Genomic DNA, 57,671 nt, shown 5'->3' with positions numbered 1-57,671 from the left:
GTACGCCCTAAGGCTCAATTTGAACTGGTCAGGAGAGCATGAAACTCACGCTCTCCCCACGACAGGCCTTGGCGAGAGCGCTGTAAACCCGTCCATGGACGCTACTTTCGCCATCCTGGCGAAAGACCCCCGCTACGACCTGTCGCTGGCGCCGCTATTACCGGTAAGGCTCACCATATAAAACCAAGCTTAAACACCTAAGTAATCCAGAATGCCCTCGGCAGCCTGACGACCTTCATAAATAGCAGTCACCACCAGGTCTGAGCCACGCACCATATCGCCACCGGCAAAGATTTTCTCGTTGCTGGTCTGGAAGGCGTACTGGCCATGCTCAGGGGCTTTGACCAAGTCCCAGTCGTTGACTTCGATATTGGCACTATCGAACCAGGGTGCGGGGCTTGCCTGGAAACCGAAGGCCACCACCACTGCATCAGCGGCAATGATCTCTTCAGAGCCCGGCACCACCTCAGGACGGCGGCGACCGTTTTCATCCGGCTCACCCAGGCGGGTGCGTACCACTTTAACGCCCTCCACCTTCTCTTCACCCACCACCGCCACCGGCTGGCGATTGAACAGGAACTCCACGCCCTCTTCCCGTGCGTTAGCCACTTCACGGCGTGAGCCCGGCATATTCTCCTCATCGCGGCGATAGGCACAGGTCACACTGGCCGCCCGCTGACGAATCGACGTGCGGTTACAGTCCATGGCAGTATCACCACCGCCCAGCACCACCACCCGCTTGCCTTCCATGGAGATGAAGTCGCTGGGATCTTTCTCGAACCCTAAGCGGCGGTTAACGTTGGCGATCAGGAAGTCCAGCGCTTTGTACACACCGGGCAGGTCTTCGCCGGGGAAGCCACCCTGCATGTACTTGTAGGTGCCCATTCCCAGGAACACCGCATCGTACTCCTGTAGCAGCGTCTCGAATTCGATATCGGTGCCAATCTCGGTATTAAGACGGAACTCGACGCCCATCTCTTCGAACACCCCTCGGCGGCGCTCCATGACGTTCTTTTCCAGCTTGAACTCTGGAATACCGAAGGTCAGCAGGCCACCAATTTCCGGGTATTTATCAAATACCACTGGCTTGACGCCATTGCGTGCCAGAATATCGGCACAACCAAGACCCGCAGGCCCCGCACCCACAATAGCCACTTTTTTATCGGTCCAGACCACTTTGGACATATCCGGACGCCAGCCCATGGCAAAGGCAGTATCGGTAATGTACTTCTCCACCGAGCCGATCGTTACCGCACCAAAACCGTCGTTGAGGGTACAGTCGCCCTCACACAGGCGATCCTGGGGGCATACGCGGCCACACACTTCCGGCAGCGAGTTGGTTTTGTGGGAAAGCTCGGCGGCTTCAATAATATTGCCTTCCACCACCAGTTGCAGCCAGTTGGGAATATAGTTATGTACCGGGCATTTCCATTCGCAGTAGGGGTTACCGCAGTGCAGGCAGCGGTGCGCCTGACTGGCAGCATCGGTGGGCTTGAACGGTTCGTAAATCTCCGCGAACTCTTTGGCCCGGGTGTGCGCCGGCTTTTTCTGTGGGTCTTTGCGACCCACGTCGATAAATTGAAAATCGTTGTTTAAACGGTTGGCCATGATTTCTCTCCTCGAAGCGTAGGCAAAAGCGGGTTATTGCGGCTGACGCCGAGACTGATCCAGCAGACTACCCAGGCTGGCCGCTTTTGGCTTCACCAGCCAGAAGTGGCGCGCATAGTCGCTGAAGTCTTCCAGAATCGCCTCACCTCGAGCAGAGCCGGTCGCCGCCACATAGGCTTCGATCATCTCCCGCAGGTGGCGACGATACGCTTCCATCGCTTCGGTATTGATCCGGTGGATCTCGACCAGTTCGTGGTTGTACTTGTCCACGAAAGTCCGGTCTTCATCCAATACATAGGAAAAACCACCGGTCATGCCCGCACCAAAGTTAACGCCGGTTTCACCCAGCACGCAGACCAAACCACCGGTCATGTATTCACAGCAGTGGTCACCTGCCCCCTCAATCACCGCCGTCGCCCCAGAGTTGCGCACCGCAAAACGCTCGCCTGCGGTTCCGGCTGCATACAGCGTACCGCCGGTGGCACCATAGAGGCAGGTGTTACCAATAATGGCCGTTTTATGGCTCTCAAACTGGCTTCCTTTAGGCGGCACAATCACAATGCTGCCACCGTTCATACCTTTACCCACGTAGTCGTTGGCATCGCCTTCGAGGTAAAGGTTCAAGCCACGGGCATTCCAAACCCCGAAGCTTTGGCCGGCCACACCCGTAAAGCGTGCTGTCACCGGTGCCGCTTCCAGGCCATCCTCACCATACCGCTTGGCAATCGCGCCAGAGGTTAACGCGCCCACACTGCGGTCGCAGTTGGTAATAGTGAAATCGAAGCTGCCGCCCGACTGGGATTCAATCGCCTGTTTGAGTGCTGCCAGTACTTCCTGGTTCTTGGCGCCCGGATCATGAGGCACGTTCCGGCTCACCTGACAAAACTGCGGCGCATCGGCAGGCACGAAATCGTTGGCCAGCAACGGCGTTAGATCCAGCTTACGCTGGGAGGCCGTATTACCTTCCAGTACTTCCAGCAGATCGGTACGGCCAATCAAATCGGTCAATTGGCGTACACCCAGCACCGCCATCAATTCGCGCACTTCTTCAGCGATAAAGCGGAAGTAGTTTTTCACCATATCCACGGTGCCGCGGAAGTGTTCGCCGCGCAGGAAATCATCCTGAGTGGCAACGCCGGTCGCACAGTTATTCAGGTGGCAAATACGCAGGTACTTACAGCCCAGCGCCACCATCGGTGCAGTGCCAAAGCCAAAGCTTTCCGCGCCAAGAATAGCGGCTTTTACCACATCAAGTCCGGTCTTCAGGCCACCATCCGTTTGCAGACGAATCTTGTCCCGCAGGCCGTTGATACGCAGCGCCTGATGGACTTCCGGCAGGCCTAACTCCCACGGAGAGCCTGCGTGCTTGATGGAGGTTAATGGACTCGCTGCCGTGCCGCCATCATAACCGGAAACGGTGATCAAATCCGCATAGGCTTTGGCAACACCCGTAGCAATCGTGCCAATACCCGGCTCGGAGACCAGTTTCACAGAAACCTGAGCATCTGGGTTGACCTGCTTCAGATCGAAGATCAGCTGAGCCAGATCTTCAATGGAGTAGATGTCATGATGGGGCGGTGGTGAAATCAATGTGACACCCGGCACCGAGTAGCGCAAGCGGGCAATCAGTTGATTGACCTTGCCGCCGGGAAGCTGGCCGCCCTCGCCGGGCTTGGCGCCCTGGGCCACTTTAATCTGTAGTACTTCTGCATTGACCAGATACGCCGGTGTCACACCAAAGCGGCCCGAGGCAATCTGTTTGATTTTCGAACTGCGGATAGTGCCATAGCGAGCCGGATCTTCGCCGCCTTCACCGGAGTTGGAGCGGCCACCTGCCTCGTTCATCGCCTGGGCCAGCGCTTCGTGGGCTTCCGGAGAGAGCGCACCCAACGACATACCGGCACTATCGAAGCGCGGAATGAGGGCCTCAATAGGCTCCACCTCATCCAGCGGCACCGGCGTATCCGAAGGCTTAAGCCTGAGCAGGTCGCGAATAGTCGCTACCGGGCGCTCGTTAACCAACTGGGCAAATTTTTTCCACTTGGCGTAACTACCCTCTTGCACAGCCCCTTGCAGCGCCTTCACCACATCAGGGTTGTAGGCGTGATATTCGTGTCCGTGCACATACTTCAGTATCCCCCCCTGGGAGATACCCTTACGGGGAATCCAGGCATCCTTGGCCAGCAGTTCTTGCTGCAACTGCAACTCTGCAAACCCCGTTCCCTGAATACGTGAGGCCATCCCCACAAAACAGGTATTCATCACCTCACCCGACAGGCCAACAGCTTCAAATAGCATGGAGCCGCGGTAAGAGGCCAGTGTAGAGATACCCATTTTCGAGAGTATCTTAAACAGCCCTTTCTGCAGGCCTTTACGATAGTTCTCACGCGCATCGGCTGGATTACCGGTCAGCTCGCCAGTGCGGTGCATATCGGCCATGACCTGATAAGCAAGCCATGGATAGACAGCGGTGGCACCCACGCCAAACAGAACTGCCATTTGGTGGGCATCCCGTGCATAGCCGGTCTCTACCACAATATTGGCATTGGGGCGCAGCGTAAGCCGACCTAAGTGGGAGTGAACAGCCCCTACTGCCAAGACCGCCTGGATAGGGATGTACCCCTTGGGTAGCTCAGCATCGGTCAGCACCAGGATCACTTTGCCTGCTCGTACCTGTGCTTCCGCCTCCCGGCTCAGTGCCTTGACTGCCTGCTGCAAGCTGGTCTGTTCAGGGTCATAGCCCAGCGACAGCGTATGGCTGGCAAAGGCAGGGTCATCCTGACTGACCAGCGCGGTAAATTTACGCGGCGACAACACCGGCGTGGTCAAAATCAGCCGGTGAGCATGCTCTGGCGTTGCCTTGAAGACGTTTAGCTCAGCGCCACAACAGGTTTCCAGCGACATGACGATCGCTTCACGCAGCGGGTCAATCGGTGGGTTGGTTACCTGGGCAAATTTCTGACGAAAAAAGTCCGTCAACAGACGCGGGCGACTGGACAGTACCGCCATAGGCGTATCATCACCCATGGAGCCCACCGCCTCCTGGCCGCTTTCGGCCAGCGGGCGCAGTACCTGATCACGCTCCTCAAAGGTTACCTGGAACATCTTCTGCTGCACATTGAGCGCATCGACTCCCATGGTTTGGAAGCGGGCAAGTTCGGTCAGCGCAGACTCAAGGTAGCTGGCTTCCTGCTTCAGCCAGCGCTTGTAGGGATACGCGGACTTCAGGCGATTATCGATGTCCTGGGTGTGCAGCACTTCACCGGTCTGGGTATCAACCGCCAGCATCTGACCAGGACCAACGCGGCCTTTGGCGACCACATCTTCAGGCTTATAGCCATACGTTCCAATCTCCGATGCCAGGGTAATGTAGCCGTTTTTGGTAATTACCCAGCGCGCCGGGCGCAGGCCGTTACGGTCCAGCATACAGACGGCCTGACGGCCATCCGTCATGACCACGCCAGCAGGACCGTCCCACGGCTCCATATGCATGGAGTTGTACTCGTAGAACGCCCGCAGCTCGGCATCCATGGTCTCTACGTTTTGCCAGGCGGGCGGCACCATCATGCGTACTGCTCGGTGCAACTCCATACCGCCCGTTAACAACACTTCCAGCATGTTATCCATACTGGAGGAGTCAGAGCCGGTGGTATTGACAATTTCATCCAGCTTGGCGATATCCGGAAGCCGCTCGTTAACGAAGTTCGCTTTACGGGAGTTCGCCCAGCCGCGGTTGGCTTCGATAGTGTTGATTTCACCATTGTGGGCCAGCAGGCGGAACGGCTGAGCCAGCGGCCAGCGGGGGGCTGTGTTGGTTGAGAAACGCTGGTGGAAAACGCAGATTGCGGTTTCCAGGTGCGGGTCGTTAAGGTCTTTGTAGAAAGCCGGCAGATCTTCCGGCATTACCAGGCCTTTATAGGACACCACTTCTGAAGAGAGCGAGGCGACATAGAAGTCCTCTTCGCTGCGCAGCGCCTGCTCTGCATAGCGCCTGGCCATAAACAGATCGACAGCAAAACTGTCACTACTGCCCGGCTGTACAAACAGCTGCTCAATACGTGGCAGGCAGTCAAGTGCCATCGGCCCACAGACACTGGAGTCGGTGGGCACTTCCCGCCAACCCAGTACTTCCAGGCCACGAGCTGCCAGTTCTCGGGTCAGGGTCTCTTTTGCATGGCTTGCGCGCGCATCGTCATTGGGCAGGAACACTGCGCCCACCGCAAAGTGCTCACCTAGCTCGACATCCAGTGCTTTTTTTGCCGCTGCACGCATGAATTGTGCTGGCATTTTCAGCAACAGCCCGCAGCCATCGCCGGTTTTACCGTCGGCCGCAATGCCACCACGGTGGGTCATGCAGGTAAGCGATTCTATAGCCGTTTTAAGCAAGTCGTGACTGGCTTGCCCTTCCATATGGGCAATTAGGCCAAAGCCACAGTTGTCGCGAAACTCGCCTGGCTGGTGAAGACCTCTATTCATGGGCGTGCCTCTAGTCAGCGTATTTTGTTAGCAGCGTTTTTATGGTATTATTATGGGTTTTTATTTTTTTATGGTGCTTGTTATCACCCAATTTTAGAGTGTTTTCCGTATTCGCTGCTGCAAGAAAATGGCCGCTCAGCATAGCGATTTGCCCCCCTCTAGCGCAATCACTCCACATGCATCAATCTACAAAAACTCTTGTCAAATCCTGTATTTGCATTCGCATTTAAGAAAAAAACGCATACACTTCAACCACTTGCATACCAATAAAACGCTACTTTAACGCATTACACACAATACTAGACTTTAGTCTAATTATACCCAAAAAACCCATGCCGATAGCGCATAAGGCATACGGATTACATTACTTAAAACGCTTTCCCAAGCACCCACGCACAAAAAAGGGACGGTATCAATATTTCAAGACAGGCTAGTCTGGAGTGTAAAGCCTAATACAGGGAAAGAACTTCGGCATGGCGGGAGTCGCCACGTTGTCGGCAGCCGCGCGAGAACGGGTCATCGGCGGCAGATGCGGTTGGGCAGTTCCAGCGTGCCCAGGCGATAGGGAGTAAAAAGCATCGGCGCTTCCCCCCTGCTGGCGGCGGCCAAGGCAATTGCCTGATCCGCCTCGACCGTGGCGCCTGCCACGCCAAGCTCCAGACTGACGGTACGAAACAGTGCTGCCGTGCGGGCTTTCTTGATCGACACGTCGATCGCGCCAGGCACCGCGCCGCCCAGACGCCGGAACCTGCACAACAAACCTGAATCATCCACGACCGCGACGTTGATGGAGAAATTCTGCTCCCGGGCGCGCTCGATAACCGCTTGGACGGTGGATTCGCTCAGGGAAGGCATCTCGAAAACTCCTTGATAGTTACTGGAGTCTTCGATCATTTCAATGCTCCTTCATAGATGGACGAAAATCACGACCAACATCGTGATGGTCATCGAGCATGATGGCGGATGGCCAGAAACAAAGCCTACTTTACGCCAAGAAGGTCTCAATAGTTCGATATTGTAGAACTTTTTCAGACAATGGAATCAGCAACCGTCGCTGGGTCCCCTCTTGATCTTCAAGGAAGCAACCACGCTGTTGCTCTGCGCTCGATACGAAAGTCATGCTTATTGCCCTTGGCCAGCTTCTACACTTTGTTGCAAGAGCGTCAGGAACAGCGATATCCCTTGTTCGGCGACCGGAAGCGCTTCCTGCTCGCCCACGCAACCGGCTATTTCCAGATCAATCAGTCCGTGGGTCGTCGCATAGATCAAGTTCGCCAGCGCCAGGGTTGGTGTGGCAGGTAGAACCCCCGCCTTCTGACCATCTTCCACAAGGCCGGTGATCGCCGCGAACGCGGCAATGCCGGCAGCTTCGAGAGCGCTTCCCGCCGACACGATGTCGGGATCGCTGAACATCAGGCGATAGCGGGCCGGGTAGTGGCGACCGTACTCGACGAAGCAGTCCAACCCGTTGCGCAAGCGGTCGATCGCCGGAGCATCGCCGGCCCGTGCCGCTTCGATTCCGACGGCCAGCATCCTGAGGTCACGCTCGGCAATCCCTGCAAGCAGGTCATTGCGGTCAACGAAATGACGGTAGGGCGCGTTGTGCGAAACGCCTACCGCCTGGGCGACGGCACGCAGCGTCACGGCCGGCTCACCATTCGCATCCAACAGGTGCGCAGCTTCGGTGATCAACTTCTCACGTGTACTCACTCAAGCCCCCTGCGCCTTGGATGGCAGGCCAACCAGCGTCTCCGAGTCAGCCCAAAGTTTTCGCGCACGCTCGATGTCATACGACATCGCCGACGACCGCGTTTCGATCAACTGGCCGTTACGTGATTGCATGTACTTGCCCGAGGCGCGAGCGAACGCTGGATCGATGGCGACCCTCGTCAATGCATCCCCGGAGAACGCAAGGCTACCCATCGTTACGCCCAAGGTCTTGACGAGCCATTTCGCCAATCCGGTGCGCGCAGCCCGTTGCATCAACGGCGGCGCCGTGCGGGCGAGGCTGGTTTCGACGATCAGCCCCGGATCGAACGCAATGGACTGGATCGATGAACCAGTGGCTCGCAATCGGCGATCCAACTCGTAGGCATACATCATCGTGCAGAGTTTGGAGGTCGAGTAGCGTTTGCCGGGCGAGAGAGGCTTGCCTGTATTGCCTTCATTGGCCAGCTTGACCGCATCCGGCTCCTCGGCCTTTCCCACCATCTTGCCGTCCATTGTGTCGGGGTCATGGGTGCCACTTGCCGTGAACACAATGCGTCCATGGGGACGGATATCTTCAAGGAGCAGATTGAGCAGCAGGAAGTGGCCGAGACAGTTGGTCGCGAACGTCTTTTCATAGCCGTCGGGGCTGTATTCGACCGGCCCCATGAACTGCGCGCCGGCATTGAGCATCAGAGCCTGCAAGGGGGCGACGGCGCCGTCTCGAACGAGATTTTGCACAAGGCCTGCCGCCCCACGAACGGAGGCCAGTGACGATACGTCCAGGTCCACGGTCCTGACGTTGGCCCCGTACTTTGCGCTGATGTCATGCGCGACCGCACTCACCTCGGAATGGTTCCGCCCACCCAAGACGATATCGAATCCGCCGAGCTGGGCGACCCTCGTTGTTGTTTCCAGGCCGAGGCCTTTGTGGCCTCCGGTGATCAATACAGTAGGCATTTCGATAATCCATGTTGTTGACATTGTCAACGTAGGATATTGGCTCACGTTGACGCTGTCAACTTCGTTTATGGATTAACTCTGTGCGCCGCCAATTTCGGCCCGAACTTGACCCAAGTCTAAGGATCACCCCGCCTTCCCAGCTTCCATGACACGCCACTGCCGTGCATCGTGGCAGCAATTTGCTGCCCTTCCACACTCGACCATCGGTTTCCACGGAACTGGCTGAACCCCCATGCCTTCATCAAGCATGGCGCGCCGCTGCCACCAGCTGCGGAATGGTGCATAGAGGCCTTGCCGGCCTGTTTGAGCACCTTGGAGACGAAGCTTTGTCCCTGGCCTTTGCCCTGATTCTTCGGGGCGCTGGGCCGCACACGGAAATCGTCGTCGCGGCGGTCGGTCACGGCAGTTCCCCCGGCAAGCTGCGGCGTGTCCTGTCCCGCAAAGCACGCGGGCATGCCAACATCGGCGCGGGCTTCGCTTCCTGCGCGGCCCGATGATGGAAGCCAAGTTGGACAGTTTCACTGTGGCCGCTCTCGGCCAACAGCGGTCATGGAGGGAAGGGGTTGCCGCGACCATGATAATCGCCGCCGAAGCCCCCGACACGCAGGACTGCCTGACAACCGAATGTCCGGGTTGGTGAGCTACTCTTTCACAGAGTACCGTCGTGGCGAACATCCGATGAGGCGTTTAAATGCCGTACTGAACGCCGCTTCCGATTCATAGCCCAATGACAGCGCGATCTTGGAGATCGGTTCGAGGCTGCTCGTCAGTCTATGGCAGGCGATCATCATCCGCCATCGCGTCAGATATTCAATGGGCGAAGTGCCGGAGATGCTTTTGAACCTCAGTGCGAACTTGGAGCGCGACATTCCTGCCTCCTGCGCGAGTTTCGGCAAGGTCCATCGGCTGCCGGGACTCGCATGGATTGCGCCGATAGCAGCTGCGATGCGCTGATCACCAAGCGCGAACAGCCAACCAACCCCCTTTCCCACGCCGTGCGAAAGGTACAGCCGTAGTGCCTGGACCAGCATCAGATGAGCGAGGTGCTGCACCACGAGCTTGGTGCCCGGCTGGGCTGCGAACAGTTCCTGGCGCATGCGGTCCAGAACCCATCGTAGACCAGCCTTGTCGGCCTCATCGCGAAGCCGCATGATGGCTGGCATGGATCCGAGAAGCATATCGACATGCTCACCAGCGAATCCGAAATGTCCGCCGAGCATGGTCGTGTCTCCACCGCCGTTCACCGTCGCGATGCCGCCGTTCCAGTTTTCTTCGGGTACAAAGGCAATACCGACAGGTTCGAAAGCCAAGTCGCGTGCGATCAGGAACCGACGGCCATTTGGTAGCAGTACGCAATCACCCGCATCCAGCTTGATGGGATTGGGCTCGCCATCGACAGCGAGCCAGGCGCCTCCCGATACCAGCGCGAAATATTTGAGCCCGCCATGTTTCTCGAACTGGAGCGCCCATTTCCCCCCGAAGTCGAATCCACCCGCGATGTAGGTTCGCGGGGTCAGCAGAGAAAGGATATCGGATAACGGATCGGCGACCACTGGGACAATCTCGAAAATAATATGGACTTTCTATTATAGATAGTCTCTTCTGTCATGACTATCCTTCAATCTCAAGGTAGCCACCACAGGCTGCTTATCTGTCGTCCAAAGGAAATTTTCATGATCAAGGTTGTCATCGGCTTCAAGCGCCGACAAGGCATGGGCATTCAGGAATTCAGGGATTACCGCCGCGACGTTCACGCGCCCATACTTTTTGCAATACCCGAGGCGAAAAAGATCCGACGCTTCGTCATCTCATACCCCGTGGATTATTCAACCTCAGATGAACCACGCTTCGACGCCGTGGTGGAGGCATGGTTCGACAACCCAGACGACATGAACGAACTGTTCCTGTCGACAAATTTTGCAACCAAGGTGGATCCCGACCACGTGAACTTCATCGACATGACCTCCGTGGTTCGGCTTGTGACCGAAGAACTCGTCGTCGTCGGATAACCGAGCTGCCGAGGGCGCCAGGGCAAGTTTCGGAAAGCACCGGCATATGATGAATTCTCCTAAGTTATTGATAAACCTGCTGTAGCGGGCTTAGGCGTAGCCCAGCGAAGTTCGGTGCTGAAGTCATGCTGAAACAAAAAAGGGCCGACGTCGTTGTCGCCCGCCGCGAGGGCGGCTTGCGCGATCTGAGCACCCAGGCCACGGGCAGCGCCGGTAATCAACCAGGTCTTGTTGCTCATTTCTCGAATCTCCCAACTAAAGATGAGGCAGGCTTGCAGGATGCAATTGTGGCCCCCCCGTACCTCGTCGGATAGGTTCATTCCTGCCAGGAAGCACGACACATGCGCTCGGCCTTCTCGCTCTTGCCAGCGACGCAGCTCGACGGCATCGCCGCCACGCATTGATAGCAGCGAGGTCCGGCGCCCTTCCCTGCCAGCCAGGCGTCGAGCGCTAGCGAATCCTGCCCACCCGATACCGGCGGCTATCCGCCAGCGGCAAGGCGGTCAATGGCAAGGTGGTCTGCAGGCGCGCCATGACATCCGGGCGAGCGGCGATGAAGATCGCACCTTCCGTCCCGGCGACCAGCGCCGGCAGTTCTTCGCTCGAGATCAGCAATGCCTGCCCTCGCGAGTAGTAACGGGCCGAGAAGGATCGGCTGTCGACGAACCACAGGGTGGCGCCCGGCGGCGCCACGGACATCACCTGGCGGATGAGTGCCTTCTCGGTCTTGACCGATCCCGGGTTGAAGCAGATCGCAAGCGTCGCGAGCAGCGTCACGACCGGAACGAACAAGGCTGGCGCGGTGCCGACCGCGTGCAATGCGGGTGATCGTCCCAGCCTCAACCGTCGCAGGACAAGGACCAGCGCCCGGCCGGTCAGGATGGCGAACGCGGGCAACGCCGGCAGCACGTAGGTCCAGAGGATGTTTCTGGACAGCGTAAAGAACAGCGGCACGAACAACGCCCAGGCGATCAGGTAGCCGGTCATCGGTCTGCGGATCAGGCGCAGCAAGGCCCCGCGGCCACGCCGATGGCGCAGCGCGGCGGCGAGCATCGCCAGGGCGAGGGGACTCCAGGGCAGCGTGGCGACCAGCCAGTCCAGCCAGATGGCCCCTATGGCCCGCCGATGGGCGGTTCCATACAGATCGCCGGCCCACCCGGGTTCCAGAAACCGCCGTACATGCTCGCCGATCAGGAAGTAGTCCCAGAAGCCTGGCGTCCTGATCTCGGCGATGACGTACCAGGGCACGACCAGGGATGCCACCAGCGCCAGGCCGACCAGCCATCCGCGCATCGATAGCGCCGGCCATACCCGGCGGCGGTAGGCCAGTAGACACAGGGCCGCCGGACCCGCGACGATAACCAGCGCCAGCGGCCCCTTGGCGAGCAGGCCGATCGCCAGGCCCACGGCGGCCAGCAGGCGCCAGTGCCATTGCGGCAGCATCAGTCCGGCCATGAACAGCGTGGTGCCCAGTGCCAGGAAGGGATCGGTCAGTACCGCGCCGGCCATCATGTACGGCAGCGCGCAGGTCACATGAATCAGCACGGCAGCGGCGGCGGCACGGCGGCCCGCCCATGCCCGCGCCAGCGCATGCAGGGGCCACAGGGTCAGCGCGGTGGCCACCCAGGCGGGAAAGCGGGCAACCCACTCCGACAGCCCGAATAACTTCATCGACAGCGCCTGCAACCAGAAGGAAAGCGGCGGCTTGCCCCAGAAGGGAACGCCCGGCTCGAACCACGGCGTGACCCAGTCGCCGCTTTGCGCCATCAGCCTGGCGATTTCCGCATAGCGCGGCTCGGTGGTATCGATATAGGGAACCCACAGCATGCTGACCAGCCGCAATCCCAGCAGCCCCAGCGCCAGGGTCAGCATGGCGCCTGCGGGGCGACGCAGATCAAGCCTCTTCATTGCAAGGCTCCTGGCCGTTTTCCCGGCGGGATGCGGGCCTGCCGGCCGTTTCGCCCATGTCACGCACCAGATAGCGGGGGCGCTGCTTGGTTTCGACATAGATCCGGCCGACGTACTCCCCCAGCAGACCGACGGACAACAGCTGGATGCCCCCCAGAAACGTCATCATCGCCATGGAGGAGGGATAGCCGGACGGGGCGGGATGCCCCTGCAGCGTCCTGAGGACGATGAAGAGGCCAAAGGCCGCGCCAGCGGCCGCGGTGACCAGCCCCAGACCGGTGACCCAGCGCAGGGGCGCCGCGGAGAAGGAGGTCACCCCCTCCAGCGCCAGACGCACGAGGCCGAAGAACCCCCACTTGCTGTGCCCGGCCGCGCGCGGTTCCCGGTCATAGAGGATTTCATGCGTGGGAAAGCCGACCCAGGCGAACAGCCCCTTCATGTAGCGGCTGCGTTCGGGCAGACGCTTGATCGCATCGACCACCCTGCGGCTGAGCAGCCTGAAATCCCCCGTGTCCTCGGGAATCGGAAACTCGCTCAAGCGGCTCAAAAGGCGGTAGAACAGATGGGCGCAACCGCGCTTGAACCAGCTTTCTCCGGAGCGGTGGCGGCGGCGCATGGCGATGACGTCGGCGCCGGTGCTGCGCCATGCCGCGAGCATGTCCGGAATCAGCTCGGGCGGATCCTGCAGGTCCGCATCGATCAGAATCACCGCCTCCCCCCGGGCGTGATCCAGGCCCGCCGTGATCGCCGCCTCCTTGCCGAAATTCCGGCTGAGCCGGATCGCCCGCACGTGACGGTCCTGCGACGCCAGTGCCATCAGTGCCTCGCCGCTGCCATCGTGGCTGCCGTCGTCGACGTAAAGCAGCTCGTAGGGCAGCCCGATGCCCTCCATGACGCCACGCAAACGCCGATGACAGAGTTCCAGTACCGCGATCTCGTTGTAGGCGGGCACGATCACGCTCAGCACCACCGGCTCCAGGTCATCGAACGGCAAAGGCATCGATGATCCAACGCAACGGGCTGCTTCAACGACGGAAAGGTGTTCACTCATCATGGGACTCTCGGGAAGAAACGCGAATCCATGCCGGTGCCCGGCATGCGAACTTTTGCAGGAACAGGAAATTGAGCAGCGCAACCCCTGCGCTGCTGAGGAACTGGGCCGCCGCGATCCCCATGCCGCCGCCATGCAGGAGTTGAAAGGCGACCAGGTTGACCGACCAGGCCATGCCGACGGAAAGCAGATAGACGCCAAGCGAAAATCCGCGCGCAGGGGAAAAGACATAGCGGCGCTGCAGGAAATAATTGGCGGTTGCACCGACGGCCATGCCCAGGGCCGTAGCACACCAGGCCTGAACGCTGCAGGCCACCAGCAGGGCCATCAACCCCCAGTGCAGCAGGGTCGCCATGCCTCCGGCCGCCAGGAACCGGGGCAATCTCGCCAGCCAGGCAGGGTGACGAGGCGCGGCAAAGCCTTGGTGTGTGAAGTCGTCTTGTTTCATAACCAGGGAATCTACCTGGCCAGTCAACAGACAAACATCGAGCCGGGGTCAAGAATTCATCAAATCAGACGGCATGGATGAGTGCGCTGGACACTCGCTAGAAAGGGCGCTGGCAGTGAGACAAGGAGAATCCCATCTCACCTATCCCCTGTACCACCGCCAAGGCTGCCGCAAAGCCCAGTTGGACTGACGAATGCGGGCAGACCAGATATTTACGCACCAGGCGGCAATGAAGGCGGATGCGACTACATCACTCAAGAAATGCTCCAGTGCAATGACGCGTGACATACCCACCATAGAGGCTGCAAGCAGCAATGGTACGCGCCAGACTGGCATGATGTTCGCCAATGCGAACGCCACACCGAATGCAGTGAATGCATGACTGGATGGAAATGAATTGAACGGCGCCCCTGTGAATGACATTGAGATACCATAGAACTCACTTTCTAACAGCAACGTTGGCCGTCCACGCGCCACGATATGCTTCAGTGCGAAAGTCACAAGCCCACCTGTCAGCAACGCCAGCAACATGAGAAGGCTTTGGCGCACCAAGCGCTCCAGCAGAAGCTTCCAAGGCTGGAGGAAGGAAATCGAAAGCGCGATCAGGCTGGCAACATAAATGCCCAGGGCAGGGATTGCATAGAACTGTGGATTAGCAAGTTTACTAATGTTAATGGCGAGGTAGTGAGTTGCAACCGTTCGGTACTCATAAACCATTTGCACGATTGCAGCATCCCCCCATATTGCCAGAGCAGCCAGGATACAAACCGGCATGAAGATGCGCCAGAACCAGCGGATGGGCGTCGCCCAATTCAGATTTTTATATTCTGGTAACAATTCTTGCACGGCCTCTCCTCACAGCGTGTAGGAGCATCCAGAAATACACGGAGCGTACAGAAAGCCAGTCCTGTGTAGGCAACTCGTCGTCGAGTGCGCGGGATGCTATCGGCGGTTCAAGAATTATCCAATCCATGTGCCCGGCGATGCTTGGGACTGTACGAGGCCGCCCACCAACTCCTCGTCAAGAACCCATCAAGAATTCATCTAATTCAGGAGCGCAGGTGGTCGCGTTCGCTACGCGTCACGCGAATCAGGGTGTTTTCGGCTTCCTTCCGTGTGGCAAGCAGCAAGGCCAGGACACCGCCCGTCATCGGTCGAAGGATCATGGCCGCTCCGGGTGCAGCGCCTTGTGCCCGGCGCTGCGCCGGCGCCAGCCCATGGCCACCACCATCAGGCTGGGCAGGAAGGTCAGGGTGACCAGCGTGGAGCAGGCGATGCCGAACATCACGATGGCGCCCAGGCCGCGATAGAGCTCGGTGCCGGCGCCAGGGATCAGCACCAGCGGCGCCACGCCCAGGATGGTGGTCAGGCTCGACATCAGGATCGCCCGCAGGCGGATGCGCACCGCATCGTCCACCGCCGCCACCACCGATGCGGCCCCCTCCTCGATACGCGTGCAGGCTTCCTGCACGATCAGAATCGGGTTGTTGACCACCGCGCCCAGCAACACCAGGAAGCCCAGCAGGGTGATCATGTCGAACGGCTGGTGGATGCCGAACGCGGCGCCCACGCCGTTGAGCAGCGCCAGGCCGACGATCCCGCCCGCCATGCCGATGGGCACCGTGGCCATGACGAACAGCGGCCGCCCCCAGTGGCGGAAGACCGCCACCAGCATCAGGTAGCACAGCAGCACGGCGATGGCGAAATTGCCGGCGACCGCCTCGCGCGTGGCGTCGAGCTGGTCGCTGGCGCCGGAAATATCGATCGAGACCCCGTGCGGAATCTCGCCGGCGGCGCGCATGGCGTCGATCAGTTCAGCCCGCGCGCGCGCGACCCCGGTCTCCAGCGCCAGCGAACGCGGCGGCACGATGTTCAGCGTGACGGTGCGGCGGCCGTCCAGCCGGCGGATGCTGTCGCTATCGACCGATTCATGCAGGTCGGCCAGCGCGGACAACGGCAGCAGCGCGCCGGACGGCGTGGCGATCGGCAGGTCGCGCAGGCGCTCGACCCGTTGCCCGCTGCCGGCGCTGCTGAACAGGTAGATGTCGACCCGGCGGTCGTCCAGGATCATCTCGTCGGCGAAGGCGCCATCACTGAGCGCAGCGACCGAATAGCCGAAGCGCTCCGCGTCGAGGCCGACTTCGGCCAGCCGCTCCCAGCGCGGCCGCACCTCCAGCATGGGCTGGTCGAGACTCAGCGAGCCGGGCTCGGAGCCGATCTGGGCGCCCTCGAACAGGCTGCCGGCGCGCGCGTAGGCCAGGCCGGCGACGCGGTAGATCTGCGCCAGGTCGCTACCGGCAATGTCCAGATTGATGCTGCGGGTGCCGCCTTCGTCGTTGGAAATGATCGAGCCGCGCGAGGCGAAGGCGCGCATGCCGGGCCAGGCGGTGTAGAGCGCCTCCAGCGCGCCGATCAGCGCATCGACCTCGGCCGGGTTCTGCGGATCGGTCATCGCGCTGATGCCCTGCGGGTCCACGAACACGCTGAAGACGTTCAGCGCCGGCATGTCCGTCTCGCCACGGGCGTAACGCCCGGGCGCGTCGTCGAGCCGCGGACGCAGCGCCGCGATCAGCTCCTGCGCGATACCCTCCATCTCGGACAGGTTGTAGCCGGGCGGCGCGATCATGCGCGAGAAGACCTTCGCTTCCTCGCCTTCGGGCAGGTATTCGGCCGGCGGCGTCAGCAGCGTCACGGCCAGCACCGCGGCGACCAGCGTGCCGACCAGCACCGCGGCGCGCCGCGGCCAGGTGGCGTGGAGCGCGGCCAGGCGCTGGCCGATGCGCTCGAACGCATCGCCGTCGGCGGTTTTTCCCGCCGTCACCGAGGGCATCAGCCGCGAGGCCAGCGCCGGCAGCACGGTCACCGCCACGACCATGGACGCCAGGATGGAGGCGGAAATGGCGATGGCGATATCCGAGTAGAGCTGCCCCGATTCCTCGCGTATGAACAGGGTCGGCGCGAACACCAGCACGGTGGTCAGGGTGCAGGCCAGCACCGCCGGCCAGACCCGGCGCACGCCGGCCACAGCGGCCTCGAAGCGGCCCAGGCCACGGCGCCGCGCCTGGTCGATGCTCTCCAGCACCACGATGGTGTTGTCCAGGGTCATGCCGATGGCGAAGGCCACGCCAGCCATGGAAATCACGTTCAGCGTGCGCCCGGCCAGCAGCAGGCCGATGAAGGCGGCAATGGTGCAGATCGGGATGGCGATCACGCCGACGAAGGTGCTGCGCGCCGAGCGCAGGAAGGCGAACATCACCAGGGTCGCGAGCGCCGCGCCGAAGACCAGGTTGCTCCAGACGTTGGCCACCGAGTCCTCGACGTAGCGCGCGTCCTCGCTGGCCAGGGTGATCTCCAGCCCCAGCGGCGCCATGAGCACGTCGTTGATCGCCTCGACCTCGGGCAGCACCGCGTACTTGGTCTGGATCACGTTGGAGCCGGTCTCGCGGCGCACCGCCAGGAACAGCGCCGGCAGGCCGTTGTAGTACGCGCTTTCGCGCAGTTCGTGGTGGCTGAGGCGGATGTCGGCCAGGTCGGACAGGCGCACCAGGGCGCCCTGGCGCTCGGCGACGATCAGCTCGCCGATCTCGGCAGGCGTGCGGAAACGCCCGACCGTGCGCACCAGCACGCTGCGCTTGCCGCTGTCCAGATCGCCGGCGGAGCGGTCGAGGTTGCGCGCCCGCAGCGCGTCGCGCAGGTCGATCATGTCCAGCCCACGCTCGGCCAGGCGATGCGGATTGACCTCGATGCGCACCTGGCGTTCTTCCGCGCCCCTGATCTCCACCAGAGAAACACCGTCGACGCGCTCCAGGCGTGGCCGCACCTCGTCCTGCAGGAAGTCGCGCAGCATCGCCAGATCGAGGTCCGCGCCGCCATCCGCGCGCGGACCGACGCGGAAGTACATGAACGGCTCCTCGGAGACCGAGACCGTGGTCAAGGCAGGCGCGTCCGCGTTCTCCGGATAACCGGAGACCTGGCTGAGCGCGTTGTTGGTGCGGATCAGCGCCTCGTTGATATCGACCCCGAAGGGGAACTCCAGCACGATGCTGGCCTGCCCGGTGCTGGCGGTGGAAACCATGCGACGCAGGCCGGGCAGCGTGCGCAGGTACTGTTCCTGCTCGATCAGGATTTCCTGCTCCACGTCCCGCGGCGAGGCGCCGGGCCAACGCGTGTCGACGCTGATGGTGCGCACTTCGAGATCGGGGATCATCTGCACCGGCACCCGCAGCGCGGCGCTGCCCCCCAGCACGCAGAGGATCAGGACCGCCACGGCGATCAGGGTGCCATGGCGCAGAACGCGGTCGAAGCCCATGGCTCAGCGCTCCACCAGGTCCAGCGGCTGGCCGTCGGCCAGGGCTTCGTTGCCGCGGATCACCACCCGTTCGCCCGGCCTGACATCGTCGCCCGCGAGGGCGACGCTGCCATCCCGGTCGTGGAGAATCCGCACGCTGCGGCGCCGGGCGACCGGCCCGCCATCGGTCTCCTCGACGACGAACAGGCTGTGGCTGCCGTCCGGCTGGCGCAGCAGCGCATCGCGGTCGATCGCCGGCGCGGCGGCGCCGGGCGGCAGGTCGATCTCGGCCCGCGCCGACATCCCCGGCAGCAGCCGACCCTGCGGGTCTGCCACCAGCAGGCGCAACAGAAAAGTCCGCGCACCGGGGTCGGTGACCGGCACCCGCGCGCCGACGCTCGCCTGCAACGGCGTACCGCCAAGGGCGTCGGCGAACACGCGCACCTGCGCATCATCGGCGATCTGCCCAAAGCGTTCCTGCGGCACACGCAGATCCAGCCGTACGCGCTCGGTCGCCACCAGCGACAGCACCGGTGTGCCGCGCTGCACCCATTCGCCGGCCTCGCTGAGTTTCTCGGCAATCACGCCGGCGAAGGGGGCTGGCAGCACGTGCCGCTCGACCTGCTCCGCCTGCTCGCGCACATTGGCGCGGGCGGACGCCGCCGCGGCGCGGGCGAAGTCCAGGGCGGCGGCCCGCGCCTCGACCTCCGTGGCCGGGATGGCCTGGTGTTCGATCAGCCGCTGCGCCTCGACCACCAGGCGCTGCGCCTCGCGCAGGGCGGCCTCGGCTTCCTCCGTTTGGGCCTGGGCGCGCAAGAGTGCCTGACGGGCAATGGCGGCGTCGAGTTCGAGCAGCACCTGTCCGGCCTCGACCTGGTCACCGGCATCGACGTGCACCTGGGCCACCAGCCCGTCGGCGCGGGGCGACAGGCGTGTCTGGCGCTCGGCGGTCAGGGTTCCGGAGAGGGTGAATCGCTCGCCGAATGCGGCGGGCTCCGCTGGCGCCACGGTAACGCGCGCGGCGGCAACATGCGCATCTTCCCCGGTATCGTTGGACGGCGCGCCACAGGCGGCAAGCAGCAGGAAGAGGCACGCCGGGAGCCCGCCTCGGGCACCCGCGCGCCAGGTGCCAGGTTGTCTGCGTCGCCACGCTGGAGGCTGGCAGCGGCACGGGCTACGCATGTCGATCCCGCTCGCGGTCAACAGCGTCCACGGCCGACGGCTGCGTTCCCTGGACCAGGCGAACGGCCTCATAGCGCGGCGGGCGTCGGACGATGCGGTAGACCGACGCGGGCGGCACATTGGCGAAGGTGCGGCCAATCCTGATCGCCTTGAGCCCGAGGCGATCGAGCAGTGCGCGGGGAACCGGGCAAGTCGGACCGTAGGTGAATTGATAGAAGGCCCCGTCGGATCGCAGCCTGGTGAACACGCCATCGAGAATGGCCATGACCTTGCGCGGCGGCATCGACAGCAACGGCAGGCCACTGATCACGGCGCCCGCCTGCATCCCCTCGAACAGTTCGGCTTTCTTCAGCCGCGCGGCATCCATGCACACCGTGTGGGCGCGCTCGAACTGGTGCTCCAGCCTGGCGGCGAACACCGCACCGTATTCGATCAACGCCAGGTTTTCCTGAGCGACGCCACGTTCGATCAGCGCGTGGGTGAAAACGCCGGTGCCCGGCCCAAGCTCAATCACCGGGCCCGTCTGTGCGGAGATCTCCGAGGTGATCAGGCTGGCCAGCGCGCGTCCCGAGGGGACGATCGCCGCCACCCGCCGGGGATCGACGAGCCACGCTTTGAAGAAGCCGACTGTGTCGGCCAGGCTGCTACGGTGCATATTCCGGCCCATGGGTCTCTCTTTTTCGAGGTCTTCGATTTCGGTACGAGTGCCTGCACGGCATCTCTGCGTGCACGGGCATCGAAAAATGCGCGGAGCACGCTGAAAACCAGCCTTGCGCAGGCCACTCATCGAGTACGCAGAATGCTGTCGGCTATTCAGGCGTCAGCCGATCATATACGACGATAGATAATTGGAACTGTACGGGGCTGCCCACCAAGCCCCTGTCAAGGGGGCATCAATAATTCATCAAATCCAAAAACGCGAGGTGGCCCTGGGGAATCCAACCCGGACATACCTCACTGTCCCGAAACGTCGAGAATATATCCCCGACCATGCAGCGTTTTTATCATGGGCATCCCATAGGCTTCCTGGAGCTGCTTGCGCAGCAGCCAGATATGCGTGCGCAACGTATTGGCATCGACGCCCTGTTCCGGCCAGAGCCTGGCGCTCAATGAGGCATAGGAAATGAAATCCGGATGACTGCGGATCAGCGCCTCGAAGATGTGCGCGGCCAATCCCGACAGCCGGAGCTTTCCCCGGGGCTCGACATGGACCTCCAGCGTGCCGGGGTTGAAACTGACATCCCCCGCGCGCAGCACCGTGTCGATGCGCGATCTTCGCCGATGCAGGGCATCGATGCGCAATGCCAGCTCTCTGAGATCGAACGGCTTGACGAGATAATCGTCACCACCACTCGAATAGCCGTCTTCCTTGTTTTCTATCGCCCCCATTGCCGTCATGAAGATGATCGGCGTCTGGTCGTTCATGTCCTTGCGCAGCCGACGGGCGATGTCGAGTCCCGAGGCGCCGGAGAGCATGATGTCCAGCACGATGACATCGAAGCTCTGGCTGTCGAGCAGGTGCAGCGCCGTCAATGCGCCCGATGCATATTCCAGCTCATATTCATTCTCGCCGAGAAATTCGAAGATGTTCTCCGCCAGATCGGCGTTGTCTTCGACGATCAGAACCCGGGTCTTGTTTCTCATACTGGTTTCCCATGCTTGCCTGTCATGCCAGCGAGGCGCGCAGGGCCATCAGGCAGCCACTTTGGCCCGGGGCCACTTGCAGTCTCCCCGGGTGAATGCATCGGCCGGCACGGCCCCAAATGTCACACGCAGCACCGTCCCGCCAGCGGCAGCGTTCACCCACTTCAACTGCCATCGCAGGCGCTCGCAGATCAAGGTGGCGATGAACAGCCCCAGCCCCGCCGCGCCCGACGTCGGTACGACGGGTGGCGCGGTCAGCAAGGCGCGGTAGTGCTCCGGCAATCCAGGCCCTTCATCCCTGAACTCGATCCAGTTGGTATCGATGACCACATTGACCGCCCCGCTTGTGTGCTGGAGCGCGTTGTGCATCAGATTGCGCAGCAGCATCCTCACCAGCGCAGGGTCGGCAAGCAGGCGGGGATCCGCCTCGCCATGCAAGCGTACCCGCTTACGTGCACCCTGATGGATGTGATCGACATCCTTCATTTCCTCCTGCACCACGAGAAGGAGCGCAACACCTTCGCTCACCGGATCACCGTGGCGCATCAGACTCAGAATGGCGTGAACACTCGTGCCCATCCCATTGACGGCGCGACGGATGCGCCGCATGGCCCTGGCATCGGCGGTGGGCGTCTCCCCGCGCGCCTCGATGCCATCCAGGGCGCCCGCGATAATCGAGATCGGTGTGCGCAACTCGTGGCTCGCCATTCCCAGCAGCATCTTTTCCCGCTTGACATAGGTTTCCATCTCATCGAGAAAGCGGTTGAGCGTTCGAACCACCACCAGCAACTCCTGATCGACACCGTCCTCGGCAAGGTGGGGCATGGTTGGCGCGGGTTCGATGGACTTGATCTGCCCCATCAGATCCACCAGCGGCGTGACCAGGTGTCGACTCGTGATGCGGGCAAATGGCACGGCCAGGGTCAACAGCATCAGGCTGATCGCCCCAAGCACCCACTTGTAGGCCACACCCTGTATTTCGTAAATGCTGATGTCCTTGGCCAGATACATGCGTCCGCCGTCGACAGGCGCGTTTTGCAGCATGTATTTTTTCCCGCCCACCTCGATTTCGCCGGTGAAAGGGAATTCGCGGGTGCGAAAAATCTCCGGAATCTCGACGTCGCCCTGCAGGGACGCCGGCACGTAGAAGCCCTGCACGGTCGCCGTGTTCCACACAAACGGCTCATGCAGATTGGCCTGGCTCAGGATGAAACTGCGCTCTTCCTGCATCTGGCGGGTCAGCAGGCTCTTCTCGAACAGACCATTCACGAAGGATATGCCTGCTATGGTCACCAGCAGGGTGAGCAACACCGATCCGATGACATAGTGAAGGATGCGGCGTTCTATGGAGTCGGTTGCAATCATCGCCATTCGTCGGTTACCGCGCATCATTCATGGCAAGGTCGCTGGTGGAGGCCAGCACCTCCCGAATCACCTGCGACTGCCAGTCGAAATAGGGGTTGAAGGTGAGGCGCGCATGCACCTTGCCCTTTTCGCGATAGTCCCAGTCGGAATACCAGACCGGCTCGCCGGACAGGCAGCGCACCGTGGCCTCATCCGTCTGACCGTTCCAGCAGATGCGTTCGCTGCCGGATCGTCCGTACAGCGCGTTCTGTGGCGAGAACAGGATGCCCATGTGCGAAAACTGGCTGATACGCTCCTGCGGCAGGAAGTCGGTCCGCTCCAGAATGCGCGGCAAGGCAGCCGCGTCGTCTGCCACCCGCCCATACCAGATCAGACGGCTGGCGGCATGGGTGAAGTGGCGATCGAAGGCCCTGCGCACATAACGCACGTCGACGACGGAATCGTGCTCGGCCAGCACCATGACCACGGGACGATCGAAGCCTCTTTCCCTGATGGCCCTGCGCGCCGCCACGCTGCTGCGGTGGAACTGCGCGAACCCGTTGGTGGGCACGTTGTGATAGCGCAGCGGCGACTGTTGGGGATGAGGACCCGTCGACAGCAGCCATGTCCTGACATGTGCCAGCCACGGCGTGGCCCAAGCGAAATACTCGTTCGAGCGCAAGGCGGGCGAGAACAACAACAGGCCGCGAACCTGCGGATCGCCCACGGCGTATTCGAGCGCGAGATTGGCGCCTGTCGAGAAGCCCCCCAGGTAAACCTCCGAAAAATCCCGATGCAGCAGCGCAACCTGCTCCCGCACCAGTTGCTGCCACTCCTCCAGCCGCACATCGACCAGATCGGCGGGCCTGGTGCCGTGCCCCGGCAGCAACAGCGTGCGTACGGTATAGCCCTGGGCCACGAGATCCTGCGCGATGTCGACGAATGACCAGGGGGAATCGCCAAGACCGTGAATCAGCAGCATCGCCTTGCGGGAGGGAGCGTCGGGGCGAAGCTCGAAGGGTGAGTTCCAGTTCAGTTCATCGCCTGGGTTGTCCGTCTGGAAGTCACGGGTTTCCTGGACCCGGTTCCGCGATGCCTGTACGTAGGTCTGGAAGTCCGCGAATCCGGTCATGGGCGAAACGGTGCCGGTACGCATCGAGTCCTGTTCCGCAAATGCCAGGCACGTGACACCTGCAAAGAGGCAGGAAAAGAGCACGCGATATCGAGCCAGCATGGCAATGGCCTCCTGGGTTGTGGTCAGAGTGGTTCCCGGTCGTCGGTTGAGCGCCTTTCTGCGCGGACCAGATTGCGATCAATCAGTCGCATTAAAGGATACGATGGGTTGCCCGCTCTGCCTATTCGCATTGTCTTTCCCGTCCTGGCACGCCGATGACCCACCGCCGCCGTCCGCGGATTTCCTCGCGAAAGCAGCCTTGAACGGCCCATTCGACCGAACGCGTGGCAGCGACCCTGAAAGCCACAGTTCAGGTTTTGGCAGGCACTGCCCAGAGCATCTGGCGGCGCGGCGCATAAGCGGGGGGCTGTCGCCGCTTATGCGTCGTCGCATCACAACAGCTTTTCCTCAACGGCCTGGTAGACGGTCCTCACACTCGGCCGGAAGCCGAGGCGACGCGCCAGCGAGCCGTCCATGTGCAGATGCCAGGGGTTGGCCAACGGCTCGGACGATGGCTCCATCGCCTCGCCGACCAGCGCGGTCAACTCGTAGAGCGATGTGGGTGCGTCATCGGTGATATTGACGATGCGCCCGTCCAGCGCGCCCGAGAGCGCGAGATCGATGGCAGTGGCAATGTCCCTGTGGTGAACCATGCTCATCTTTTGAGCCGGATGAAGTTTGGCATTAGTCGCCAGCTTGGGCAGCACTTCAAGATGCCCATCCTGGTCGCCATAGACGAAGCCGAAGCGCTGAACCGACCAGTTCAGCCCGCTTTCGCGCAATTCCTTCTCGGCTGAAACCTTGCTGGCCGGATACGCCAGGGTCGGGTTGGTCACATCCTCTTCGCGACCGGGATGCGGGGTGTCCGGGTCATAGACGTGGCTGGTACTCGCCATGATGAAACGCGCCTTGGGCGCATGCGCTTTGGCGGCGGCAATCAGGTTGCGTGTCCCCTCGAGGTTGATCTTCCAGATCAGGTCCGTGTCGGGGGTGCGGAACACAGCAGCAAGATGGATGATCGCCGAGACCCCCTCCACCGCCTGTTCGAGCGATTCAGGGTTCAGAAGATCACCCTCCACAGCCGTTACGCCGACAGGCACATCGCTTCCCGCGCGCAGGATGGCGCGGCAATCCTCACCGGCAGCCACGAGACGCGGCAGAAGACGCGTACCCACCAGTCCGGTCGCACCTGTTATCAGAATCGTCATGTGTCGGTTCCTTGTCGTAAAAGCTCATCGAGCCGCCCGGTGGCGGTCTGGAGCACCTTGATGGCGGTGGCGATCTCGGCCTGGTCGATGCCGTCGAACGCCACACTGCGAATAAAAGTGAGGTCGGGCAGTTCGCCCCATAGTTTCGTGCCGGCGACCGTCATCTGCAGACGTTTCTGTCGCCGGTCGATAGTGTCGGGCACCTGTTCGACCAGCCCTTTGCGAACCAGCGCCCCGACGACGATGCTCAAGGTCGCGCGTTCGATCTGCAGCATGCGCAACAGGTCGCGCTGCATCGTCGGCCCGTGATGGGCCAGTTGATACAGCACGTACCATTGCGTGGAGCCGATGTCATAGGGGCGAAGGGCCGCATCCATGACTGCGCGGCCTGCGAGATAGCAGCGTTTCGCCCATGCGGCCACCGCGTCGCGCTGGAATTTGTCTGATTTGTTTGCCATAAAACAATTATGCTAGCTAGCAAACAAAAAATCAAGCCGATCTGACTGAACCACCATGCGCGAGCGCAGAGGCCCGCGTCGGCGCCGAACAGCGTCCGCGGGAGCGAAAGGGCTACCTGTCGCCGGGTCGGGTGCCGCCATAGTCCGTGCGCTTGTCGCGCCAGACGGCATGGACGTGGGGCTGGTCGGTGGAGTAAGGCGGGTCCATGACCAGTTCGATCCAGACCGAAGGCCCGTCGATACGCACGTAGTCGCCGGTGCGGGCGAGCGAGGTGGAACCGGAAAAACCCAGATACGTAGCGTCAAGCTCGCGCTGGTACCGGGCGAGAATCAGCTCGGCGTCCGCATCGGCGACGTCGTTCACGTACAGGCCGATCGCGTGGAGCAGCAGCGCGCGTTGTGTCTGGCTCAGCGACATCGCCGGGATGCCCTCCGCCCTGGCCGGGAAGTTCCAGTCCTTGCGCCGTGCTTCCGGCCCCAGCAGAAGCTCACTTTGTTGCCTGCCAAGCTCGGCGGCGGCGGTCTGGACCGGGTCGAGCGAGGCAAGCAGCGAGACGAACGCCTGCCACTCGTCGCGCTGGGGGCGAATGGTGATTCCGTCGAGTTCGACGACGGCGTGGGGCTCGATCGCCCGGAACGACGGCGTCGCCCCGACCAGAACCCCGTCCCGGTAGGTGTGGGTCAGCGCGAGGTGATGTCCACCGAACTGAAGCTGCCAGATGCCGGTGTCCGACGGCGCCCCCAAGAATGCGATATAGAAATTGCCCCTGCCGTAGCCCTCTCGGCCACCGTTGCGCCGGATCCAGTCGTCCGCCGCGAGATGCTGCTGGATTTCATCGAAGCCTTCGTTGCTGCCGCTGCCGGTCGCCGCCGCAAGCAGAGCGTTCAGCGCACTCCACTGCGCGTCGGAAAGCGTCCCCAAGGCCAGGCCAAGCCGGGCCTGGCCGCGGCTCAGCCCCCACTGGGGATAGGTGTGCCATCTGGCGGCGTTGGCGAAGGTGTAGGCCTGGACCAGGGCGGTGCGCTGCCCGTTGTCGAGCGTCGCCATGAAGGCATTCGCCCGGTCGAGGACCGCGGCGCCGGAACCGTTTGCAGTTTCGAAAGCCAAGCTGCCGTCGGCGCCGGTCGCCGGCGATGGCGCTGCCTGCACGGAGCCGTCGGCGGCGGCGGCGCACACGCCGCAGCCCAGGATGGCGATGAACGCACCCACCAGCATCTTGCGGGGTACGGAGCCGATGGAAACCGTCGCCACACGCCCCGACAAGGCAAGGGGTCTGCGCCACAGGGCGCTTTTCAGGTTCATCGCGCGCCCCCCGCCACGGCCGGGGCCGGCGCATAGTAGCCGGGCTGGTCGAGATCGGCGAGCAGACCGGGGCCTTGCGGCGTCCAGCCCAGCCGCTCACGGGTGCGTGCGCTGGAAACGGACATCTCCGCGCCGGCCATACTGGCGAACCAGCCGAAATGCCCGCGCTCCCGCGATTCGACCGGCAGGTCGAGGCGGCGGCCAATCACCTCCGCGATGGCCTTGAACGGCACCGTCTCGTCCGCCACCGCGTGGTAGGCCGGCTCGGTCACGCCGTGCTCCAGCGCAAGACGATAGACGCGCGCGGCATCGAGCCGGTACACGCCGGACCAGCAGTTCCGGCCTTCGCCGATATAGGCCGATACCCCCGTCTGCCGCGCCAGACGGATCAGGATCGCAACGAAGCCGTGATCGCCAAGGCCATGCACCGACGGCGGCAGGCGAACGGTCGCCGCGCGTACGCCGCGTTGCGCCAAGGCCCGTGCGGTGGCGTCCGACATTCGCGGGCCGGCCTCACCAGGCAGGTCGGACTCGACGGCGCTGCGGGCCAGCCCCGACAACCCCGAGGTGACGAGCAGCGGGCGGGCGGACCCCGCCAGCGCGCTTCCGAGCGCCTCGATCGCGCGGCGGTCCTGCTCCGCACTCTCGGCGAACCTGGAGAAATCGTGATTGAAGGCGGTATGGATCACGGCGTCCGCCGCCGCCGCAGCGTCGCGCAAGGCATCGAGATCATCGAGCGTGGCGCGGATCACCTTCGCGCCGGTCGCGGCCAGGGCCGCGGCCTTGTCGTCGGAGCGCGCCAGGCCGGTGACCTGGTGGCCCGCTTTCAACAGATCGTCGGTGACGGCCGAACCGACCCAGCCGGTGGCGCCCGTTACGAATACGTGCATGGCTTTCTCCTGGAAATTCAGGGTTGAATGGCAGAGCTTGTTGCGGTCGGGGCGCGGCCTCGCGCCTGGAAATCGTTCAGCCCAGCCGCATGGAGAGTTCGACGTCCCGCGAAAACGGCACGGACAGGTAGCCGCCGGCGGGCGAACGCACCCGCGCCAGGTAGTCCGGGCTGTCGTCGGCGTTGTCGGCGACGATCAGCGCGCCCGGTCGCAGGCGGCTCTCCATCAGCGACAGAATGTCGCCGTAGAGCGCCTTGGCGCCGTCGAGCAACAGCAGGTCGATGGTGTCGGGGAGATCAGCCGCCAGCGTCGTCAACGCGTCGCCTTCACGAATCTCCACCAGATCGGCGAAGCCGCCTTCGGCCAGGTGCTCGCGCGCCCGCGCCACTTTCGAGGGCTCGAACTCGCTGCCGATCAGGCGACCGCCGCCGTTGTCGCGCAAGGCGGCGGCCAGGTGCAGCGTGGAGATACCAAACGAGGTGCCAAATTCGACGATGTTGCGCGCGCCGGTGCCGCGCGCCAGCAGGTAAAGCAGCGTGCCGGTTTCGCGCGATACGGGCAGCCAGAGGTCCTTCAGCCGCCCGTAGAAGTCGAGGTACTCGGTCCTGCTGTGCATCAGCCGCTCGCGCTCTTCGCGGGAAATGCCGGCCAGGGCCGGGCTGGTTGCCGCATCGGCCTGAGCGAACAGACGGTCCAGCAGGGGTGCCAGTGGCGAGGTGGTCAGTGTGGTGGTCATGGGGGTGTCCGGTCGAGGGTCGGGCGCCCTGTTTCGAGGGCTGGAATAAAATGCGATCAATAAATCGCATTTAATCGAATGATACGACCAGACATCCACATTTGATATTCGCATTGCAGGTCGCGTTCTCCTTCCCCATGCGATCCGCCGAAACCTCTGATGGCGCGTGGGCTGGCCCCCAATTGGGTGGACATGCAAGGCGGGTCGCGGCGACATGACTCAGGTTTGAGTTCGGGATAATAGAAGTGCCCGGTTGAGGTCTCGGCCAGCCCAGCCTAGAATGCGACCGATGCATCGCATCAAGAACCCGGTCGATTGACCCCTCTTTCCTTCCACTTGCCGTGCTCCTTGCGCCCCGATACCACCATGACCCACCGACGTCGTCCCCAGCTCTCTTCCCGGAAGCAACCTCAACAGGCCCGCTCGACCGAGTTGGTCGCGGCGATCCTGCAAGCGGCGGTTCAAGTCCTGGCCGAGGAAGGCGTCACCCGTTTCACCACCGCCCGGGTGGCCGAGAAGGCCGGGGTCAGCGTCGGCTCGGTCTATCAATACTTCCCGAACAAGGCGGCGATTCTCTTCCAGCTCCAGACGGACGAGTGGAGACGGACGTCCGATATGCTGCGCGACATTATCGAGGACACCGGGACACCGGCGCTCGATCGCTTGCGCGCGCTGGTCCATGCCTTCATCCGTTCGGAGTGCGACGAGGCGGAGATGCGTGTGGCCCTCAATGATGCCGCCCCACTCTATCGCGACGCCCCCGAGGCGCGGCAGGCGCGCGCCTCGGGGGATCGGACCCTCGAACGGTTCATGGAGGAGCTGCTTCCCAACGTCTCCACCACCACCCGTGCACTGGCGGGAGAACTGATCACCACCACCTTCAGTGCGGTGGGCAAGAGTTTTTCGGAAACGCCCCGGACGCGAGCGGAAATCGACACCTACGCCAATGCGATGGCCGACATGTTTTGCGCCTATCTGAACAGTCTCGATAACGGATAGCCAACGACTCAGCGCGCCTGCAGGAAGTCAACCACCGCCGAGTTCAGCGGCGCTGTGCACTCCTCCGGCAGCCAATGACCGCAGCCAGGCATCACCAGGCCCGTCACGTCGGTGGCGTAGCGCCGCATCTGGTCGACCTGGTACTGCCCCATGCCGCCGTGGCCGCCGCCGATCCAACGCTATACCGCCACGCAACCGCCATCGACGAAGAGTTCCTCCCCCGCGATAAAGCTGCTATCGCTCGAAGCCAGGAACAGCACTGCCTTGGCGACTTCTTCCGCCTGGCCGAGCCGCTCGAGCGGCGTCATTTGCTTCAACGCGTCTTCCGCCCCCGCATTGTTCTGCAGGTACGTTTGCATCGCTGGCGTGTGGATCATACCAGGCGAAACCACGTTAACGCGGATGCCCCGGCTTTTGAGGTCGGTTGTCCAGGTTCGTGCGAACGAACGGATCGCAGCCTTGGTAGCGCTGTAGATCGACAGGCTGGGGAGTCCCTTGCTACCCACTACGGATCCAGTGAGGATCACGCTGCTTCCGGCCGTCATCAGCGGTAGCGCCTTCTGTACAGTGAAGATCAAGCCTTTGATGTTGGTGCCGAACAGCCGATCGAAATGCGCCTCGTCAAGCGCACCGAGCGGTGCGGACTCGGAAATTCCCGCATTGGCAAACACCACATCGAGCCTGCCGTGATCGCGCTTGATGCGCGCGTAGAGTCGATCGAGGTCAGCGCCGTTGCCGACGTCGCCCTGGATGCCGACGGCACCGTTGCCGATCGCTTTCACGGCTTCGTCCAATCGCTCTTGCCGGCGCCCCGTCACATACACCTGTGCGCCTTCTGACGCGAACAACTTCGCTGTCGCAAAGCCGATGCCCTCGCTACCGCCCGTGATCGCCACGATCTTGTTCTCGAATTGTCTGGTCATTTCGCTGCTCGTCGTTTAAGTGGAGGATTGATCCACTTATAATATGGAGGTATCCTCCAGTTTTCAAGTGATGAGAAGAAAACCATTGACCGACGACACTACGCTGCGTGCCGATGCGCAACGAAATCGCGAACGTATCCTCGCCGCGGCCGAAGAGGTATTCCTGGAGCGGGGCGTAGGCGCGTCCCTGGAAGACGTCGCAAAGCGCGCGGGGGTCGGGATCGGCACCTTGTATCGACGTTTCCCGACCCGCGAGGCGCTTCTGGCGGCCACCTACAATGCGCGGCTCCTGTCGTTCGCAGAGGTGAGCCGTGCGCGGGGGGGCGAGATGGAGCCGGGATGTGCGGTGCGTGCCTATCTCGAGGAGCTCGTGGTGCATACGAACGTCTATCGCGGCCTTGCGACATCGCTCGGGACGGTTCTCCAGAGCGGTACTCCGGGTTGCCGCGCGACCAGCGAAGAGGGCAATCGACTGCTTCGTCGCGCGCAGGAGGCCGGCGTCATCCGTGGCGATGTGACCTTCGACGATCTCGTGTACGTGGTCATGGCGATCTCGCTCGCCGTTGAGCAGGGCGACGCATCCAAGTCGCGCATCGCACACTTGGCGGGTCTGTTCCTCGATGGCATCAGCGTGCGTTGAAGCGGCTGCAACCTCCGGGCAACCCATGTGTCCAGGCGCATGGGCGGCGGCACCAGGCATCTCCTCGCGAGCCACGAGTACGACATCCATACAGGTGTTGCTGTCAATGGCCGCTATGACGGCTCCACAGGACCCAGCATGAAGCCGCCGTCCGCCAGCCATTCCGCGCCGGTGGTGTAGGCGGCATCGTCGGACGCCATGAACAGCACGTACCTGGCGACCTCCGCGGACTCGGCATTTCGCGGAATGGCGAGCTTGTCGGTCGGCGCCCACTGCTTGCCGGTGTCGGGATTGTAGGCCAGCGGCGTTTCGATGATCCCGGGATGCAGCGCGTTCACGCGGATCTTGTCGCGCGCCAGTTCCCAGGCCGCCGTTCGCATCAGCCCCCTCAGGCCCCATTTGCTCGCCCCGTAGGCGACCAGACCCGGCGCCTTGTCGAGGGCGGCGACGGACGACACGATGACGATCGAACCGGCGCCGGCGCTGCGCATGGAGGGCGCGACCGCGCGGATGCCGAGGAAGCTTCCGGTCAGGTTGGTCTCGATCGACTTCCGCCACTGCGCGGTCTCGACCTTTTCGACACCTCCGTTGGCCGCATGGGCCGCGTTGAGAACGAGCACCGATATCGGGCCGAGGCGATCCTCGATGTGGGCGACCGCGTCGGTCCAACTCGCCTCGTCCGCCACATCGAGCGCAACGTACAGGGAATCGTTACCGATCTCGGCCGCCACTCTGGTGGCATTCTCCTGGTGATGGGGTCGCGCGGCCAATGCAACGCGCGCGCCTTCAGCGGCGAAGGCGCGGGCCATGGCCTCGCCGAGGGCGCCGGCCGCGCCGGTGATCAGGACGACCTTGTTTTCGAATCTGGATGTCATCGCAACTATCCTTCTGGTATTAGTTGATGGCGAACTGGCGGCGTATATCGGCGAGAAAAGTCGCTTCATCTTCGGCTTTTCGCTTGGCGACCTTGGCAATCGAATCGTCGCCCGCCGGATAGCGCAACTGGTCCGTGCCATCGGTCGCCGCCCTGAAAATGACCTCGGCGATGACGATGGGCTCGGAACCCGCCGCCTTGATCGGCTTGTAGCCTTGCGCGAACTTCTCGATGACCGGTTGATACTCGGGCATCGCATCGTCCGTGGCGAGCTCGACCTTGAAGTTCGTCAAGGTGTCGCCCGGCTCGATGATCTTGACGGTGACGCCGATCTCGCGCATCTCGAAGCTCAGGGCTTCCGAAAGTCCTTCGATCGCGAATTTGGTGCTGTGATACAGCGTCCCGAGGGGGAACGTGAGTATCCCGCCGATCGACGACACGTTGAGGATCAGTCCTGCGCGATTGGCGCGGAAATGCCCCATCAGGGCCTTGGTCGTCTCCATGACGCCGATGACATTGGTCTCGTACTGCTTGCGGATGGCATCCGTCGGCACCGCTTCGAGCGGCCCCCAGATCGCGTACCCGGCGTTGTTCAACAAGGCGTCGACGCGGCCGAAGCGGCTGATGCTGGCTTCCACGGCCGAGCGGATGGACGCTGCGTCGGTCACGTCGAGGTGGGTCACCAGGACGTTGTCGAATGCGCGCAGTTCCACTTCCTTTTCAGGTTTGCGCATCGTGGCGACGACGTTCCAGCCACGCTCGGCGAACAGCTTCGCGGTTACCTTGCCGATACCGCTGGAGGCACCGGTAATCAGAATTGTCTTGGTCATTTTTTTTCCAGGTCGGTTGAGTGCGGAACCTGCCGACCGTACCGGCCGGGGTTCCATGGGAGCTTCGAGCAACACGCCGTGATCGCGGGCTTTCAACGTCATGGCGATGAAGATCTGGTTGTGTGTCCTTCGGCAACAGCGAGGACAGGACGCAAGTGCCGTGGCGCCATATAGGCGCCTCACTGCATGGCGAAGGCGTCGATTCCGGTCAGCTCGGCGGACAGCGCCCAGAGGCGTTCGGCTTGCCCGGGGTCGACGGCATGGGGTTTCACACCGACGAAGGACGGCGCTTCGCTTTGGTCCGGCGCGGCGATCTCGCAATCCTCGCAATACACGCCGCCGATGCCCGCCAGCCGGGTGGATGTCGCGGCCCATACCTGGGTCGCCGCGCCTTGCTGCGGGGTCTTGAAGGTCGGATCGGCGAGATTTCCATCGGCATCGATCCAACCGGCGTCAACCATCTCGTCCTGCGTCAGATGGCGCTGGAGCGGGGTGAGAATCGAGCCGGGATGCAGGGAGAATGCCCGCACCCCCTCGCTCCGGCCCAGTCGATCCAGGTGGAGGGCGAACAGCGCATTGGCGGTCTTCGACTGCCCATAGGCCAGCCATTTGTCGTAGCCACGCTCGAAGTGCACGTCGTCCCAGCGGATTCCCGAGAGGTGGTGCCCCGCCGACGAGACGGCCACGACCCTGGCGCCGCCCTTGAGCGCCGGCCAGAGCAGATTGACCAGTGCGTAGTGGCCCAGATGATTGGTCGCGAACTGCGCCTCCCAGCCCGGTCCCACGCGGGTTTCGGCACAGGCCATGATGCCCGCGCTGCCGATCAGGATGTCGATGTGTCGGCCGCTCTCCAGGAAACGCCGTGCGAAGTCGCGCACGCTGGCCAGGTCGGACAGGTCCAGGCGTTCGACTTCGGTGTTGGCGATATCGCGGGTCTTCGCACGCGCGGCCTCCTGGTCGCGCGCGGCCTCCTGGTCGCGCGCGGCGACGATGACGTGCGCGCCGGCACTGGCAAGCGCCCGTGTGGTTTCCAACCCCAGGCCGGAATGGCCGCCGGTGACAATGGCGGTGAGGTTGGAAAGATCGTGTCCTTCCAGCACTTCTTGCGCGGTGGTGGTCGCTCCGAAGCCGGAGCCGATGGGTGTCTGCAAAGTAGTCATGAGGTAACTCCTAGCCAGCGTCGAAAAGCCTCGTCGAAAGCGCGCCAATACGCATCAGCGACCGTGCCCGGCACGATTTCGAATCCATGCACGCCGCCGGGATAGACGTGCAGATCGATCGGTACGCCGGCGCGAGACAGGCTCAGGGCGTAGGCGACGTTCTCTTCGAGGAAGAGATCGAGCGACCCGACCGCGATGAAGGTCGGCGGCAGGCCGGCGACGTCTGCGGCAAGCGCCGGCCCAAAGTGGCCGAGCCGCGCGGGTTCGATGTCATCAGTGCCCCGCATCGCCGCCCAACCGTTGCGATTGGCTTCACGGGTCCAGAGGAATTCACCGGTCGAGGCATTGTCAATGGGCGCGTCCGCGGTGCCAGTGCGCGGATCGATCATCGGATAGAGCAGGAACTGCGCCGCGAGCCGATGCTGGCCGCGCTCGCGTGCGAGCAGCGCGGTCGCGGCTGCAAGCCCGCCGCCGGCACTCTGACCATAGAGCGCGATGCGCGCCGGATCGACGCCCAGCGCCTCGGCTTCGCTGAACAGCCAGTCGAGCGCGGCGTAGCAATCCTCCAGCGGTCCGGGGAAGGGTGTTTCCGGCGCCAGGCGGTACTGGACCGAGACCACCACCGCCCCGAGACGCTGGGCGAGTCGCATGCTCGCCCCGTCCATCATCTCGGGCCGGCCGGCAACGAAACCGCCACCATGCACGTAGAGGATGGCCGGCAGGGCGCCGGCCTGGCCCTGCGGGCGATAGATCAGCACCCGTACATCGGGGGCTTGCGGCGGGCCGGGCACCCGGCGTTCGGTCCGGTCGACCTGCTCCTCCGGATAGAGCGACGCCACCAGTGCGCGGAATTCACCGGGGGCCTGCGGGTCGGGCACGAAACGCGGGAAGGTCGCCACGATTTCGCGCGCCTCCGGCGCGACGAGAGCGAGAGTGGCGGAGGGCCTGGCCTCGCTCATCGGTCCAGTTCCACCGAATAGGCGATGACCTTCTGCGCTTCGAGCTCATCGATCCGCTGCTGGAGCGCTGCATGAACACCTTCGAAGGCGGACGCGCCGAGCGCCAGGCGCAGCGGTGTGGTGCCCCCGTCGATCATTTCGATCATCCGCTCCACCACCTTGTCGGCGTCTCCGGTGACCGGGAACGCACCCGAATCGATGCCGCGCCGCACGTCGTCGGCGGGGGTGCCGTCGTAGACCGCCATCGTCGCCGGCCGGACCACACCGGAGACGAAATTGGTCGCGGTCGGCCCCGGCTCCACCAGGGTCAAGGCGATGCCGAAGGGAGCCAGTTCCTTCGACATCGATTCGACGAAGCCCTCGATCCCCCACTTGGCGGCGTGGTAGAGGCTGAATCCCGGATAGGCGATCTGGCCGCCTTCCGAGGAGAGTTGCAGTACGCGACCGCCGCCCTGCTCGCGCAGATGTGGAATCGCTGCGCGGATCAGCGAGATGGAGCCAACCAGGTTGGTATCGATGACGTGGCGGATCTGCTCATCAGAGGCCTCTTCCACCGCGCCGAGGAGGCCGTAACCGGCATTGGACACGATCACGTCGATGCGACCGAGCTCGGCAAAGGCGCGATCGACCACACTGCGCACCGCGGCCACATCGGTCACGTCGAGTTTGGCGACCCAGAGCCTGTCGCCGTAGGTGGCGACCAGATCGTCGAGCGCTTCGGGACGGCGCACGGTGGCCGCCACGCGATCGCCACGGGTGAGTAGACGTTCGGTGAGAAGGCGGCCGAGACCGGCCGATGTTCCAGTGATAAACCAGGTTTTGTTCATGACAGGCATCCAGAATGAGTAAGACGGTAAACGACAGGATTGGATGTTATGGCCCTATCATTGTTATGATAAGAGCCAATTAACCACATAGGTTGGTTCAAAAAAACTACCAATGAGCAAACCGACGCTGTCCGACCTCAGAGCCTTCATGGCGGTTGCCGAGCACCACAGCTTTCGTCGCGCGGCTGATTTCCTGGGCGTCGCCCGCCCTTCGCTGAGCCATGCCATCCGTGGCCTGGAGGATAGCCTCGGCGTGCGCCTGTTTCACCGCACGACGCGCAGTGTGGCCCTGACCGAAGCGGGAACGCGCCTGCTGAGCCGCCTCGATCCGCTACTGCACGATCTCGATGCGGCGCTGGAGGAGGTCACCGGCGAACAGGGGCATCTGCAGGGCCAGCTGCGCATCAACGGCAACGACGCCGCGATTCGCCTGCTGCTGCGCACGGTGGTCCCCGAGTTCCAGGCGCGCTATCCCGGTGTCGAACTGGATCTGGTGGCGGAAGGTCGCCTGGTGGACATCGTCGGGCAGGGCTTCGACGCCGGCATCCGCCTGGGCGAGGCCGTGCCCAAGGACATGGTGGCGGTCCCGCTCGGGCCGGACATCCGCTTTCTGGCGGTGGCCTCGCCACGCTACCTGGCGCAACGACCCGCGCCGGACGTGCCCGACGCGCTCACCCGGCACCCGTGCATCCGCCAGCGCCTGCCCAGCGGCAAACGCTACCGCTGGGAGTTCAGCAAGCGCGGACAAGTGGTGGAGATCGACGTGCCCGGCACGCTGACGCTCGACAGCAGCCCGTTGATGGTGGAGGCGGCCATTGGCGGTCTCGGCATCGCCTACGTGCCGGAACCCTATGCCCGTGCCGCGCTGGATGACGGGCGTCTGGTCAGCGTGCTGGAAGACTGGTGTCCGCGCATACCGGGGCTGTCGCTCTATTTTCCCGGCAATCGCCATACGCCGGCGAGCCTGCGGGCCTTCATCGATACGATCCGGGAACTGCGCGATCAATTCGAAGCGCTGGCACCGTCGGCGCCTCTACGCACATCGACGCCAACCCACCAGCACCGGAAACGCAGCCGTTGAAGTGTGTCGGGCGCGACAGGGCGGCACACACGTTCGCCGCCACGATACGGGCATGCGCACGGGCAGCCTGCTCGGCGCCGCCCCGGTCTCCCGCCACCGCATAGAGCGCCTTCGATTCCTGGGGGGCATACAGCTTCGCGGTAAGGAAGGCGGTGACCAGGGCCGACGCCATCTGGGGAACGGGCTGGTCTCGATGGGCGCGCCTGAAGCGGGGATTTCCGCGGCTTCAGCACCGCCGAGACTTTGCTCATGGGATGCGAATTCTCAAAGCTGCATAGACTAACTCCTTGCCCACAGACAACTCGGGAAGGATGGAGATGACGGACATCGACAAGAGCGGTACGTTTCACCTTGGCACCCGGACCGTGAAGCGGCTCGGCTACGGCGCCGTGCAGCTCGCGGGACCGGGCGTATTCGCCCCACCGAAGGACCGGGAGGCGGCGCTGGCCGTGCTGCGGGAGAATCTCGCCGCAGCCGAACTCGAACTGCCGGACGAGGTGCTCGCCCTGCTCGATGGTGCCGCGGCGTGATGGTGGTGAGTGATGTGGAATGTCTAGTCATCAACTCAGAAGACAGAAGAGTCGTCGGAGGTTCGAACTCGATCATCAGTCGACGCGCTTCCCCGAGCTTTCCGCTGATACTTTTACTACCAACCCAGGATTGGCGTTTTCGGCTGAAAGCGTCCAGCCGTGTGCTGCGCATATCTCCTGGCAAATCGACAGCCCCAATCCAGCACCATGATCCCGTCGATGCGCGCCTCGCCAAAAGCGTGAAAACATCAGCGGAAGTTGTTCGGGAACGACTCCCGCCCCCCAATCTCTAACACATATGCCGTCCGATTTGATCGTCGTCCTGACCTCTGTTCCAGGCGGGGCGTGTTGGATGGCATTTTCAACCATGTTCTTCAACAGCGTAAAAAAGGCGCCACGATCCGCGTGCCAGATCAACGCCTCCGGGAGGCTTGCAATCGTGAGATTGATGCTCGATTCATCCGCGATTCTACTGAGGAAGGAAACAACGTCATGCGCGATTTCGCGAGCATCGACATCCGAGAACTGGTAGCTCAAGGGTTCGCTGGCTTCGGCAAGCAGCAAAAGCTGCTGGACATGACGAGTCAGGTGCTCCACATGAGAAAGCAACGGTTCCCGAATATCCCCGCAGTTCTCCATCAGGTCCACCTCGGCTCGTATCAGTGCGAGTGGGGTTTTCAGTTCGTGGGCAGCCTTGGCAAGAAAATCCTGCTGGATTCTAAATCCGTTTTCAATGCGATCAAGTGCTGCGTTGAAGCTGCTGATGAGCGGGGCAATTTCGAGCGGAACCTGTTCTTCCTGCAATCTCTCGTTGAGTGATTTCGGGGAAATGTCAGCGGCGGCCAGAGACGCTTTCCTGAGCGGCCTGAGTGAGTATTTGAGGCTGATATATGCACATGCGCCAAACACAAACAGCAGGATCATGCCTAATGAAAAGATGCCGAACCGGATGAAGGGGATAGCAAATTCCTGGTGCAGGAAGTCGATCATACGCGAGCTTGCCGTCAGCTGGACAAACCAGGTTTTCCCGCCATGTTCGATGCGTTCAGTGGCACCTTCGTAAACGACACCATTCTCTTCGATTTCAAAACGCCATCTCTCCAGCCTGGCAATATCACCAGATTGGGGCCAATTCTCTGCGCCTGGAGACAGCAACACCACAGTGCCAGTTTCGTCCAGTACGCGATAGGCTGTTTCTTGCCGTAGACTATTGTAGATCCACAGGGGATGCTCTTGGTCATCATTGAAACCGACTGGACGGCCTGTGCTGTCGAACGCCAGTTTCTTTGCCAGACTGAGCGTTCGCTCGGGCATTCCCATGCCGGGAAGCCGCTCTTGCGCGATGGCGCCGAGTCCTACCAGCAAGCCGATGCTCAGCAACACGCCGGCCACATAGGCCAGCAATATCCGGAATGCCAGGCTATGGAGCCACTTGGGTCGTCTGAAGTGCATAGCCCTGACCTCTCACATTGACGATCTGCAAACCAGAACCGATCACCTGAAGTTTGCGACGCATGCGATGCAGAGCAACATCCAGTGCGTTGGGCGTTACCGCCTCAGTTAACCCCCAGCCAGCGGCTTCCAGGGCGCTGCGGCGTGCAATCCCTCCTTGTTTACTTACCAGTGCCAGCATGATCTGCATCTCTGCTGGCGCAAGTGTGATACTTCTGTCGCCGCAATTTACGGTGCCGGCATCTGGTGAAAGCACCACATCACCGTAGTCAGGCTGGAGTGACTGACTGATGGAGGGGCGACGCAGCAGCGCCCGGACGCGGGCAACCAGTTCTGTCATGGCAAACGGTTTTGGCAGATAATCGTCTGCGCCCGCCTCCAACCCTTCAACCCGATCATGCAGTGCATCTCGGGCGGTGAGTATCAGGCAGGGAACGGTCATGCCGGCCTGGCGCATTCGCTGCAACAGGAGCATGCCATCCCCATCAGGCAGACCGCGATCCAGCACCAACCCCTGATAGGAGACCTGCTGTATTGCATTCCATGCGGATTCGCCCCGCTCCACCACATCCGCCGCGATACCTGCATTGGCCAGCCCCTTGCATATGAGCCTGGCCAGATGGTCATGATCTTCGACTAAAAGAATTCTGCTCATCAGAAGTGATACATGTAACCCATGAAAACGCGATTTTCGGTGGAGCTATCCACCAGGGGACTGTCACTTGCCTCGGAGGAGAGGCTCGTGGCTTCAACGTCAAACATAATTGAATGGTGGTTATTGAAACGGTAAACGCCCTGCAACCCAACTTCGGTGCTAATGCCAGACTCCCCATGGTACTCGGGCCGTCCAGCCCGTGCCTCATGCGCCCGTACTCCGTAATAGTAGTCGACATACTCGCTGTCATGCCACATCGCGCCAATGCGAGGCGTGAGCGTGAAGCGCTCGCCCACTTGCCAGGGCCTGTCCAGGGTCAGGCTGAGCCGTTGCCCCTCACTGTTACCTGAAACGTCATGCGTCCAGTCGGCACTGAGATTCATCAGGCTAGTCTGCCATTCCACTTTTGCGCCAGCCCAGATTCCGCTTTCGCGCTCTTCCATCCCCTCCAGCATCCATGAGTCGTCGGCTTCATAGCCTGCGCCGTCCCAGCGTCCGAGGAGGCGAAAATTGATCCTGTTGGTCTCGCTTAATGTCATCCCGGGCAATTTGGCTTCCAGGGTCGCTCCGAAAAAACGGACATACCTGTTCTCGAAATGAAGGAAAGGTATGGGGGTGTTGTTGCGGTCCACATCAATATAGGCGTCCTGGCGGCTTGAGACGCCCAGACCCAGCCCCCAGGTGGTGGATTGCCCGGAAGCGGCATCGCTGGCGATGGTAGCCGGTGAAGTGATCACCAGGCCACTAACCAAGGCGACGGCCGCCAACCTCCTGGCAGAGAACTGACCGGTCCGGAAAAGGGGCTGATAAGAACCCATGGTTACACTCCTGATAGATAGTGGTGAAAGCACTATCATCAGCAGGGTTCCCTTACTCGTTTCTTACTGACATCCCCTCTGGCTCAGAAAGCGCTGCCAGTATGCAACGGGATCAGTGGAAACGGGAAAAAAAAGTTCGATGGTGGGCACAACTCCTGAAAGCACCGGCACCTGATGGACGAATCCAGCTTATTGATAAACATGCTATCCCTGACTTATGTATCGTCCATCGAAGGGCCGGACGGGAATCAGCCTGACACAATGGGCGGGCTGGCATGAAGCGATTGTCTGATCCACCGCACTATTGCCGTGGGTAGCGATTTAGCAAATCCTGTAGTACGTCTTTAGGGGTTGCATCACTCACACAAGCATCCCCCAGGGCATTCAGCAACACCAGGCGCAATCGTTCATCAAGATTCTTCTTATCCAGGCGCATTCGTGCCAGAAAGTCATCACTGGACATATCGCGGGGGGCTGATAACGGTAAACCAGCGCTATTGATCACTGTTTCTACGCGTGCCAATGCATCGCTGTCTATCCAGCCCAGTTGGTGGGACAGTGTAGCCGCCATGGCCATACCCGCTCCAACAGCTTCACCGTGCAGCCAATTGCCATAGCCTTGATGTGCTTCTATGGCGTGGCCAAAAGTATGGCCAAGGTTCAATAACGCCCGAACCCCCTGTTCAGTTTCATCTTCCGCCACAATATCGGCTTTAATCTGGCAGCTTTTGGCAATCGCTTCCGCAATAACACCTGGCTCAACAGCACGTAGCGCCTGCATATGCTCTTCCAGCCAGCCTAAAAAATCCTGATCGCGGATCAGACCATACTTAATGACTTCTGCCAGCCCTGCCGATAGCTCACGCTCTGGCAACGAGGTTAAAGTATTAATATCGACCAATACCGCCTTGGGCTGCCAAAAAGCACCAATCATGTTTTTACCCAGCGGATGGTTAACGCCGGTTTTACCACCGACTGAAGAGTCCACTTGGGAAAGCAGCGTGGTGGGCACCTGAATAAAGGCGACCCCTCGCTGGTAAGAAGCGGCGGCATAACCCACCATATCGCCAATCACACCGCCGCCCAGGGCGATCAGTGTACAGCGACGATTGAAACCAGCCTCCAGTAACGCATCCCAAATACGACCTACCTGCTCAATGGTTTTATACTGTTCACCATCAGGAAGTACAACGGTGCGCACATCCAGGTGATCGGGAAAACTGGCACACAACGCCTCTAAATACAGTGGCGCAATGGTGTCATTGGTCACCACCATTACCTGTTGTCCTGACAGATAGGGAGTGAGCGCGTTAGCGCGCTCTAACAGACCGATGCCAATATGAATAGGATAGCTGCGCGCTCCCAGCGCCACTGTTAATGTACGTTGAGCATTTCCCGTTTCTGTCATTGCGTTACCTTCTTATTCTGTAGCTCATCAGTGGTTTCCAACGGGTCTACCAGGCGATATACGCGACGTAAAATCTCATTAACCACTGCCCGTGGGCTGCGCCGGTCGGTGCGGACGGTGATATCAGATGTGGCACGGTATAGCGGGTCGCGGGTAGCAAACATATCGTTGAGCACCTGCTCACGGTTGGCACACTGCAAGAGGGGTCGATTACGATCTTTTGCGGTTCGCTTGAGCTGCTGGTCGACGGTGGTGAGTAAGTAAACCACGGTGCCGCGCTCACGCAGTGCCCGGCGGTTCTCCTCTCTAAGCACTGCACCTCCACCGGTAGCCACCACTACGTCTGTCAGTTGGGTCAGTTCGTCAATCATCTGTATTTCCCGCTGCCGGAACCCCGGCTCACCCTCAACATCAAATATCCAGGGAATATCTGCACCACAGCGATCCTGTATGGCATGGTCGCTGTCATAAAACTGGCGCGACAGCTCCGCTGCCAACAAGCGGCCTATCGTGCTTTTACCAGCCCCCATGGGGCCTATTAAAAAAAGGTTGGGTAAATCCTGCATCAGCGAACCGCCAAGCCATCGTCAAGTAGTCGTGGAGTAATAAAGACCAACAACTCTACCTTGTCATTACTCTCTTCGGTATAGCGAAACAGTCTACCAAGAAAAGGAAGATCACCTAATAGGGGTGTTTTGGCTATTTGGCTCAACTGCTCGGTGGTTAAAATTCCGCCCAGCACTACCGTTTGACCATTGTCGACCAGTACTTGAGTTTCAATCTGGTTGGTATCAATGGGGGGTTCGCCGCCAAATTCGCTCTCGCGGAAACTGTCATTTTTAATCACCAGATCCATAATGATGCGGTTGTCAGGCGTAATTTGCGGGGTTACTTCCAGGGAAAGCTCAGCCTCTTTAAACTCGGTATCCGGGTTACCCTGGGCATCCACGCTCTGAAAGGCCCGCTCTTCCCCCTGGCGAATAATCGCCGTACGCTGATTGGCCGTGATAACCCTAGGCTGGGATATCGTCTGGCTTTTGCCTTCACTCTCCAGGGCACGCAGTTCAAGGTCGAGCAGGATATCCCCAGAGAGGTAACCAAAGCTAAAACCAGTACTGGCTGCCGCCGTTGAGCCTAAATCCACTGCCAGCCCACCCATCGCACGGTTTAAACCATCCGGGTTAATGTTGCGCCTTACCATGTTGCCAGCATCATTTTCCTGAAATCCACGGGTGCTGGATATCCCCCAGTTAACACCCAGTTCCCGTGATGCCGTATCCCGGGCAATGACAATACGCGCCTCGATTTGTACCTGCCGAACAGCCACATCCAGGCGATCCAGCGTACGGGTAATGTCACGCACCTGCTCGGCAGTATCTTGAATCAACAGTGTGTTAGTGCGCTGATCAACGCTCACCCGCCCTCTGTCTGTTAACAGCCCAAAGCCATCACCGCCTCGCAACAACTGGGCAAAGTCTTCCGCGCGGGCGTACTTTACTTCAATAAACTCTGTGACCAGTGGAGAAAGGTTTTCGCGCTGATTGCGGGCCTCTATTTCCTGGCGTTCGATATCAGCCAACTCGCTGGCGGGAGCAACAACAATGACATTGCCCTGTTCGCGACTGGATAATCCCTGGCTCTGCAAGATAAGCGATAACGCCTGATCCCAAGGCACTTCATTTAAGTTGAGGGTAACGCGCCCAGTAACACTATCGCTGGCCACGAGGTTCAGGCCTGTAAACTCTGCGAGTGTGGCCAATACTGCACGCACCTCAATATCATGGAAGTTCAAACTTAACCGGTCGCCAACAAAGCTTTCCCCCTGCTGTTCACGAACCTGCTGAGGCTCCTGGCTCACTGGCTGAACCTCGATGGTAAGCGTGCGACCACTCTGTGATGAGATCATGGCGTAAGGGCCATGGGTTTGTAGCTCCAGCAACGTATCCCTCTGGCCAAGGCGGGGCGTAATACGGGTAATGGGTGTAGCAAAATCGGTAACGTCGTATACCTGGTTAAGCGCGTCGGGGATGTCAACATCCTGCAGTTGTGCAATCACAAGCCCATCGCTGCCCTCCCTCACTTGGCTAACCACCCCATCACTGTCAAAGGTCACTAGCAGACGGCCAGCCCCATCAGGCCCGCGCCGAAAATCAATATTTTCGACGCGGGGCCCCTGGTCTGTTTCCAGCTCAGCGCCCATACCAAGCGGGCTGACTGCTTCCAACGTAATCCTCAACTGATCCCCCTCCACGCGGGACCGGTAATTCAGTGGTTCACTCAGATCAACAACCAGACGGGTACGACCACTACCTTCCAGCGCCGTAACCCGTTCAACCCCACCGCTGCCTACATTCACCCGGCGCTGTGCCAGACCGCTTTGTGTTTGTGCCAGATCCAGAGCCAGGCGAGGCGGCGCATCCAGCCGATAGCCACTTAATTCGGCAACGCCACCGCTAAACTGCAGCACCAGCTCCATTTCTCCGGTATCGGTTTGGCGGACGTCCATATTGGTAAGCACAGATGCCATACTGAACGAGGGCGTCAGGACTAACAATAACAGCGTAATTCGACGAAGCGTGGCGGCCATAAAGTGGTACCCAATTACAGGTTAAAAAGCTATTCCCCAATAGAAAGCGCTGCCTGGCGCTCTTGCCAACCTTGTTGTTGGCTTAAGATCCGCTCAACAATCGTGATTTCCTGGGGGGTAATACGGATAATCTGCCCGTAGTTGCTACCTAAATAATTGCCCTCCCGCACGCTGCTCACATTGCCATCAGGGGAGGCAATAAGCGCTACACGCTGCCCTCCCATGCTAAGCGTTCCGACGAGGCGCAGGGACTGCAGTTGAAAGTGCTCAAGTGGTTCAGGCATGCGCTGCTGATCCGGTGCCAATAGACTCGTTTCCTGCGGTCCCTGAATCTCATTACCAGGAACACTGTCAGGGGCCAGAAACGGGCTACGCATACCACCATACTGATAATCCAGCGACTGTGGGTCAGGCAGGGGCGCAATCATCATGGGTGCTTTTCCACCAGGAGCACGACGTATCTCGGCAAGGGTTGCATCCAATTGCTCAAGGTTGGTATCGCTACAGCCGAGCAACACCACGCTACTGCACACCGCCGCTATTCGCTTCATGGCGATACCCCCCCGTTTACCTCTGCGTCTACATAGCTGTAGGTTCGGGCAAGCAGAGAGAGCCGCAGTGTATCGCCGCTTTGTTCTGCCGGTACCAGCGTCAGATCATGTTGTGTGACGATTCTGGCCAATTGGCTGATATCTGCCGAAAATTGTGCCAACTGGTGGTAGCCACCGCGCACCTGAATGTCCAGCGGATGCTCAATATAGTGGGCATTGCTGACGGTTGGTCTTAGCCGAATCGCTTCAATGGTCAGCCGGTTGTCAACCGCAGCATCACTAATGCTATCCAGCAACGAGGGAATCTCCGCACTGGTCGGCAACATTGCCCGCATCCGAACCATTTGCTCTTCCAGTGTTTCCAATTGGCTACGTATATCAGGTAGGAAGGCAGCCTCTGATGCTTTGCTGCGGTACTCGCTTAATAAACGCACCTCTTGCCGCTGTTCGGTGGCTAACTGTTCGCGCTTCCCACCCACCAGCCACCAGTTGATGCCCCCAAAGGCAATCAAAAAAACCAGCACTCCACATAGCCCTTTGAGCAATAACGGCCACTCACCTGCTTCCTTTACATCCAGAGCCTGCCAGTCAACCTTTTCCAATCGCTGCCATTCATAGCGCCAGCGTTCACGGCTCCACTTCATTGTCCTGTCTCCTCAGCGGCATCATCTGTGCTGGACTGGATGACATCAAACTGGAAAACACGCGCTGACTCACCCTGCCCACTGGCAACTTCAGAGAGCACCGGCACGCCCAACCCCGGCATATTGGCTATTTGTCGCAACTGCTCCGACACTTGCCGTTCATTTCCTGCCACCGCCGAAAGGCTGACCCTGTCATCGCTCCGGCTCAGACGCTGATAAACCACACCATCGACGACACTTGCCGCCAGATCATTAAAAAGTTGAACGGTATTGATACGCTCATTGTGTAGCGCCTGAAATAAGCGCAGCTGTTCGCTCAGTCGTTCAGCATCGGATTGATAGCGTTGTACATCGACAATTTCGTTATTCAGCCGGTCGATACGGGTCGCGATAAAAGCATTTCTCTGCTGCTGGGCAGCTAACTGATGCTGGTAAATATTCGACACCCCAAGACCAAGCGCCACCCCCATTAACAGCATGAACAGCAGCACGCCATAAAAGGTACGGGTACGCTTCTCGCGACGCGCCTCACGCCAGGGCAAGAGGTTGATATTGATGCTCATTGGTTCACCCTCATGGCCAAACCTCCGGCCGTCAACATGGCAGGCGCATCATTGGTCAGCGCTTCTAAATTAAGTCGCTTATTCACTCGCATACGTTGAAAAGGGTTGGCGATAGTGACCGACATACCACTATCCTCAGCAATACGCTCGGCAAGCCCTGGGATCACACTTGAGCCACCTGCCAGAACAATATGCTGAACCTCATGCTGGCGGCCGGCGGTGTAATACAATTGCAACGAACGCCCCACCTGCTGCACCACAGTTTCTAAAAATGGGTTAAGTACTTTCTCCTGGTAATCGCTGGGTAACCCACCACGCTTTTTGGCAAAACCGGCTTCATCAATACTCATGGCATAATGATCGCGAATGGCATCAGTCAGCTGTCGCCCCCCAAACACCGTATCGCGGCTATAAACGATGTACCCATCACGCACCACATGGAACGCATTCATATTGGCGCCGATATCCACCAGTCCCACGCATGCTGCCGGTTCATTTTCAACGTTAAGCTGGCGGCGCAACTCGGCCAGGGAGCGTTCCATAGCGAAGGTTTCGACATCAACAGCCGCTGGCTCCAGCCCAGCCCGTTCCAGGGTTTCGGTCAGTTGGGTAACGTCCTGCTGTCGGCAGGCAACCAACACCACCTGCTGTTGATCTTCATCAAAAGGCGCGGGACCCAGGCACTGAAAATCAAATGCCACTTCACTGAACGGAAAAGGAATATGACGGTCTGACTCAGTGGCAATGCGCTCTTCGATCTCGTCCTCACTTAGCGAGGCCGGAAAAGTAAGCGTTTTGGTAATGGCAGCGCTCGCGGGTACCGCCACTGCTGCCTTGCGCGTAGAAGGTTTTGCATGCTCGACAGCACGGCTAAGGACGTTGGCCACATCATTAATATCGCGAATGCGACGTTCCACCACAGCCCCTTCGCGCAAGGGACGTACCGCATAGCTCTCTACCTGGTAGTTATCATTGCACTGTTTGAGTTCTAATAGTTTGACGGTCGCCGACGTAATATCGACACCAATCAACCCTTTAGTGGGTTTAAGTAAGCGCATGTGGGGTTCGGCTCCGCCTGCCAGTCGTGCAAATTTCGAGGTTACATGATTTTTCGTTAAGTCACACGCGGATGCCCTTACGGCATATCAACACTGGTGGCCGCTGCTTCACCTTCCTATAATGGCAGCCAATTGCGTGATACGGCCCTTTGGACGCCGTACTTACTTCTTCTTTTCACGGGTGCCCTCTGTTCATGACGTTTTTACGAACCCTCATCCTGTCACTATTTTCACTGGTCGTTGCACTGACCGGCGCCGCTGCACTGGCAGTAGTCGGTGCGGCTATCTACTTTTCGCCGGGGCTGCCCGATGTACGCCAGTTGCAGAACTTTGAACTGCACACGCCGCTACGCATTTTTACCAATGATGGCAAACTGATTGGTGAATTCGGTGAAGAGCGCCGCATGGCGATTGATTTCGATGACATTCCCCAGAATATGATCAATGCCCTGATTGCTGCAGAGGACGCCAATTACTTCAACCACGCAGGCGTTGATCCACGCGGTTTGGCCAGGGCAGCCGTGGAACTGGTGAGTAGCGGCGGCACCATTCAGTCGGGTGGCTCGACCATAACGATGCAGGTCGCCCGTAACTATATGCTGACACTGGATCAAACCTTCACCCGTAAGATCCGCGAGATCCTGCTGGCCCTACAAATGGAGCAGCTTCTCAGCAAGGAAGAGATTTTTGAACTCTACGTTAACAAAATTTTTCTCGGTAACCGTGCCTACGGTATTGCCGCTGCCTCAGAAACCTACTACGACAAACCCTTATCGGAACTAACGCTGGCAGAAACCGCCATGATTGCTGGTTTACCCAAAGCCCCTTCGGCATTTAACCCACTGGCTAACTCAGAGCGTTCACTGATCCGTCGCAACTGGATTCTGTTCCGCATGCGTGAACTGGGCCACATCGATAACGACGCATACCAGTCGGCGGTTCAAGAACCCGTCACTGCGCGCCGCCACTTTACCCAAACTGAAGTGGATGCTGCCTATGTGTCTGAAATGGCACGCCAATATGCAGTGGAGCGCTTTGGTGACACCGCTTACACCGGCGGTTATCGCATCTACACCACTATCGACAGTGAGCTACAACCGTTTGCACGTCAGGCACTGGCCAATGGCCTGATTGCCTATGACCTGCGCCATGGCTGGCGCGGTCCGGAGCAGCGCGAAATTGCCTCCAGCCTGGTAGAAGCGCAAGAGCAGACCGCCACACAAGGATTGGAAGAAGAGCTCTCCGAATCACCTGAGATCCGCCAAACGGCCCGCCAGGCAGCCCAGCGCAGCCAAACGGAAGTGGAAGGTATCGAGGGTGACGTGAGTAACTGGCTGCAGGTTCTAGAACGGACCCCCAATTTTGGCCTGCTGCGGCCAGCCATCGTGGTGGAAAGCAGTGGCCGTGAAATGCAGGTGCTTACCCGTGGTGGCGAACTGCACACCATCGAGTGGAGCGGCCTGAGTTGGGCACGCCAGTACCTCAGCCCACGCAGCCGGGGAGCTGAGCCCAGTTCAGCGGATCAAATCGCCGTTCGCGGTGATCTGGTACGTGTGGTCGAAGATGAAAATGGAGCACTGCGTCTATCCCAACGCCCGGATGCCGAAGGCTCGCTGGTTGCTCAAGACCCGAACACTGGGGCTATTCTGGCCCTGCAGGGTGGCTTTGACTTTAACGCCAGTAAGTTTAACCGTGCCGTACAGGCACAGCGCCAATCCGGCTCCATCTTTAAGCCGTTTATCTATTTGGCGGCACTGGAAGATGGCGAAATGAATGCCGCCAGCGTGGTGAATGATGCACCAGTGGTGCTGGATGACGGTAGTAATGCGCTATGGCGCCCGGTCAACTCAAGCCGCGACTTCCAGGGCCCAATGCGCCTGCGGCCTGCTCTTGCCCGTTCGCGGAATCTGGTGACCATCCGCGTACTGCAAACCATGGGGCTGGATCACACCATTAACTATTTGGAAGGCTTTGGGTTTGCTTCAAGCCGTCTGCCACGGGGGCTTTCATTAGCCCTGGGCAGCGCTGATTTAACACCGCTGGAAATGACCAATGCATATGCGGTTATTGCCAATGGTGGTTTCCAGGTAGCACCGTGGTTTATCGAACGCGTTACCCGCAACGATGACAATGAAATTGTCGACGAAGCCACACCACAGGTTGCTTGCCCAAACTGTGCGGAAGGGCAGGAAACCGTTGAAATCGATGGCAGGGAGTACCCGGTTGCTCCTCGTGTGGCCGATGCTGCTGCGGTCTATATTCTGCGCGATATGCTGCGGGATGTTATCACCTCCGGTACAGGCCGTGGCGCACTGAGCCTGAACCGTGATGATATTGTGGGCAAAACCGGTACCACCAACAGTCAGCGCGATGCCTGGTTTGCAGGTTTCAATAGTGATTTGGTAACCACTGTCTGGGTTGGTAAAGACAGCAATGAAACCATTGCTGAATACGGTGCCAATGCCGCCCTGCCTATCTGGAACGAATTTATGAGTGCAGCGCTTGAGGGCACTCCGTCTGCTATACCAGAGCGCCCTGACACTATTATTACCGCCCGGGTAGACCCCGACACTGGCCGTCGCCTGCATGATGACCAGCCTGGTGGTATGTCAGAGCTGTTTCACCAGGATCACTTACCTGGCTACCAGCCCCGCGGCATTAGTCGTGAGCTGGAAGAGGCCAGCGGCTCACAGGGTTCAGGTACGGCAGAGTCCATCTTCTAGCCTACACATGTTACACAAGGAGAAGCGAGGTTGATGACAAACCCACTTGCTATCATTTTCAGCATCATCTGAATCAACCCGTAGCGGGGGTCTTTCGCCAGGGCCGGAAAACAGTTCCCTACTTTTCCGGCATTTCCGCCATCCATGGCGGTCAGATGGCGAAAGTAACGCCCATGGAGGGGGCCGGTCCACAGCGCTCCCGCCAAGGGTTGTTCGGATGGAGTAATCATCAAGAAATACTTGTCAGTAGTCTCAAGCCCGGCAACCTAATGGTTTTCGGGCTTTTTACATGAACGGTTTAGGTGCTTAACGGGGAACAGGATTAACAGTTGCATCCCGCTTGCCAGCCAGCCAGTTGGCCCCCATGACGATGCTCATTACAACTACCCCAGCGATTTCCGTCCAGAGATTTGGGTAGAAGACCCCAAAAATAGCAGCACCAATCGCCAAACGTGGTAACCAAGCCATCCGGGTAAAGAGATAACCCTCCAGGGCGGCGGCAAAAGCCCCCAGCGCCAAAAGCGCAATCACCCCATTCCAGATAACCACTGGCACAGGTCCACCCACAATAATTTCCGGGTTAAAGACCATAAATAACGGAATCAAGTAGAGCCCTTTAGCAAACTTCCATGCCTGGAAACCCGTTTCCATTGGCTTACTGCCCGAAATAGCGGCCCCGGCGAAAGCTGCCAGCGCGATGGGTGGCGTAACGTTGGAATCCTGTGAATACCAGAATACGACCAGATGAGCGATTAGCAACGGCACACCAAACTCGGCGGTAAGCGCAGGGCCGACCAGTACGATCAGTACAATGTAGCTGGCTGTTACGGGTAGCCCCATGCCCAGAATCAGGCTTGCCAGCAATATCATTACCAACGCCAACACAAGGTTACCGCCGGAGAAGGCCAGCATCATGGAGGAAAACTTAAGCCCCAGCCCTGTCAGGCCCACAACACCGACGATAATGCCCGCTACCGCACAGGCCATGGATACGGCGACAGCGTTACGCGCACCTAACTCCAAGCCCTGAACCAATTTGACCAAACCAGCCCACACCACCTCTTTGGTACGCTCTACCGTCACGGGCTGGCCTTGCTTGGGCGCCACAAAAAAGTACCACAGTGCATAGCGTAGGACAGCGACAGCCACCATCGTCATGACCGCGTAGTAGCCAACCCGCATTGGCGACATGCTCATGACCAGCAACCATACCAACACCGCCAAAGGCAGCAGGAAGTGCCAGCCATCTTTCATCACTTGCCGCATTTTCGGCAGCTCACTTTTAGGCATGCCTTGCATGCCCTGCTTCAACGCGATGATGTGAACAAACAGATACACGGTCGCAAAGTACATAATCGCCGGCAGAATACTGATTTTGACGATTTCCAGGTAAGGCGTATTGGTGTATTCAGCAATCAAAAACGCGCCAGCACCCATCAGAGGCGGCATAATTTGCCCGCCGGTGGAAGCGGCAGCCTCAATCCCCCCTGCCTGCTTGGCCTTATAACCAAGCTTTTTCATCAGTGGAATGGTAAACGCTCCCGTCGTCACCACGTTTGCAATGGCGCTACCGGAGATTGACCCCATTCCTGCGGAGGCCAGCACTGCCGCTTTGGCTGGCCCCCCCCGCTGGCGGCCCGTTGCGGCGTAAGCCATATCAATAAAAAACTTACCTGCCCCGGTACTTTCCAAAAAGGCACCGAAGAGTACAAAAATAAAGATATAAGTCGCTGCAACCCCAAGCGGCAGGCCGAAAATACCTTCCTGCCCCAGATAGAGCTGACCCGCCACCCGCTCCAGGGAGTAACCACGGTGCGCTAAAATGCCTGGCATCCAATCCCCGAGCCAGGGCAATGCCCCCCGAGGACCTGCAAAGGCGTAAATGATGGCAAGCAGGCCAATAATCGTCATGCCCAGGCCCACCGCACGACGGCTGGCTTCCAACACCGTCACCGTGGCAATACAGGCCACCAGAATATCAGTCTCGTTCCAGAACCCGGCACGGCTGAAAATGTCATCCAGGTTGAGCACCAGATAACCACCGGTAATGACCGCACCGGCCAAAAAGAGGGCATCTATCCCCCAGCCGAGTACGCCCCGCTTTCGGTTCGGCCCGAAAGCGGGGAAAATCAGAAATGCCAGCAGCATAATGAGTGCCAGATGAATGCTGCGTTGATAAAACAACCCTAGCGGCTGGATGCCAGCAGAGTAGAGTTGGAACAGCGAAAGACTCACCGCCACAATGGTGATACACCACAGCACCACGCGGGGTTGAATCGCATTACCGCCTGGCATTAAAACTGGCGGTGGAGTGGATTCGTTCATGAAGTCCTCAGAAGCGTTGTATAGCTTATTTTTATTCACGCGGGGCAGCATGAGGCTCTATCAGTTGGATCGTCACGCGCTGCCCTGGCGCACTCTCACTCAAACTCACTGGTGGGCGCTCGCCATCAGGCCACACCACTTGATGGTTCACTGCAGGTGAACCGACACGTAATACATAGCGATTATTAACGACAGGTTCATTGATCGCATTGATCCAGTAGCCACCCTGACCATCAGAGACCTGCTCTCCACGACCCTCAATATGTCCAAGGCCTGCTGCAAAATCAGGTTGATGGCTCCGCTCCAGTTGCATTACCCCCGCTACATTGCGGTAGCAATCCAGCACAGTGAATTTCTTTACGGAATGATTCCACTGCACACACCAGCGTGATCCTACAGGTGCCGCTTCATTCACTAGCGCTTCACCGTGTTCAGTGACCGCGGTTAACCGCATAGGCGAAGACGCCGAAGCGGGGGAAGCCCCCGCTTCGGCCTGCGGTAAACACAGGAAGAAAAGCGCCATCAGACGTTGATGTTGGTACTGCATGGCGAAATGCCACTCTCTATCTTACGGTCGAAGATGGTCTGGAATATCAGCACCCACTTCCTCAAAGTAACGAATAGCACCAGGATGCAGCGGCACGGGTGTTGAGTTCATAGTGAACTCGGCAGTGGTATCGTTTGCGGCAGGGTGAACAGCGATTAGCTCATCAATGTTTTCAAACAGTAGTTGGGTAAGCTGATAGGCCAACTCGTCATCCATATCGGCATTTACCACCAACACGTTCGGAATCCCGATGGTTTGAACAGCCTCATCCATACCGTCATACATACCGGCTGCCAGCTCATAAGGAGCAAAAACCGTTTCTTCCTCCCGGGCATTGGCAACCTCTTCATCGGAGAGACCTATCAGGCGAATATCGCGGGTAGCGGCCAGATTAAGGATTGAACTGGTCGGAGGCCCAACACTCCAGAAACCAGCCTCGATATCACCATCACGAATGGCATCGGCGGTTTCGTTAAAATTCAATCGCTGCGGCGTAAAGTCTTCATAACTGATGCCATTGGCTTCAAGTACCGCCCGTGCATTCAGTTCAGTGCCGCTACCAGGCGCCCCCACAGAAACGCGTTTACCCGCTAGGTCTGCGATCGTATGAATATCAGACTCAGCGAGGGTAACGAGTTGAACCGCGTTCGGGTATACCGATGCCAGGGCACGGGTATTCTCGATCTGGCGTCCTTCAAAATCACCGGTGCCGGTATAGGCCTGGTAAACCGTATCCGCTAACGCCAGTGCCAGATCCGCATCGCCACGCATGATCAAGCCCATATTTTCAACCGAAGCACCGGTCACTTCAGCCGTCGCCTGAGCCCCTTCAATATGGTTGTTGATCATTTCGGCAAAACCACCACCGATCGGATAGTAAACACCGCCAGTGCCACCCGTGGCGATGGATAGTTGCTGAGCGCTGGCAGGGAGTGCTACGGCTAACATGGTTGCTGTCGCTGCATAATGTCGAGTTCGCATGAGCATTTCCTCCGTCCTGTTTGGACTTATAGGTATAGTTGACGAAAAGGAGGTGTTAATTACGCCCCAGCCTCTGCTTCCGGCAGAAGCGGTGGAAAGAAGTTAGCACGGCTTACGCGTTGGATGCTATTGGCAACAAGGCTATTCAAATACTCAAATACGCTCTCTTATCTCTTGTGATAACACACCTTTAAACAAAGCAACGACCGGAAAGGTATCGACTCCGCTGCTTGCCGATTTCTACAAATGCGCTTTGCCAAAAATATCGTTATTCATGCCAAATTTTCAAAATTTATTGATAATAGCGGTTAATTAACGTTGACTGCCATCATCCCACTTTGGTCTAAAGGAGACGCTATGGAGCATGTTGCGCCACGTCCGAACCTCGCGATTAGCGCCTATCGTGAGTTAAAGCATGACATTATCCGAGGCCGCTATGCGCCAGGTGAAAAGCTCCTGATGAGCCGACTCAAGGAGCATTACGGGGTAAGCACCGGCCCACTAAGAGAAGCGCTATCACAGTTGGTTGCTGACCGCTTGGTGGTAGCCATCAGCCAACGGGGATATCGCGTGGCAGCGATGTCGCTTGCCGAGCTAAACGATATTTACGACGCTCGCGCGCAGTTGGAAGGTCTGATTTTGCACCTGGCCATTGAGCGTGGTGATGATGACTGGGAGGCAAGCGTGCTGGCGACTGCACACCGGCTGTCCAAAGTGACCGATGTCAGTTCACCGGATGAGTTGCTGGATGGCTGGGACCTGCGTCATAAAGCGTTTCATACGGCAATTGCCAGTGGTTGTAACTCCCCCCACTTATTGCAAATGCGTGACACCCTGTTTGATCAGGTAGAGCGCTATCGGCACCTATGGCTGCTGGAAACTGTCATGTCCCCCCAGGCCCTTGAGATCAAGCGCCAGGAGCATGCCACATTGGTGGATGTGATATTGGCAAGGGATACCGCCCAGGCGGCCGTATTGATGCGTGACCACCTGATGACGCCAGTCCCGATTATCACGCGAGTGCTCAAAGAGCGTGGCATTCGTTAAATTCTTTGTTTTAAAAAAATGTAGATATTTTAAAAAAACGGCGATACATTGAACTCACTGTTTGACTCACTTACCCATATTTCGCCGTAGGCGCTCGATGGCGTCTTCGAGAACGAACTGTCTTCGGGAACCCATCGTTCTCGAACATGCACCCAGGAGTTCACGCCATGACACATTTCAATTGGGATGACCCACTGCTACTTGAACAGCAGCTCAGCGATGAAGAGCGCCAGATCCGTGATGCCGCCTACGACTACTGCCAGGAAAGCCTGCAACCACGGGTACTCAGAGCATTTCGCGAAGAGCGCTTTGACCGGGAAATCATGAATGAAATGGGTGAGCTGGGGCTGCTGGGCGCTACCGTTTCCCCCGAATACGGTGGTGCGGGCGTCAATCATGTGGCTTACGGCCTGATTGCCCGCGAAGTGGAGCGCGTGGACTCTGGCTACCGCTCCGCCATGAGTGTTCAGTCATCGCTGGTGATGTATCCCATTGAGGCCTATGGCTCTGAGGAGCAGAAACATAAATACCTGCCCAAACTTGCCAGCGGCGAAATGGTCGGCTGCTTTGGCTTAACCGAACCGGATCATGGCTCAGACCCTGGCTCCATGATTACCCGAGCGGAAAAAGTTGATGGCGGCTACCGCTTAACCGGCGCAAAGATGTGGATTACCAACAGCCCGATTGCGGATATCGCCGTGGTATGGGCAAAATCCTCAGCCCACGATAACCAGATCAAAGGCTTTATCGTCGAGCGTGGCACCGAAGGTTTCAGCACTCCCAAAATCGAGGGAAAAGTCTCCCTGCGGGCCTCTATCACTGGTGAAATTGTGCTCGACAATGCCTTCGTGCCCGAAGAAAACCTGCTGCCTAACGTCAGCGGTCTGAAAGGCCCCTTTGGCTGCCTGAACAAAGCCCGCTATGGAATTGCCTGGGGTGTCATGGGAACGGCTGAGTTCTGCTGGCACGCAGCACGTCAGTACACCCTGGACCGCAAACAGTTTGGCCGCCCTCTTGCCGCTAACCAGTTAATCCAGAAAAAGCTGGCCGATATGCAAACCGAAATCACCCTGGGTTTGCAGGCAGCACTGCAGGTTGGCCGCCTGATGGATAGCGGTAACTGGGCACCGGAAATGATTTCACTGATCAAACGCAATAACTGTGGCAAAGCGCTGGATATCGCACGCCTCTCACGGGATATGCACGGTGGTAACGGCGTATCCGATGAATACGGCGTTATTCGCCACATGGTCAACCTGGAGTCGGTCAACACCTACGAGGGTACCCACGACGTACATGCTCTGATTCTTGGACGCTCACAAACTGGTATTCAGTCGTTTTTCTAAGGCTTACCTCTAGATAAGCGCGCCCACCATGCCCGCGCGTTATAGCGCACCCATAGTAAGTGAGAAAGTAGATGAGCACAGTATCCAAGCCATTGTCAGGCATTAAAGTACTCGATATTTCCCGTGTACTGGCCGGGCCGTGGTGTGGGCAAATGCTCGCTGATATGGGGGCTGACGTTATCAAAGTAGAGCGGCCCCGCAGTGGCGATGATACTCGCCATTGGGGCCCTCCCTGGCTTTCGGGTTGTACCGAATCGGCCTACTACCTTTGCGCCAACCGGGGCAAGCGCTCAGTCACGGTGGATATGGCCAAGCCTGAAGGTCAGGCACTCATCAAACAGCTGGCGGCTCAATCGGACGTGCTGTTGGAAAACTTTAAAGTGGGTGGACTTAAACAGTATGGACTGGATTACGCCAGCCTCAAGGCATTAAACCCAGCGCTGATCTACTGCTCCATTACCGGTTTTGGCCAGGAAAGCCCCTATGCGCACCGGGCCGGTTACGACTTTATGATCCAAGCCATGGGCGGGATCATGAGTTTGACCGGCAAGCCCGATAGTGAGCCTGGTGGCGGTCCCGTCAAAAGCGGCGTGGCGTTTACCGACATTTTTACGGGCCTTTATGCGGCCAACGCCGTACTCGCTGCCCTCTATCAGCGCCGCGACACAGGCATGGGATGCCATATTGATCTGGCGCTTATGGATGTCCAGGTGGGAGTGCTGGCAAACCAGGCTCTTAATTACCTGACCTCCGGGCAGGTGCCACAACGGCTGGGGAATTCACATCCCAATATTGTGCCCTACCAGGCGTTTGCTACTGCGGATGGCCATATGATTGTGGCGGTAGGCAACGATGAGCAGTTCAACCGCTTTTGTCAGGTGCTGTCACTTGAAGAACTCTCCCAGGATGCCCGCTTTGCCACTAACGGTGCCAGGGTGAACCATCGCGACCAGTTGGTTCCGCTACTGGCCGCTGCACTTACCCAGCGCAGCACAGATGAGTGGCTGGCTTTGTTTGAAGCCGTTGGCGTCCCCTGCGGCCCCATCAATACGCTGGACCGGGTATTTGATGACCCCCATGTCAAAGCCCGCGGGCTAAGACAAACGCTGCCCCATCCACAGGCAGGTAATGTCGACCTGGTTGCCAACCCCATACGTATCAACGGCGAATCCATAAGTGCAGCCACCGCGCCCCCAGGCCTGGGCGAGCACACAGAGCATGTGTTGGACGAAATAGGAATTACCGCAGAACAGCGCCAGATGCTACGTGAGGCGGGGATCATTTAAAGCGACCAACCATTACCGAGCAATTCCTCCCCTTTTTAGTGCCCAAACGGGCGCTTTTTTTGTGTGTCCCCAGGAGGTACAAGTTCTCCCGTAAGCTGGACCACAGTGAACGAGGTGAAGCGCACAACTGTAGACAAGTGGCCAACTGCGTGGAGCGTAAACCATGAGCCGATGGGCAAGAAGATCATCAAGGCTTCAGTCACCACAATTTTTTAGTAGAGGACCGAACGAAAAGAAGTGCCAAACGCCTTGTCGCTGAGTAGGCACGTAAGAAAGACCGGGACTCATGGCGGTTGCCGCCATACGCTTCTGTTCTGTAGGGGTTTTCATCCTGAAAAATCACCGCTATTCTCGGGTACCAGATGACATGCCACATGGATATTAGCGAGAAGTCTCATGGATCTGGTAAAAGTGGGTGACAGGGTTGTCTGTCAATGCAAGGGAGGGCCGCACCGGATTG

At 59.7% G+C, this 57,671-nt stretch carries 53 protein-coding genes; 9 read left to right on the top strand and 44 right to left on the bottom strand.

Annotated features, from left to right (window positions below; genetic code table 11):
• Window positions 1-189: 189 nt before the first annotated feature.
• From HP566_RS09015 to HP566_RS21740, 7 genes are all read right to left on the bottom strand, one after another.
• The gene (locus tag HP566_RS09015; protein ID WP_249976926.1) at window positions 190-1,608 is read right to left on the bottom strand and encodes an FAD-dependent oxidoreductase; all 1,419 of its coding nucleotides are present in this window, start codon (window positions 1,606-1,608) and stop codon (window positions 190-192) included.
• Window positions 1,609-1,641: 33 nt separating this feature from the next.
• Window positions 1,642-6,084, bottom strand: coding sequence for a glutamate synthase large subunit (gene gltB, locus HP566_RS09010; protein WP_249976925.1), 4,443 nt, complete (start codon window positions 6,082-6,084; stop codon window positions 1,642-1,644).
• Between the two features lie 516 nt (window positions 6,085-6,600).
• Entirely contained in the window at window positions 6,601-6,978 is a 378-nt protein-coding gene (locus HP566_RS09005; RefSeq protein ID WP_249976924.1) for a GlcG/HbpS family heme-binding protein, read from the bottom strand.
• A gap of 228 nt (window positions 6,979-7,206) precedes the next feature.
• On the bottom strand, window positions 7,207-7,794 hold the full coding sequence (locus HP566_RS09000) for a TetR/AcrR family transcriptional regulator (protein WP_249976923.1): 588 nt from the start codon (window positions 7,792-7,794) through the stop codon (window positions 7,207-7,209).
• On the bottom strand, window positions 7,795-8,751 hold the full coding sequence (locus tag HP566_RS08995; protein WP_249976922.1) for an SDR family NAD(P)-dependent oxidoreductase: 957 nt from the start codon (window positions 8,749-8,751) through the stop codon (window positions 7,795-7,797).
• 119 nt (window positions 8,752-8,870) lie between these two features.
• Window positions 8,871-9,155, bottom strand: a complete 285-nt coding sequence (locus HP566_RS08990) for a hypothetical protein (RefSeq protein ID WP_249976932.1) — start codon at window positions 9,153-9,155, stop codon at window positions 8,871-8,873.
• 240 nt (window positions 9,156-9,395) lie between these two features.
• A complete protein-coding gene (locus HP566_RS21740) occupies window positions 9,396-10,307 on the bottom strand; it encodes an AraC family transcriptional regulator (RefSeq protein ID WP_249976921.1) in 912 nt (303 codons plus the stop codon).
• A 120-nt stretch (window positions 10,308-10,427) separates the two neighbouring features.
• On the opposite strand from HP566_RS21740, the gene HP566_RS08980 reads away from it, so the two are divergent.
• The gene (locus tag HP566_RS08980; protein WP_249976920.1) at window positions 10,428-10,763 is read left to right on the top strand and encodes an EthD domain-containing protein; all 336 of its coding nucleotides are present in this window, start codon (window positions 10,428-10,430) and stop codon (window positions 10,761-10,763) included.
• 59 nt (window positions 10,764-10,822) lie between these two features.
• Here HP566_RS08980 and HP566_RS08975 read toward each other — a convergent pair whose 3' ends face one another.
• From HP566_RS08975 to HP566_RS08900, 16 genes are all read right to left on the bottom strand, one after another.
• Window positions 10,823-11,002, bottom strand: a complete 180-nt coding sequence (locus tag HP566_RS08975; RefSeq protein WP_249976919.1) for a hypothetical protein — start codon at window positions 11,000-11,002, stop codon at window positions 10,823-10,825.
• Between the two features lie 211 nt (window positions 11,003-11,213).
• On the bottom strand, window positions 11,214-12,671 hold the full coding sequence (locus HP566_RS08970) for an ArnT family glycosyltransferase (RefSeq protein WP_249976918.1): 1,458 nt from the start codon (window positions 12,669-12,671) through the stop codon (window positions 11,214-11,216).
• Window positions 12,658-13,725: a glycosyltransferase family 2 protein gene (locus HP566_RS08965; protein ID WP_249976917.1), complete on the bottom strand. Its 1,068-nt coding sequence runs from the start codon at window positions 13,723-13,725 to the stop codon at window positions 12,658-12,660. The genes HP566_RS08970 and HP566_RS08965 overlap by 14 nt, the downstream gene beginning before the upstream one ends.
• Window positions 13,715-14,170 (bottom strand): GtrA family protein, encoded by a 456-nt coding sequence (locus tag HP566_RS08960; protein ID WP_249976916.1) that lies wholly within the window; start codon window positions 14,168-14,170, stop codon window positions 13,715-13,717. Before HP566_RS08960 ends, HP566_RS08965 begins: the two co-directional genes overlap by 11 nt.
• A 141-nt stretch (window positions 14,171-14,311) precedes the next feature.
• A complete protein-coding gene (locus tag HP566_RS08955; RefSeq protein WP_249976915.1) occupies window positions 14,312-15,016 on the bottom strand; it encodes a phosphatase PAP2 family protein in 705 nt (234 codons plus the stop codon).
• A gap of 316 nt (window positions 15,017-15,332) precedes the next feature.
• Window positions 15,333-18,479, bottom strand: a complete 3,147-nt coding sequence (locus tag HP566_RS08950) for an efflux RND transporter permease subunit (RefSeq protein WP_249976914.1) — start codon at window positions 18,477-18,479, stop codon at window positions 15,333-15,335.
• 3 nt (window positions 18,480-18,482) lie between these two features.
• A complete protein-coding gene (locus tag HP566_RS08945) occupies window positions 18,483-19,466 on the bottom strand; it encodes an efflux RND transporter periplasmic adaptor subunit (RefSeq protein ID WP_249976913.1) in 984 nt (327 codons plus the stop codon).
• A 166-nt stretch (window positions 19,467-19,632) separates the two neighbouring features.
• Window positions 19,633-20,307 (bottom strand): class I SAM-dependent methyltransferase, encoded by a 675-nt coding sequence (locus HP566_RS08940; protein WP_249976912.1) that lies wholly within the window; start codon window positions 20,305-20,307, stop codon window positions 19,633-19,635.
• Window positions 20,308-20,594: 287 nt separating this feature from the next.
• Window positions 20,595-21,284, bottom strand: a complete 690-nt coding sequence (locus HP566_RS08935) for a response regulator transcription factor (protein WP_249976911.1) — start codon at window positions 21,282-21,284, stop codon at window positions 20,595-20,597.
• Between the two features lie 48 nt (window positions 21,285-21,332).
• On the bottom strand, window positions 21,333-22,649 hold the full coding sequence (locus tag HP566_RS08930) for a sensor histidine kinase (protein ID WP_249976910.1): 1,317 nt from the start codon (window positions 22,647-22,649) through the stop codon (window positions 21,333-21,335).
• Window positions 22,650-22,662: 13 nt separating this feature from the next.
• Window positions 22,663-23,862, bottom strand: coding sequence for an alpha/beta hydrolase (locus HP566_RS08925; RefSeq protein ID WP_249976909.1), 1,200 nt, complete (start codon window positions 23,860-23,862; stop codon window positions 22,663-22,665).
• 332 nt (window positions 23,863-24,194) lie between these two features.
• Window positions 24,195-25,010 carry an NAD-dependent epimerase/dehydratase family protein gene (locus HP566_RS08920; RefSeq protein ID WP_249976908.1) on the bottom strand — a complete coding sequence of 272 codons (816 nt, stop codon included), beginning with the start codon at window positions 25,008-25,010 and terminating at the stop codon, window positions 24,195-24,197.
• Window positions 25,007-25,468, bottom strand: coding sequence for a MarR family winged helix-turn-helix transcriptional regulator (locus HP566_RS08915; RefSeq protein ID WP_249976907.1), 462 nt, complete (start codon window positions 25,466-25,468; stop codon window positions 25,007-25,009). The genes HP566_RS08920 and HP566_RS08915 overlap by 4 nt, the downstream gene beginning before the upstream one ends.
• Window positions 25,469-25,580: 112 nt before the next feature.
• Window positions 25,581-26,771, bottom strand: coding sequence for a DUF3500 domain-containing protein (locus HP566_RS08910; protein WP_249976906.1), 1,191 nt, complete (start codon window positions 26,769-26,771; stop codon window positions 25,581-25,583).
• Entirely contained in the window at window positions 26,768-27,661 is an 894-nt protein-coding gene (locus tag HP566_RS08905; protein WP_249976905.1) for an SDR family oxidoreductase, read from the bottom strand. The genes HP566_RS08910 and HP566_RS08905 overlap by 4 nt, the downstream gene beginning before the upstream one ends.
• Window positions 27,662-27,737: 76 nt before the next feature.
• A complete protein-coding gene (locus HP566_RS08900; RefSeq protein WP_249976904.1) occupies window positions 27,738-28,397 on the bottom strand; it encodes an O-methyltransferase in 660 nt (219 codons plus the stop codon).
• Window positions 28,398-28,763: 366 nt separating this feature from the next.
• On the opposite strand from HP566_RS08900, the gene HP566_RS08895 reads away from it, so the two are divergent.
• The gene (locus tag HP566_RS08895; RefSeq protein WP_249976903.1) at window positions 28,764-29,396 is read left to right on the top strand and encodes a TetR family transcriptional regulator; all 633 of its coding nucleotides are present in this window, start codon (window positions 28,764-28,766) and stop codon (window positions 29,394-29,396) included.
• An 8-nt stretch (window positions 29,397-29,404) separates the two neighbouring features.
• Here the strand turns inward: HP566_RS08895 and HP566_RS08890 are convergent, their stop codons facing one another.
• On the bottom strand, window positions 29,405-29,548 hold the full coding sequence (locus HP566_RS08890; RefSeq protein ID WP_133155006.1) for an alpha/beta fold hydrolase: 144 nt from the start codon (window positions 29,546-29,548) through the stop codon (window positions 29,405-29,407).
• 27 nt (window positions 29,549-29,575) lie between these two features.
• Window positions 29,576-30,319 carry an SDR family oxidoreductase gene (locus tag HP566_RS08885; protein ID WP_249976902.1) on the bottom strand — a complete coding sequence of 248 codons (744 nt, stop codon included), beginning with the start codon at window positions 30,317-30,319 and terminating at the stop codon, window positions 29,576-29,578.
• 85 nt (window positions 30,320-30,404) lie between these two features.
• Here HP566_RS08885 and HP566_RS08880 point away from each other — a divergent pair, with 85 nt between their 5' ends.
• A complete protein-coding gene (locus HP566_RS08880) occupies window positions 30,405-30,959 on the top strand; it encodes a TetR/AcrR family transcriptional regulator (RefSeq protein WP_102655599.1) in 555 nt (184 codons plus the stop codon).
• A 113-nt stretch (window positions 30,960-31,072) separates the two neighbouring features.
• Here the strand turns inward: HP566_RS08880 and HP566_RS08875 are convergent, their stop codons facing one another.
• From HP566_RS08875 to HP566_RS08855, 5 genes are all read right to left on the bottom strand, one after another.
• Window positions 31,073-31,834, bottom strand: coding sequence for an SDR family NAD(P)-dependent oxidoreductase (locus HP566_RS08875; RefSeq protein ID WP_249976901.1), 762 nt, complete (start codon window positions 31,832-31,834; stop codon window positions 31,073-31,075).
• Between the two features lie 19 nt (window positions 31,835-31,853).
• A complete protein-coding gene (locus HP566_RS08870; protein WP_249976900.1) occupies window positions 31,854-32,663 on the bottom strand; it encodes an SDR family oxidoreductase in 810 nt (269 codons plus the stop codon).
• A gap of 179 nt (window positions 32,664-32,842) precedes the next feature.
• Entirely contained in the window at window positions 32,843-33,823 is a 981-nt protein-coding gene (locus tag HP566_RS08865; protein WP_249976899.1) for an SDR family NAD(P)-dependent oxidoreductase, read from the bottom strand.
• On the bottom strand, window positions 33,820-34,782 hold the full coding sequence (locus tag HP566_RS08860) for an alpha/beta hydrolase (RefSeq protein WP_249976898.1): 963 nt from the start codon (window positions 34,780-34,782) through the stop codon (window positions 33,820-33,822). The genes HP566_RS08865 and HP566_RS08860 overlap by 4 nt, the downstream gene beginning before the upstream one ends.
• Window positions 34,779-35,609, bottom strand: a complete 831-nt coding sequence (locus HP566_RS08855) for an SDR family oxidoreductase (protein WP_249976897.1) — start codon at window positions 35,607-35,609, stop codon at window positions 34,779-34,781. Before HP566_RS08855 ends, HP566_RS08860 begins: the two co-directional genes overlap by 4 nt.
• A gap of 112 nt (window positions 35,610-35,721) precedes the next feature.
• Between HP566_RS08855 and HP566_RS08850 the strand changes: the two genes are divergently transcribed.
• Together HP566_RS08850 and HP566_RS08845 are read left to right on the top strand one after the other, a co-directional pair.
• Entirely contained in the window at window positions 35,722-36,690 is a 969-nt protein-coding gene (locus HP566_RS08850; protein WP_249976896.1) for a LysR family transcriptional regulator, read from the top strand.
• A gap of 317 nt (window positions 36,691-37,007) precedes the next feature.
• Entirely contained in the window at window positions 37,008-37,220 is a 213-nt protein-coding gene (locus tag HP566_RS08845; RefSeq protein ID WP_249976931.1) for a hypothetical protein, read from the top strand.
• A 75-nt stretch (window positions 37,221-37,295) separates the two neighbouring features.
• Here HP566_RS08845 and HP566_RS08840 read toward each other — a convergent pair whose 3' ends face one another.
• From HP566_RS08840 to pilM, 11 genes are all read right to left on the bottom strand, one after another.
• Window positions 37,296-38,672 carry an ATP-binding protein gene (locus tag HP566_RS08840; protein ID WP_249976895.1) on the bottom strand — a complete coding sequence of 459 codons (1,377 nt, stop codon included), beginning with the start codon at window positions 38,670-38,672 and terminating at the stop codon, window positions 37,296-37,298.
• The gene (locus HP566_RS08835) at window positions 38,641-39,327 is read right to left on the bottom strand and encodes a response regulator transcription factor (RefSeq protein WP_249976894.1); all 687 of its coding nucleotides are present in this window, start codon (window positions 39,325-39,327) and stop codon (window positions 38,641-38,643) included. Before HP566_RS08835 ends, HP566_RS08840 begins: the two co-directional genes overlap by 32 nt.
• Window positions 39,327-40,184 (bottom strand): MipA/OmpV family protein, encoded by an 858-nt coding sequence (locus HP566_RS08830; RefSeq protein WP_249976893.1) that lies wholly within the window; start codon window positions 40,182-40,184, stop codon window positions 39,327-39,329. Before HP566_RS08830 ends, HP566_RS08835 begins: the two co-directional genes overlap by 1 nt.
• Before the next feature lie 73 nt (window positions 40,185-40,257).
• Window positions 40,258-40,422, bottom strand: coding sequence for a DUF995 domain-containing protein (locus HP566_RS21855; RefSeq protein ID WP_425348180.1), 165 nt, complete (start codon window positions 40,420-40,422; stop codon window positions 40,258-40,260).
• A 24-nt stretch (window positions 40,423-40,446) separates the two neighbouring features.
• On the bottom strand, window positions 40,447-41,553 hold the full coding sequence (gene aroB / locus HP566_RS08825) for a 3-dehydroquinate synthase (RefSeq protein WP_249976892.1): 1,107 nt from the start codon (window positions 41,551-41,553) through the stop codon (window positions 40,447-40,449).
• Window positions 41,550-42,119 carry a shikimate kinase AroK gene (gene aroK, locus HP566_RS08820; RefSeq protein WP_249976891.1) on the bottom strand — a complete coding sequence of 190 codons (570 nt, stop codon included), beginning with the start codon at window positions 42,117-42,119 and terminating at the stop codon, window positions 41,550-41,552. The genes aroB and aroK overlap by 4 nt, the downstream gene beginning before the upstream one ends.
• Entirely contained in the window at window positions 42,119-44,140 is a 2,022-nt protein-coding gene (gene pilQ, locus HP566_RS08815; RefSeq protein WP_249976890.1) for a type IV pilus secretin family protein, read from the bottom strand. Before pilQ ends, aroK begins: the two co-directional genes overlap by 1 nt.
• A 29-nt stretch (window positions 44,141-44,169) precedes the next feature.
• Window positions 44,170-44,691, bottom strand: coding sequence for a pilus assembly protein PilP (locus tag HP566_RS08810; RefSeq protein ID WP_249976889.1), 522 nt, complete (start codon window positions 44,689-44,691; stop codon window positions 44,170-44,172).
• Entirely contained in the window at window positions 44,688-45,335 is a 648-nt protein-coding gene (locus HP566_RS08805) for a type 4a pilus biogenesis protein PilO (protein WP_249976888.1), read from the bottom strand. Before HP566_RS08805 ends, HP566_RS08810 begins: the two co-directional genes overlap by 4 nt.
• Window positions 45,332-45,898, bottom strand: a complete 567-nt coding sequence (locus HP566_RS08800; protein ID WP_249976887.1) for a PilN domain-containing protein — start codon at window positions 45,896-45,898, stop codon at window positions 45,332-45,334. The genes HP566_RS08805 and HP566_RS08800 overlap by 4 nt, the downstream gene beginning before the upstream one ends.
• Window positions 45,895-46,956 carry a type IV pilus assembly protein PilM gene (pilM, locus tag HP566_RS08795; protein ID WP_249976886.1) on the bottom strand — a complete coding sequence of 354 codons (1,062 nt, stop codon included), beginning with the start codon at window positions 46,954-46,956 and terminating at the stop codon, window positions 45,895-45,897. The genes HP566_RS08800 and pilM overlap by 4 nt, the downstream gene beginning before the upstream one ends.
• Window positions 46,957-47,150: 194 nt before the next feature.
• Between pilM and HP566_RS08790 the strand changes: the two genes are divergently transcribed.
• Window positions 47,151-49,679, top strand: coding sequence for a penicillin-binding protein 1A (locus HP566_RS08790; protein ID WP_249976885.1), 2,529 nt, complete (start codon window positions 47,151-47,153; stop codon window positions 49,677-49,679).
• Window positions 49,680-49,985: 306 nt separating this feature from the next.
• On the opposite strand, the gene HP566_RS08785 is transcribed toward HP566_RS08790, so the two are convergent.
• Genes HP566_RS08785 through HP566_RS08775 form a run of 3 tightly spaced genes read right to left on the bottom strand, consistent with a single transcriptional unit; the run spans window position 49,986 to window position 53,532 of the window.
• Window positions 49,986-52,004, bottom strand: a complete 2,019-nt coding sequence (locus HP566_RS08785) for a TRAP transporter permease (RefSeq protein WP_249976884.1) — start codon at window positions 52,002-52,004, stop codon at window positions 49,986-49,988.
• Window positions 52,005-52,035: 31 nt separating this feature from the next.
• On the bottom strand, window positions 52,036-52,551 hold the full coding sequence (locus tag HP566_RS08780; protein WP_249976883.1) for a DUF1850 domain-containing protein: 516 nt from the start codon (window positions 52,549-52,551) through the stop codon (window positions 52,036-52,038).
• A gap of 21 nt (window positions 52,552-52,572) precedes the next feature.
• Window positions 52,573-53,532 (bottom strand): TAXI family TRAP transporter solute-binding subunit, encoded by a 960-nt coding sequence (locus tag HP566_RS08775; protein WP_249976882.1) that lies wholly within the window; start codon window positions 53,530-53,532, stop codon window positions 52,573-52,575.
• A gap of 357 nt (window positions 53,533-53,889) precedes the next feature.
• On the opposite strand from HP566_RS08775, the gene csiR reads away from it, so the two are divergent.
• The 3 genes from csiR to HP566_RS08760 all read left to right on the top strand — a co-directional run bounded on the left by csiR (window position 53,890) and on the right by HP566_RS08760 (window position 57,211).
• Window positions 53,890-54,579, top strand: coding sequence for a DNA-binding transcriptional regulator CsiR (gene csiR / locus HP566_RS08770; RefSeq protein ID WP_249976881.1), 690 nt, complete (start codon window positions 53,890-53,892; stop codon window positions 54,577-54,579).
• A 167-nt stretch (window positions 54,580-54,746) separates the two neighbouring features.
• On the top strand, window positions 54,747-55,925 hold the full coding sequence (locus tag HP566_RS08765; protein WP_249976880.1) for an acyl-CoA dehydrogenase: 1,179 nt from the start codon (window positions 54,747-54,749) through the stop codon (window positions 55,923-55,925).
• A 71-nt stretch (window positions 55,926-55,996) separates the two neighbouring features.
• Window positions 55,997-57,211 (top strand): CaiB/BaiF CoA transferase family protein, encoded by a 1,215-nt coding sequence (locus HP566_RS08760; RefSeq protein WP_249976879.1) that lies wholly within the window; start codon window positions 55,997-55,999, stop codon window positions 57,209-57,211.
• Window positions 57,212-57,671 lie beyond the last annotated feature (460 nt).

This window comes from Vreelandella olivaria, from assembly GCF_023507745.1.
Taxonomy (GTDB): Bacteria; Pseudomonadota; Gammaproteobacteria; order Pseudomonadales; family Halomonadaceae; genus Vreelandella; species Vreelandella olivaria_A.
This window is presented reverse-complemented; position numbering and strand designations above follow the sequence as displayed.

What these genes read in the sequence shown, in the direction of transcription:
- HP566_RS09015 (WP_249976926.1), bottom strand. Translation starts at nt 1,608, where the DNA reads ATGGCCAACCGTTTAAACAACGATTTTCAATTTATCGACGTGGGTCGC.
- gltB (WP_249976925.1), bottom strand. Translation starts at nt 6,084, where the DNA reads ATGAATAGAGGTCTTCACCAGCCAGGCGAGTTTCGCGACAACTGTGGC.
- HP566_RS09005 (WP_249976924.1), bottom strand. Translation starts at nt 6,978, where the DNA reads ATGATCGAAGACTCCAGTAACTATCAAGGAGTTTTCGAGATGCCTTCC.
- HP566_RS08995 (WP_249976922.1), bottom strand. Translation starts at nt 8,751, where the DNA reads ATGCCTACTGTATTGATCACCGGAGGCCACAAAGGCCTCGGCCTGGAA.
- HP566_RS08980 (WP_249976920.1), top strand. Translation starts at nt 10,428, where the DNA reads ATGATCAAGGTTGTCATCGGCTTCAAGCGCCGACAAGGCATGGGCATT.
- HP566_RS08975 (WP_249976919.1), bottom strand. Translation starts at nt 11,002, where the DNA reads ATGAGCAACAAGACCTGGTTGATTACCGGCGCTGCCCGTGGCCTGGGT.
- HP566_RS08970 (WP_249976918.1), bottom strand. Translation starts at nt 12,671, where the DNA reads ATGAAGAGGCTTGATCTGCGTCGCCCCGCAGGCGCCATGCTGACCCTG.
- HP566_RS08965 (WP_249976917.1), bottom strand. Translation starts at nt 13,725, where the DNA reads ATGATGAGTGAACACCTTTCCGTCGTTGAAGCAGCCCGTTGCGTTGGA.
- HP566_RS08960 (WP_249976916.1), bottom strand. Translation starts at nt 14,170, where the DNA reads ATGAAACAAGACGACTTCACACACCAAGGCTTTGCCGCGCCTCGTCAC.
- HP566_RS08950 (WP_249976914.1), bottom strand. Translation starts at nt 18,479, where the DNA reads ATGGGCTTCGACCGCGTTCTGCGCCATGGCACCCTGATCGCCGTGGCG.
- HP566_RS08940 (WP_249976912.1), bottom strand. Translation starts at nt 20,307, where the DNA reads ATGGGCCGGAATATGCACCGTAGCAGCCTGGCCGACACAGTCGGCTTC.
- HP566_RS08935 (WP_249976911.1), bottom strand. Translation starts at nt 21,284, where the DNA reads ATGAGAAACAAGACCCGGGTTCTGATCGTCGAAGACAACGCCGATCTG.
- HP566_RS08930 (WP_249976910.1), bottom strand. Translation starts at nt 22,649, where the DNA reads ATGATTGCAACCGACTCCATAGAACGCCGCATCCTTCACTATGTCATC.
- HP566_RS08925 (WP_249976909.1), bottom strand. Translation starts at nt 23,862, where the DNA reads ATGCTGGCTCGATATCGCGTGCTCTTTTCCTGCCTCTTTGCAGGTGTC.
- HP566_RS08920 (WP_249976908.1), bottom strand. Translation starts at nt 25,010, where the DNA reads ATGACGATTCTGATAACAGGTGCGACCGGACTGGTGGGTACGCGTCTT.
- HP566_RS08915 (WP_249976907.1), bottom strand. Translation starts at nt 25,468, where the DNA reads ATGGCAAACAAATCAGACAAATTCCAGCGCGACGCGGTGGCCGCATGG.
- HP566_RS08910 (WP_249976906.1), bottom strand. Translation starts at nt 26,771, where the DNA reads ATGAACCTGAAAAGCGCCCTGTGGCGCAGACCCCTTGCCTTGTCGGGG.
- HP566_RS08905 (WP_249976905.1), bottom strand. Translation starts at nt 27,661, where the DNA reads ATGCACGTATTCGTAACGGGCGCCACCGGCTGGGTCGGTTCGGCCGTC.
- HP566_RS08900 (WP_249976904.1), bottom strand. Translation starts at nt 28,397, where the DNA reads ATGACCACCACACTGACCACCTCGCCACTGGCACCCCTGCTGGACCGT.
- HP566_RS08895 (WP_249976903.1), top strand. Translation starts at nt 28,764, where the DNA reads ATGACCCACCGACGTCGTCCCCAGCTCTCTTCCCGGAAGCAACCTCAA.
- HP566_RS08890 (WP_133155006.1), bottom strand. Translation starts at nt 29,548, where the DNA reads ATGGGGCAGTACCAGGTCGACCAGATGCGGCGCTACGCCACCGACGTG.
- HP566_RS08885 (WP_249976902.1), bottom strand. Translation starts at nt 30,319, where the DNA reads ATGACCAGACAATTCGAGAACAAGATCGTGGCGATCACGGGCGGTAGC.
- HP566_RS08875 (WP_249976901.1), bottom strand. Translation starts at nt 31,834, where the DNA reads ATGACATCCAGATTCGAAAACAAGGTCGTCCTGATCACCGGCGCGGCC.
- HP566_RS08870 (WP_249976900.1), bottom strand. Translation starts at nt 32,663, where the DNA reads ATGACCAAGACAATTCTGATTACCGGTGCCTCCAGCGGTATCGGCAAG.
- HP566_RS08865 (WP_249976899.1), bottom strand. Translation starts at nt 33,823, where the DNA reads ATGACTACTTTGCAGACACCCATCGGCTCCGGCTTCGGAGCGACCACC.
- HP566_RS08860 (WP_249976898.1), bottom strand. Translation starts at nt 34,782, where the DNA reads ATGAGCGAGGCCAGGCCCTCCGCCACTCTCGCTCTCGTCGCGCCGGAG.
- HP566_RS08855 (WP_249976897.1), bottom strand. Translation starts at nt 35,609, where the DNA reads ATGAACAAAACCTGGTTTATCACTGGAACATCGGCCGGTCTCGGCCGC.
- HP566_RS08850 (WP_249976896.1), top strand. Translation starts at nt 35,722, where the DNA reads ATGAGCAAACCGACGCTGTCCGACCTCAGAGCCTTCATGGCGGTTGCC.
- HP566_RS08845 (WP_249976931.1), top strand. Translation starts at nt 37,008, where the DNA reads ATGACGGACATCGACAAGAGCGGTACGTTTCACCTTGGCACCCGGACC.
- HP566_RS08840 (WP_249976895.1), bottom strand. Translation starts at nt 38,672, where the DNA reads ATGCACTTCAGACGACCCAAGTGGCTCCATAGCCTGGCATTCCGGATA.
- HP566_RS08835 (WP_249976894.1), bottom strand. Translation starts at nt 39,327, where the DNA reads ATGAGCAGAATTCTTTTAGTCGAAGATCATGACCATCTGGCCAGGCTC.
- HP566_RS08830 (WP_249976893.1), bottom strand. Translation starts at nt 40,184, where the DNA reads ATGATAGTGCTTTCACCACTATCTATCAGGAGTGTAACCATGGGTTCT.
- HP566_RS21855 (WP_425348180.1), bottom strand. Translation starts at nt 40,422, where the DNA reads ATGCCAGCCCGCCCATTGTGTCAGGCTGATTCCCGTCCGGCCCTTCGA.
- aroB (WP_249976892.1), bottom strand. Translation starts at nt 41,553, where the DNA reads ATGACAGAAACGGGAAATGCTCAACGTACATTAACAGTGGCGCTGGGA.
- aroK (WP_249976891.1), bottom strand. Translation starts at nt 42,119, where the DNA reads ATGCAGGATTTACCCAACCTTTTTTTAATAGGCCCCATGGGGGCTGGT.
- pilQ (WP_249976890.1), bottom strand. Translation starts at nt 44,140, where the DNA reads ATGGCCGCCACGCTTCGTCGAATTACGCTGTTATTGTTAGTCCTGACG.
- HP566_RS08810 (WP_249976889.1), bottom strand. Translation starts at nt 44,691, where the DNA reads ATGAAGCGAATAGCGGCGGTGTGCAGTAGCGTGGTGTTGCTCGGCTGT.
- HP566_RS08805 (WP_249976888.1), bottom strand. Translation starts at nt 45,335, where the DNA reads ATGAAGTGGAGCCGTGAACGCTGGCGCTATGAATGGCAGCGATTGGAA.
- HP566_RS08800 (WP_249976887.1), bottom strand. Translation starts at nt 45,898, where the DNA reads ATGAGCATCAATATCAACCTCTTGCCCTGGCGTGAGGCGCGTCGCGAG.
- pilM (WP_249976886.1), bottom strand. Translation starts at nt 46,956, where the DNA reads ATGCGCTTACTTAAACCCACTAAAGGGTTGATTGGTGTCGATATTACG.
- HP566_RS08790 (WP_249976885.1), top strand. Translation starts at nt 47,151, where the DNA reads ATGACGTTTTTACGAACCCTCATCCTGTCACTATTTTCACTGGTCGTT.
- HP566_RS08785 (WP_249976884.1), bottom strand. Translation starts at nt 52,004, where the DNA reads ATGAACGAATCCACTCCACCGCCAGTTTTAATGCCAGGCGGTAATGCG.
- HP566_RS08780 (WP_249976883.1), bottom strand. Translation starts at nt 52,551, where the DNA reads ATGCAGTACCAACATCAACGTCTGATGGCGCTTTTCTTCCTGTGTTTA.
- HP566_RS08775 (WP_249976882.1), bottom strand. Translation starts at nt 53,532, where the DNA reads ATGCGAACTCGACATTATGCAGCGACAGCAACCATGTTAGCCGTAGCA.
- csiR (WP_249976881.1), top strand. Translation starts at nt 53,890, where the DNA reads ATGGAGCATGTTGCGCCACGTCCGAACCTCGCGATTAGCGCCTATCGT.
- HP566_RS08765 (WP_249976880.1), top strand. Translation starts at nt 54,747, where the DNA reads ATGACACATTTCAATTGGGATGACCCACTGCTACTTGAACAGCAGCTC.
- HP566_RS08760 (WP_249976879.1), top strand. Translation starts at nt 55,997, where the DNA reads ATGAGCACAGTATCCAAGCCATTGTCAGGCATTAAAGTACTCGATATT.